Raw genomic sequence first — 57,671 nt, forward strand, 5'->3', positions numbered from 1 at the left:
ACATTTCATATGCATGATTTGGCTGAAATGGGAGTTGCAGCCCATTGGAAATATAAAGAAGGAGGTTTCAAACAGAAACAAAGCCATGAGCGAAAAATAGAATGGCTACGCGATGTATTGGCTTGGCATCGTGAAATGGCAAGTAATAAGGGGGTTCCAGAAAGCACTACCACCGAGTTTCTCGAAGACAGAGTGTATGTTTTTACTCCAGATGGAGATGTCCTCGATTTACCCCATGGTGTAACTCCTTTGGATTTTGCTTATCACGTACATAGTGATCTAGGGCATCGATGTCGTGGTGCACGTATAAATGGCCATATCGTTCCCCTAACTTATCAATTAAAAACGGGAGATCGAGTAGAGGTTTTAGCTGGAAAGGAAAGTAAACCATCCCGTGACTGGATTAACCCCCATTTAAATTATCTTAAAACATCTCGTGCCAAGGCCAAGGTTTTGCATTGGTTTAAAATGCAGGATTATGATCGGAACATTCAAGATGGCCGCGAAATATTAGACAAAGAATTAAAATCGTTGGGGATAAAATCCGATAAACTAAATGAGGCAGCTACAGCACTACATTTCAAAAAGCTTGATGATCTTTATGCAAATCTTGGACGTGGTGATATTAAAATAGGCCAAATTATTAGCAAACTCACTCCGCCAACTACATCAGAACTTAATCTTGAGCGATTCGTCAGACCTCAGGCAAAACCAGAAGTTACCGGAAGTGATTTGCGTATTGAAGGAGTGGGTAATTTACTAACTTTTATGGCGCGATGTTGTCAACCAGTCCCTGGCGATTCTGTTATTGGCTATATTACTATAGGTCGTGGTGTATCCGTACATCGTCAAGATTGTCCTAATATCATTCATGCGAACGAAAGACAAAAACAACGTTTTCTGCAGGTCACTTGGGGAAGTGCGACACGTGAAAACTATGTGGTAGATATTTTAATCAAAGCGTTTGACCGTTCTGAACTTCTAAAGGACATCACCTCGCTGCTTGCTAATGAAAAAGCACACGTATATGCATTCCAAACTCAGAGCAATAAACACGAAAATATGGCGTATATCACTTTAACTGTAGATGTTGATGGCCTGAGTAGTCTCTCGCGCTTACTGGCGAAATTAGAGCAAATCCCTAATGTTCTTGAAGCAAGAAGACAGCTTTAATTACCGTTGGAGCTACAACCAAGTGACACGTGTTCCACTCCACTGTGCCTCACTACCTCTTTATTTAAAAATAAATCCTGCAACAACAGCACGATGCTCGTTCAATAAAACATTGTAAGTTCGACATGCTGCGCCTATAGACATGCATTCTATACCTATTCGTTGCTCAGCAAGCTGCTTCATAATTGACAGAGGTAGGAGTTTTCCGGTATGTTCATGACCAATGATGATAATTTCCGGTTTAAATTGCGTTAATAAGCTCATGTAGTGCTCGTCAATTTCATGAATATCGTTAATTGACAGATCACTAATGATTTCTGTTTTAGAAACAATTAAACTGTTTTCATAGACAATGGAATTAATCTGAATTTTGTTATCACTATAAGCTTGCACTACATGTGGTTCTGCTGATTCTAAATTGATATTCATGGTTTAGAGTGTTTTCAATGAATGATACGTGGCTGTAAGTATACTACAGAGGTCAATATTATGAGTCAATTTCCGCGTATAAATCGCTTACCCCCTTATGTTTTTAACACGTTAACCCAATTAAAAACCGAAGCGCGAGCACGGGGAGAAGATATAATTGATTTCGGCATGGGAAATCCAGACCAACCAACACCGCCACATATTGTCAATAAGTTGATTGAAGCAGTTCAAAGACCCGATACTCATCGATATTCTATGTCCAAAGGAATCCCAAGACTTAGAAGATCTATGGCCTCATGGTATCAACGTAACTATGATGTACAGTTAAATAGTGAAACACAGATATTAGCTACCATAGGGTCAAAAGAGGGGCTGGCACATCTGGCACTAGCTATAAGCGGGCCTGGGGATACAATTTTAGTCCCTGATCCAGCTTATCCTATTCATACGTATGGATTTATTATCTCTGGTGCTAATGTAAAACAAATTCCACTTATTAATGAAACTCAATTTTTAGCTTCTGTAGAAGATACAATTAATCGCAGCTGGCCTAAACCGAAAGCGTTGGTAATTAATTTTCCTGCAAATCCAAGTACTCATTGTGTAGATTATTCTTTTTTTGAACAAGTTATTGAGTTGGCAAAAAAACATGAAATTTGGGTAATCCATGACTTGGCATATGCTGATATTGTATTTGATGGATATAAGGCTCCTTCAATACTTCAAGTACCAGGAGCTACAGAGGTAGCAATTGAAACTTATTCAATGTCTAAATCGTATAATATGCCAGGATGGCGAGTTGGTTTTGCTTGTGGAAATGAAGAGTTGGTTGCAGCGCTTACCCGGATTAAATCTTATTTAGATTACGGTACATTCACACCAATTCAAGTTGCAGCAATTGCTGCATTAGATGGTCCAGATGAGTGTGTACAAGAGATTAGAACGCTTTATGAAAAAAGGCGTAATGTTCTTTGTGATGGTTTAAATGAGATTGGTTGGGAGGTTACTCGACCCAAAGCAACCATGTTCGTTTGGGCACCTATCCCTTCTCATTATCAACATATGGGATCACTTGAGTTCAGTAAGTATTTATTAAAAGAAGCTCATATCGCTGTATCGCCAGGAATAGGTTTTGGCCAACAAGGTGATAGTTATGTTCGTTTTGGTTTAATTGAAAACAAAGATCGCACACGACAGGCATTAAGAAATTTAAAATCATTATTTCGCAGAGATGGATTGATTAAGGCCGAACAAACATGCGTGTTGTGATTGACTCAGAGTGCAGTTCCATTCCCGAAAGAGCTAAGCCACTCAATTCAGAAGGGAGTGCATTACTCAATTTTTTGCTGAGTCTTGGCTACAATCCTGAGAACCCGCCTGTTGCTGATTTACTAAAGAGGTATCACAGTTTAGAAGGGAAATGGCTTGTGTTGACCCCAGTTCATTGGGAGGCAACACACAATGATGCAATGATTGTGGCTTTGGGAAAAAATCTGCAACTAGAACAACATGAGTCTAAATTTTGGTTTGATATATTCTCGCAGTATCTGGGAGAAGAAGGTACAGCTCTTTACTATCATGATGCGGAAACATGGTTACTAAGCAATCATAAAAATTTATCTGTAAATGCAAAGCCTCCTTACCGCTTGTTGCATCAATCATTATTGCCGGAATTAACTCAGCTTGATAAGACGATGCATTGGCAAAAATTTATTACTGAAAGTCAAATGCTTTTTGCATCCAAACCCAATCCATCCATGGCCAATGGTTTATGGGTTTGGGGGGATGCGACAATTAAAGATAAAAGACCAATCAATATTTGTGCTGATAAGCAATTTTATTCATTAGCACAAATGTGCAGTACTCAAGTTACTTTATATAACTCAGCAATAACGCTTAAGGATTATCAGATTTTATTGCTCACCGAATTTTCTATGCTCAGTGAATCGCAACAAGAAGAACTAAAAAAAATGTCTGTTCATTGGTATTGGAATAATCTGGCTTACTCTACGAGTGCTAATAGCTGGTACTCCCGTTTGTGGAGAAAATTAATACATGCTTATTAAACAACGTTCTCAACCAATCCACACGCTCAATTTACCTAATATGCCTGATGTGCTAAGGCGGATATTCGCAAGCAGAGGAATTACTGAGCCTTCTCAATTAGATAAACAACTCCAGACTTTATTACCCTTTGATAGCTTAAAAGGAATAGATAAAGCATGCATTCGCTTGGAGACAGCATTACGTGAACAACATAGGATTTTGGTTATTGGCGATTTTGATGCAGATGGAGCGACATCAACAGCACTTGCTGTAACTGCTTTACGCGCTATGGGAGCACAATTTATCGACTATTTAGTCCCTAACCGTTTTGAGTTTGGTTATGGTTTAACACCACAAATAGTTGATGTAGCCAGCAAATGGAAACCCAGGCTGATAATTACTGTAGATAACGGGATTGCTAGTATTGAAGGTGTGGAAAAGGCCAACCAATTAAATATTGATGTCTTAATCACTGATCATCACTTACCGGCCGAAACGCTTCCTAATGCATGTGCTATAGTGAATCCGAACCAGTCAGACTGTAAATTTCCCAGTAAATCGATTGCTGGAGTTGGCGTGATTTTTTATGTCATGCTTGCTCTACGTAGACATTTGGTAAACTCGAATTGGTTTTGTGAGATGAACATCGTTGAGCCCAATATGGCGAGTTTTTTGGATTTAGTTGCTTTGGGCACTGTAGCTGATGTTGTGGGACTGGATCAAAATAACCGTATTATGGTGAATCAAGGCCTGGCAAGAATGAGGCAAGGTCTTTGTCGCGTAGGTATTAAAGCTTTGGTTGAAATATCTGGGCGTGAGTGTGCACGACTCAGAGAGTCGGATTTGGGATTTGCTATTGCACCAAGGCTTAATGCTGCGGGAAGATTGGACGATATGGCTTTGGGTATAGAATGTTTAATTACAGAGGATCAAGAGCAAGCTAGAAATTATTGTCAGCAATTAGATGAATTAAACGAAGAAAGAAAGCAAATTGAAACGGAAATGAAAGAGCAGGCAATGCAAGCACTGGAAAAGCTTGCGCTTAGTACTGATTATAATAGAAATCATTTACCTATTGCATTATGCCTTTTTGATAAAACATGGCATCAAGGAGTCATTGGAATTTTAGCAGGGCGAATGAAAGAGCGTTATCATCGACCGGTGATTGCTTTTGCTGAAGTGAGCGATGATGAATTGAAAGGTTCTGCCCGTTCGGTTCCAGATTTAAATATTCGCGATGTATTGGCAGCAATAGATAAGGATCATCCGGGACTGATCTGCAAATTTGGTGGCCATGCCATGGCAGCGGGTCTGAGCATTCATCCAAATGCTCTTGAAACCTTCCGTGAGGCATTAGTTTATGAAGTGAACAAGCATATTGATTTTTCTCAATGCGAAGGAGAATTACTGACCGATGGCCCATTACAGCCTGAAGAGTTTAGCCTTGAAATCGCTCAATTAATACAACAGGCAGGTCCATGGGGGCAGCAATTCGTTGAGCCTGTTTTTGATAATGTTTTTGAAATATTGGATCAACGCATAGTAGGGAAAAATCATTTAAAAATGACTTTGATGACAACACAAGGTAATCAACAAGTGGATGCGATCGCCTTTAATGTCGATTTAAAATCTTGGCCGAACTATAGAGCTAAATACGTGCATGCGGCATATAAGTTGGATATCAATTTTTATCAGGGGCGAACACGGCTGCAATTACTTATCCAAGCAATGAATGCGGTAAATCAAGAGTAATTTGAATACAGTATTGTGATGTACTCATTGTAAATCATTAAGCTAATGATTTTAATCGTTCCTCTGCGTACACGGAGAAGCCAAGATTGATCCTTCGATTTCCTACGTACCGGTGAACCACCACACCTGCTGCGCTTTACTAGATCTTGTTTTTAAAGTTGAACTCGAAGCATCGGTCTGGATACTGCGCATAAAGCCAGGGTACGTAGGATGCGGAAAAGTTTGTTAAAAAAAGATCTCTCAGGGAGAAGCCTCGCCATGCAGAAGAAATTTTAAATCGCCCATGAATTTTTAGTTATATTTTGTACACTTTTTTTTAGTTCGGGTTATAATTGTTTCTTTTTAATTGAAGCAATTATGTCAAATATCCTGCATTCACCTTTGTCTATTGCTCCCATGATTGATTGGACTTATAGTCATTTTCGGATTTTTATGCGTATTTTGGCGCCGCATGCACTTGTCTACACAGAAATGCAAACCACTGGAGCGATACATAATAATCCTTTGCGTTCTTTGCAATTTAATATAAAAGAACACCCTATAGCACTTCAGCTTGGAGGGTCAGATCCTGTTGCATTAGCACATTGTGCTCAACGTGCAGAACAAGAAGGATTCGATGAGGTAAATATTAATCTTGGTTGCCCTAGTGATAAAGTCCAGGCTGGACGTTTTGGTGCGTGTTTAATGAAAGAGCCGAAACATGTCGCTGCGTGTATTAAGGCCATGCGGCAAGCAACGACTACGCCAATTACAGCAAAAACCAGGATAGGCATAGATCATCAAGACAGTTATAATTTCTTTAGTGATTTCGTACATCAATTACTTGAGGCTGGAGTCCAAAAAATTATTGTTCATGCACGTAAAGCTTGGTTGAACGGTTTAAATCCCAAACAAAATCGAACAATTCCACCGGTTAACTACGATTATGTTTATCGCCTTAAGGACGAAATTCCTAATATCCCGGTAGTGATCAATGGTAATATCTTGAATAAAAAGGAAATTAAAGAGCATCTACGCCATGTTGAAGGTGTGATGCTTGGTCGTTTGGCATGTGATAATCCGTTCCAAATTGCAGTAATACATCAAGCACTCTATCCCGAAGCTCAAATGAAAACTCGAAGCCAGGTCTTTAATCTCTATTTGAATTATTTATTCGAAGAATATAATAAGGGGGTTTCTCTTAGTTTACTGATTAAGCCTATATTTAATTTGGCCTTTGGATTACCTGGCGCAAGTCTATGGAAAAAAAAATTGATGCTCGTTTTGCAAACAAAAAATAGTTCTTTATTGCAGGAATTAAGTGAATATTTGCACGAGGTAGAATTGAATGCAGAGACTTTATGAATTCCAGATGCAATCATCTTTTCCTACTTAGTTTGGAATTTCGATATCAATATTTCCAAATTGAGTAATCTATTTCAGCAACCCATTTCCAAAATATTGTATAATATGAGAAGAAATTGCGGAAAATAATATTGGAGTTGTCTGATTTGTCAGAAACCTCTTTTTTCACTTAGTTATATCATGAAGATTCACTTAAATTAAAAGGTATTCATAGTATTTTTCCCCAAATTTTAGTACATTAACCAATTTGTTATTTGAAATCTCCAGAGGATTATGTAGGCCATGCTGAATACGTTGATTAAGAAAATGTTTGGAAGCCGAAATGAGCGCACTTTGCGGCGTATGGAAAAGGCAGTAGTTGCAATTAATGCATTTGAGTCCCAAATGCAAGCATTAACTGATGCCGAGTTAGCTGCAAAAACCCAGCATTTTAAAGCACGTTTTGCAGAAGGAGAAAGCCTTGATGAAATGTTAGCAGAGGCTTTTGCTACAGTTAGGGAAGTATCCGTACGTACTTTAGGTTTGCGTCATTTCGATGTGCAATTAATAGGTGGAATGGTTTTGCATGAAGGTAATATTGCGGAAATGCGTACAGGGGAAGGTAAAACATTGGTTGCGACTTTACCCGCATATTTGAATGCAATTACTGGACGTGGTGTACATGTTGTTACTGTGAATGATTATCTTGCAAAACGTGATAGCCAATGGATGAGTCCTATATTTGAATTTTTGGGATTGACTGTGGGTGTAATTTTTCCTGATATGTCGCATGCTGCAAAACAGGAGGCTTATCGGTGTGATATCGTTTATGGAACAAACAACGAATATGGTTTTGATTATTTACGCGATAATATGGCATTTAGCCTTGAAGATAAAGTGCAAAGAGAGTTGAACTTCGCTATCGTGGACGAAGTGGATTCGATTCTTATTGATGAAGCCCGTACTCCTCTGATTATATCTGGTGCAGCAGAAGATAGCTCTGAGCTTTACATTAAAATTAATTCATTGATTCCCCATTTGAAGAAACAAGAAGAAGAGGGTGGCGAAGGGGATTATACTATCGATGAAAAGCAAAAACAGGCACATCTTACTGATGCAGGTCATCAACATATAGAAGAATTATTGGTTAAAGCAAAACTGCTGGATCAAGGTGAGAGCTTATATCATGCCAGCAATATTATGCTCATGCATCATGTGAATGCAGCATTAAAAGCTCATGCCATGTTTCATCGTGATGTGGATTATATTGTTAAGGATGGACAAGTTATTATCGTCGATGAGCATACTGGTCGAACAATGCCTGGCCGAAGATGGTCTGAAGGATTACATCAAGCTGTTGAAGCAAAGGAAGGGGCTTCTATTCAAAATGAAAACCAAACTCTTGCTTCAATAACATTCCAGAATTTCTTTCGAATGTATAATAAATTATCAGGAATGACTGGAACAGCAGATACTGAAGCTTATGAGTTGCAGCAAATTTATAATCTTGATGTGGTAGTAATTCCTACAAATAAGCCTATGGTACGAAAAGATGAACCTGATCTGGTATATTTAACTCAAAAAGATAAATTTCAAGCAGTTATAGAAGATATTCGTGAATGTATTGCTCGTAAGCAACCTGTGCTTGTGGGTACTGTTTCGATTGAAGCATCTGAATTTTTAAGCCAATTTCTTAAAAAAGAAAATATTAAACATCAAGTGCTTAATGCTAAATTTCATGAAAAGGAAGCACAAATTATTGCTGAAGCAGGCCGTCCTGGTACGGTAACTATTGCTACAAATATGGCTGGTCGAGGAACTGATATTGTTCTGGGTGGAAGTTTATCTGCAGATTTGGCGCAATTAGGTGAAAATGCGAGTGCTGAAGAAATAGATGCGGCAAAACAGTTGTGGCAAAAGCGTCATGATGAAGTCATTGCAGCCGGTGGATTGAGAATTATTGGTTCTGAACGTCATGAATCCCGTCGAATTGATAATCAGCTACGAGGACGCTCAGGCCGTCAGGGGGATGTGGGAAGTAGTCGCTTCTACTTATCTCTTGAAGATAATTTAATGCGTATATTTGCGTCTGAACGTGTTGCATCGATGATGCGCCGTTTAGGAATGAAACCTGGAGAACCTATTGAGCATAGTCTGGTAACCAAAGCAATTGAGAATGCTCAACGTAAGCTTGAGGGGCATCATTTTGATGTACGAAAGCAGCTTTTGGATTATGACAACGTAGCTAATGATCAAAGACAAGTCATTTATACTCAACGCGCTTCAATTATGGAAATGGCGGATACTGAGGAAATGTTAAATATAATGCGAGAGGAAGTGATATCGAATCTTGTTGATACTTATATTCCTCCCCAAAGCTTGGAAGATCAGTGGGATCCAAAATCTTTAAGTGATATTTTAACTGATGAATTCAAACTTAAAGCCCCTGTAATCGAGTGGATTGAAGAAGATCATCATATTCAGCCAGAACAAATTAAAGAAAAAATTCTTGATCTTGCTGCACGGAAATATGATGAAAAAGTCAAGCAAGCAGGCAGAGCTACAATGTCGCAGTTTGAAAAATCCGTTATTTTGCAAACTTTGGACAATCAATGGCGTGAACACTTGGCAGCAATGGATCAATTGCGTCAAGGAATCCATTTGCGTGGTTATGCACAAAAAGATCCAAAGCAAGAGTATAAAAAGGAAGCGTTCACTTTGTTTACTTCCATGCTTGATAATTTAAAGTATGATGTTGTTCGTTTAGTTTCTTCAGTAGAAATTCAAACAGAAGAAGACGTTAATGCAATTGAAGAGCAACGACGAGCTGACCAAGTTAGTAAGATGAGCTTGCAACATGGTGATTATGCTGATGAACAGAATGAGGAGGCTGCGACTCAAACCTATAGACGACACGAGAAAAAAATTGGTCGGAATGATCCATGCCCGTGTGGTTCAGGTAAAAAGTATAAAGCTTGCCATGGAAGTTTGGCGTGAACATCTCAGTTGCCGTAGCAGTTATTATTGATGAGCAACAACGTATCTTAATTACCCAACGCCCTTTGCATCTTCCTCATGGAGGATGTTGGGAGTTTCCTGGAGGTAAATTGGAGGTAAATGAACCTTCAGAATCTGCATTGATTCGCGAAATTAAAGAAGAAATTGGAATAGAAGTCCGACATTACAAATTGCTCGGTGAAGTAAAACATCAATACTCTGATAAATCAGTAAAATTAATTATTTTTCTTGTAAGTCAGTATGCTGGAGAGCCTTTATGTTTGGAAGGACAATTGGCAATGAAATGGGTTTATCAGCATGAACTAAATCCGGAGTATTTCCCAGAAGCAAATCGTAATGTTATTGCAATGGTGCAGGATTATTTACTCTGTAATGAACCTAAACAGTATTAACTGCATACGGTTATAATATTGTTTGCGACGCTTCAAGGATGCATGAGGGCGCTCTACTTTTTTAGATGGCTTGGCAGGATCTATGTTAGTCCGCCTATACTTTTATAACTAATTAGCAAAATCCCTTCAGTGATAGGGTTCTGCCTTTAATTGAAATCAAGGTATAATGGAGCATGATCTGAGACCTCATCACAGAGAACAGCGAATTTATTAACAACAACGTCTGGGGAAGTTAGGATATAATCCGCAAATTTTTCTTCTTTTTTATAGTAACGAGTTCTTGTTGAGTTGATATTGTTACTTTTTACTAAATTATTCATTCCTTGATCAATAATGTGCATACTTTCTGTGTCGGGTCTTAAGTTAAAATCACCACATAATATTTTAGACGTATTGATAGTATCCATGAAATGACGGATACGTAGTGACTGATTGATTCTTTCAGGAGTATCTTTTTTACCTTGCCCATTCCAGAGCCCATGAACATTAAGAATTGAGTAAATTTTTTTATCAAACTCACATTCTACCCATTGTAAATCTCTGGGATGATTTAATCCTATTCCTGGATAATGTTGTTTTTGATGAATATTTATATCTCCTTCGCCTAAGATATCTATATTATTTTTCAATAACATCGCAATTCCATAAATATTTTCAATGGCAGGTTTAAAAATAGGAAAATGATTAGGAAGAAGTTGTTGCAGATCAGAAAAAATATTTAGACTAAGCTCTTTATCTTCTTCAGTGACAGTTCGATGAGCATTGCAATATACCTCTTGTAAGCAAAATATATCGATATCACGATATTTATCGATGAATTTTAATAAAGGGTTCCTTAAGCGGCCCCCCCATAAATTTAAGGTGATCAATTTCATTTATTACTCAATTCCTTGTAGTAAAGCCAAAATATTTTGCTCAACAGTTTTTTAAGTAAAAATATCTATTATAAATTTTTTGATTTTCGAAGATATTTATAATGTAAATCACTTACATTCCTGGTCAATTCAGCAATTTCCATATTGTTAACAATGATATCATCTGCATTTTGTAAACGCAGATGGGTATCAGGTTGAATGGATAAAATAGCCTGTGCCTGGTCTTTGCTGCATTGATCGCGTTGCATTAATCGTGATACTTGTATATCCCTTGGCGCACTAATAAGCAAAATTTGATTGATATAAGGGTAAGCTTTTTTTGTAATCAGCAAAGGTATTTCTACCATGCAATAAGGAGTTGTACTTGCATCAACTCGTCTTTTTATCTCTTTACGGATAAGCGGATGTAAGAGTCGCTCAAGCCAGTCCCGCTCTTCATGATTGGAAAATATTATTTCCCTAAGTTTGTTACGATTCAGTTCACCATCATCTTTAAGAACTTTAAAGCCATAATGCGCTACAATTTTTTTGTATGCTGCTTTATCTTTTTCAGTAATTTCTCTTGATATTTTATCAGCATGAATTACCTCAATACCTAGTTCTGAAAAAAGATGAGCAACTGTAGTTTTCCCACTTGCTATATCACCTGTTAATCCAACGCAATAAACCATACTTTTAAATCTCATTTTTATTAATGCATGTTACTACATTAATGGAACACGTATAAGGAACAGGACTTTTGTGTTTACAATATGCTAATGCAGCCAATGCTGCGTCTTCACGATTTGGATAGAGATTACTTCTCCAGTGCAATGCTTCTCTATCAAAAGCAGTACATCGCCACATGGGCATAACATTTACGCCATTGACGAATTTTATACAACTTTCTATGGATACCTTGCAGGTGGCTGGTGCCTTGCTATTTTTTTTACATGCAGCATAAGAAATATTTAAAGCCATTTTTTGATAAGCACTATGTGCATCCCATTTTGTATGGGTTATATCACTTGTTGAACATTGCCAATAATTACCTCCTAAATTTTCTATTGGCTGAGCAAAACTTGAAGACGAAATACCTATAACAAGCAAAAAACAACTTCCAATGTACTTATTCATTTTTTTTCCCCTTAAGCAATTCCATTAACTGTTCAATATGTAGGGCTTTTGAGAAATACCAGCCTTGAAGAAATTGAACTTCGTTTTGTAATAAATAATCTAGTTGCTCTCTTGTTTCTACACCTTCTGCAATAATAGCTAAATTAATTTTTTTTGCTAAATGAATGATTGCGTCGTTTAATGTTTCGGTGATGGCTTTTGCGCCTATAGCATGAATGAATATTTTATCGATTTTAAGATAATTAAAAGGATAATATTGCAAGTAGCTGATACTAGAGTGTCCTGTCCCATAATCGTCTATAGCTAATGAATATCCCACATCTCTTAGTTCTTGCATTCTGTCTATATAAATTTCATTATTCATATCGAGTAGGTAGCGTTCTGTTATTTCTAATAATATTTGGCTCGGTGAAATAGAATAGTGTCGCACGAGTTTATAAAACTTAGGAAAAAAATTATCATCAGTGAAATGTAGCGCACAAATGTTAAATGATAAATAGAAGGTAGGTTTAGTCTTTAAGATACTCTTAGTTTCTTTAAATGCTGTTTCAATAATTTGTAATGTTATTGGAACAATTAAGCCTGTGTTTTCCGCTTCTTCTATAAAAAGATCGGGCATAATGATTTCATCTTGATTATCCTGCCATCTTAGGAGAACCTCAGCACCAGAATAGACATTATTTTTGGTATCAAATAACGGTTGATAAACGGGGTAAAATTGTCTGCTCCTAATAGCTTGCTTCATTGCTCCATGCAAAGAATAATACCTATTAAATAGACTCCTAATTAAAAAGTATGAAAAAAGCGAGAGCACTAAAACATAAAGCATTACTAAGATTTGGTTATGCCAAAGATTGCTAATTAGTGTTTGATCAGGTTCTGTAACTGTAAGTAAAACACCATTAAGGCTATTTAATCTTGTTGTAGCAAATATTTTTTTAAAGGGAAATGATGAATCAAGAAACATTTTATCTATCCAAGAGGGCTCTTTTATTTTCCTTATTTGGATAATTTCTTTTTTCTGGTTGGTGTCATATAAGGTGATTATGTGCTGGTTACTTTCCGGAACATCCAGTATATTTTCAAGTGTTGATATCATAATAATTATTTCTACCTGATAATCACCAATTTTTTTTTGGATTGCAAAAACTGGATGATTAAACATCGGTATTTTTAATGGGCCTATAATTGTTTGCTGTATATTATGACTTAAGAGAAAAGTCTGGTTATGTGGCAGGGTAGAGCATATAATTTGATGTTTTTTATCGTGAATTGCCAAACCAGAAATTTGTGCATGGTTGATAGTGATGTATTGAAGAAAAGGAAGAAAGTTAACTTCACATGTCAGGTTTTCCTTCTGATAGGGAGGGATTTGCTGCAAATCCAAAAGAGTATCATTAATAAAGTTATCAAGGTTATATGCGAGTTTATTGCTTAGTTCAGTAACCAAAGTAGAAGAGCTTTTAACCTTATTATGCCAAGTAATATAAGAAAATATAATTAGTAAAAAAATGGTGAAAAATATCCAGAATAATTTGAATCGTTTGTAGAAATAAAATGTCATGGTGCTGAATATTTTTCGCATGATTAAGGCATTGCATAGGCTCCCTTTATAGAGTGTAGTGTTATTTCCGCTAATTTCCCAATTACCTCATAATCTGTATTCAATGGGGGCAGCCAATAAAGCGTATTTCCTATAGGCCTAATTAAGGCTCCATGGTTTAATGCGTGCTGATAAACCTTATTACCTATTCGCTGCTGTCCTGCATCTTCTAGATCGGCAGCTACAACTGCCCCAATTCCGCGTACGTTGCTTAATTTATCTGATAGTTGTGCAACCTCAGTTAAAGTGGAAAGCATGTATTCACCTAAGTTTTGTGCGTGTTCAATGATTCTTTCTTGATACATAGCGCGGATTGTTGCTAATGCAGCGCTGACCGCCAGTGGGTTTCCACTATAGGTATGTGAGTGTAAGAAGGAGTTACCCGTTTCATAATCGGAATAAAACAGATCGAAAATAGAGTTGTCAATCATCACACAACTTAGAGGAACAGAGCCAGAGGTTAATCCTTTGGATAAACAAATCAAATCCGGTTCAATTTCTGCATGATTCGAAGCTAACCATTTACCCGTTCGCCCCATCCCTGTCATTATTTCATCGGCAATAAGGTAAATATTTTTACTTTGAGCCCAGGATGATAACCTTTTGAGAAAATCAGGACTATAACACAACATTCCTCCTGCTCCTTGAATCAATGGCTCAACAATAATAGCGCAGACTTTATCACTAAATGCTTCTAATTCTTTTTCTACAGTGGACCAATATGAATCACAATTGTGCCATAAAGAATCTTCTTTCCCGGAAATGTAAGGAATATTTTGTATGTAATGGCAGGTCGGACCAAATGATGTATATGGCGCTTTATACAGCCCCAAATCACTAACACTCATTGTACCTAGTGTTTCTCCATGATATCCATTTTTAAGCGCAATAAACTGATTTTTTTCTGTACCCTTAATTTGATTGGCATGGATTGCCAATTTCATCGCAATTTCAACAGCACTTGAGCCATCACTCGCAAAAAAAACGTGTTGTTTTTTAGTGATTTTAGCTAACTCTTCTGCCAACTCAACAAGAGCCGGGTGCGTAGTATTTGCGGTAATGACATGTTCAAAGCAATCCAACTGATCTTTTACCGCTGCAATAACTGCAGGATGTCCATGACCTAATGATTTACACCACCAGCTGGAAATGGCATCAATTAACGGACCTTTATCAGTATAAAGATAACTTCCTTGAGCTTTTTCAATAATCAAGGGAGGGCATGTTTCAAAGTCTTTCATTTGGGTACAGGGATGCCAAAAATGTTTCAAATCCCGACTGATTAATTGGTATGTGTTGACCATTTTAAAAATTTTGGTTGACAAGATGGAAGGGAACTTTATCATGTCCGTTAATTAAATAAAACGTGGATTTATAAAATGTATCTAATTTTCTTTTGAACAATTAGGCTACTTTTTACATCTTAAATTTGGAGGTACTGTAGTGACTCAAGATAAGAAACATTGGTCTGTTTCTGAAATTACAGCAATTTATGAACAACCTTTTAATGATTTATTGCATCAAGCCTCTACGATACATAGAGCAAATCATCAACCAAATTCTTTGCAATTCGCTTCTTTACTAAGTATTAAAACCGGGGCTTGCCCTGAAGATTGTGGATATTGTTCGCAAAGCGGTCATTATAAGACTCATGTTGAAAAAGAAAAATTGATGTCTGTAGAGGATGTCTTGAAACGTGCCAAGGAAGCCAAAGAGGGGGGGGCACAGCGATTTTGTATGGGAGCTGCGTGGCGTTGTCCACCCGATAAGGTTATGGCTGAGTTGAAAGAAATGATCCAAGGAGTTAAGGCACTAGGATTAGAAACCTGTATGACTTTAGGAATGCTGAATCAAGAACAAGCCGTTTCTTTAAAAGAAGCTGGCTTGGATTATTATAATCATAATATAGACACATCCCCTTCTTACTATGAAAAAGTAGTCACGACACGTAAGTTCAGCGATCGTTTAGATACATTGGATAATGTTCGATCAGCCGGAATTAACGTATGTTGTGGTGGTATTCTAGGTTTGGGTGAAACCCGAGAGGACCGAATTGAATTCTTATTAACTTTGGCAAATATGGAAACACCTCCAGAAAGTGTTCCTATAAATCGTCTAATCCCAGTTGAAGGAACTCCTCTTGCAAAAGCAGCAGAAGTGGAAGGGATTGAGTTAGTCAGAACCATTGCAACTGCGCGAATACTAATGCCACAAAGTATGATTCGGCTATCAGCTGGCAGAGTTGGAATGAGTGATGAGCTACAAGCTCTATGTTTTTATGCTGGAGCGAATTCTGCATGGTTGGGTGATAAACTTTTAACGGAAGAGAATCCACAGAGGACTAAGGATAAGGTCCTGTTTGACAAACTCGGTTTAACCGAGATGGCCTAAATGACTCTAAGCAATAAAATTAGAGATTATACAAATCAGCTGACACAAGAAGGCTTATTAAGAAATAGATTTGTGACAGCTGAAAATTCATCTTTAATTCATTTTGACAGTAATGATTATCTATCTCTAACTCGAGATAAACGTATTTCTGAAGGATATCAACGTGGATATACCTTATTCCCAAGTGGGAGTGGCGCATCTATGTTGCTGAGTGGTTATCACGCCAATCACCGTGCTGTTGAAGAAGCATTCGCCAATTTATTAGGTGCTGATGACTGTATTTTATTTTCTTCAGGCTATGCAGCAAATCTTGCAGTTACAGCGTTACTTGGCAAATTAAAAGTCCATTGTTTTATTGATAAGGAAATACATGCTTCAATTTATGATGGGTTAGCTTTGTCGCAGGTTAACTATACTCGTTATTTGCATAATAATTTAGATGACTTAAGCCGTAAGTTAACCCCAAATTTTTTTGAAAGTTCAGCCTTAATCACCGAAGGTATTTTTAGTATGAGTGGCCAATTGGCTCCATTGACAGAATTTTCTTCTCTTTGCAATTTAAGTCAAAATGCGCTGATCGTAGACGAGGCTCATTCTTTTGGGATTTTAGGCAGCCAGGGAAAAGGAGCAACAGCCTATCATGGATTAACTCAAAATGAAGTGCCGTTACGAATTATTCCATTAGGAAAAGCTTATGCGGCTCAAGGAGCGCTTGTTGCAGGAAAAGCAGACTGGATTAATGCATTATTACAAGCAGGGCGTTCTGTTATTTATTCAACTGCTGTAAGTCCGGCTTTAAGTTATGGCCTATTGAATACCTTGGAGATTGTTGTAAATGCTGAAGAGCGACGATTGAAATTAACACAACTGATTGCTCTATTTAGATCTTATGTTAAACAATCACCGCTAAATTGGACTGATTCAATTAGTCCAATTCAACAGCTTCAATTAGGATGTCCGCATTTGGCTTTATACTATGCTCGCGAGCTAAAAAGACGTGGTTTTAGTTGTTGTGCGATAAGAAAGCCTACAGTGAGTATCAAAGCATCGGGGTTGCGTGTTATTTTGAATTATAATCATACACCCGAGCAGATTCATGAGCTATTTGATAAGTTAAGTGTAATTTATGAAAATAAACATTCATAGTTATGGAAAAGGATTCCCTCTTGTTTTCTTTCATGGATGGGGATTTGATTGTCAGATCTGGTTAACTTTAGTACCTAAACTTTTTGAGGATTATCAGCTGATATTGGTAGATTTACCTGGATTTGGCCACAGTCCAGTCATGGATTGGGAATCTTTTAAAGAACTCTTAGTAGAGCACTTACCTGATCGATTTGCTATAATCGGTTGGTCTATGGGTGGGTTATATGCTATGCGTCTGGCAGTAGAGGAACCTGGTAGAGTAGATTACCTTGTTAACATAACTTCATCGCCGCGATTTTTAAACTCTGATCTGTGGCCAGGTGTTTCTCATGATGTTTTTAAAAAGTTTTATAAAAATCTATTAGAAGAACCTCATGCAACGCTAAAAGAATTTTTGGTGCTTAATGGATTGTCCCGTAATGATAATCAGTTTCATCTGCCTGATAAGCTTCCATCGCAAGAAGGTTTGGAATTAGGTCTTAAAATTTTAGAAACCTGGGATTTACGTGAGAAATTAAAACAGTTTGATAAACCTTCGTGTTTTATCTTTGGTAGGCTTGATCCCATCGTTCCGATTAAAACGATGAATTTCATGAAACTATCATATCCTGATTTTCATTATGTATTATTCAAACGAGCCGCACATATGCCATTTTTATCTCATATGGATTTATTTATTGAAGAACTACGAGGATTCATTAAATGAAGCGTTTTTTTATCACGGGAACTGATACTGATTGCGGTAAAACCTATATAACATCGTGCTTAATAAATTATTTTTCTTCAGCAGTTGCCATTAAACCGGTAGCAAGTGGATGCATGGAAATAGAAAATAAGCTGGTTAGCAGTGATGCACAAAACTTGCAAAAAAATAATATCAGTCTGGATGTAATAAATCCTTGGCGATTTAAGCTGCCTGTATCACCCCATATTGCTGCACATCGCGAAGGGGTCTGTTTATCTGTTTGCGAAATTGCAGATTATTGCCTTAATTTGCAATTAGATGGGATAGAAAAATTGTTTATTGAGGGTGCTGGAGGATTAATGGTACCCTTAAATAACCATGAAACCTGGATTGATTTTCTGCAGATTACCAAGATACCTGTTATTCTAGTTGTTGGGATGAAATTAGGCTGTATTAATCATGCCTTACTGACAGAAACTGCTTTGCGAACAAATAATATTCAGTGTGTGGGATGGATTGCCAATTGTATTGATCCAAATATGCAAGAGTTATCAGCTAATATTGCTACATTAAGTCAGAAGCTTACTTCTCCTCTTTTGGCAAAAGTACCATTTGCAAGCGACCTTTCAGCGATTGATTTTTTCTTTGACTAAGCATTAATATTGGCTATTATCTTATCACTTGTTGTTTAAGTAACTCTATTGTATTTTAAAGAAGAATTCATTTAATGTAAGGGAAAAACAAATGTTTACACGAGATAAGTTGATGCAATCAGTAATGACTGCTTTTTTTGTTCTTGTTGCAACAGGAAGTTCAGCAGCAGACAATGATACTACTGCCACAACTGAAAAATGTTACGGAATTTCTAAAAAAGGCATGAATGACTGTGCTACGGCTACTGCTTCATGCGCGTCTTCTGCTACTAAGGACAAACAAAAAGACGCCTTTATTTTGTTACCTAAAGGATTATGTGATCGGATTGTTGGTGGTAGTCTCAAACCTGAATAAAAATTTAAAATAACCTTTTTGTAAACTGATTTTAAAAATAAGGAAATTAATCATGAAGCAAATTCTAGGAAACTGGGTTTCGTCATTACTTATCGCAATTAGTTTTTCTGCTCCAGCATGCGCTGCGCCTGAAACATACATTTTGGATAAAAATCATACTTATGTATTATGGAGTGCTGACCACTTGGGTTTTTCAACTCAATTTGGCAAATGGTATGCAACGGGACAGTTGGTTCTTGACAAAGATAATCCAAGTCAAAGTAAAGTCAATGCGACAATTGATGTTAGAGATATGATTACGGGTATTCCCGAACTGGATAAACATCTAAAAAGTAAATTGTTTTTTAATGCTGAGCGTTATCCCACAGCAACTTTTGTTAGCAATAAAGTAACTCCACAGGGCGATAATAAAGCAACAGTTGATGGTATTTTAACCTTGCGCGGAGTAAGTAAGCCAGTAGTGTTGCAGGTTACCTTGAATAAAGTGGGAATGAATCTAATTAGTAATAAAATGTCAATCGGTTTTACAGCCACAGGTTCTATAAATCGTTCCGATTTCGGAATCAATGCATTCTTACCTTCAATAAGCGATAAAGTAAATATTTCTATCGGAGCTGAAGCTTATCTTGATCAGAATAAAAAACAAGATAAAGAACAGGGACAAGGTAAAAAATAGGATATTTTATGCAAATCAAAAATAGTTCATCCCATTTTGGTATTGTTACTATAATACTTCATTGGATAATTGCTTTATTAATTATTGGATTGTTGATTCTTGGTTTGTATATGGTGTCTTTACCATGGAATACAGAGCGACTGAAATTCTATGGATGGCATAAAGAGTATGGTTTTTTAGTTCTTTTTTTGGCGATCTTTAGAATTATTTGGCGACTAAGCAATGAACAACCTGAATTGGCATTACCTTGGCTGGAAAAAATTGCTGCACGTAGTATGCACTGGGCATTTTACGTGTTTATGTTTGCAATGCCAATTACAGGCTGGTTAATTACTTCTGCTGCAGGTTTGCCTGCTTCATTTTTTGGCTTATTCACTTTACCTAATCTTATAGCTCCTGACGAAAGTAATAGAGTTTTATTTGAATGGGTCCATGAATGGTTAGGTTATGCACTGATTGCTGCAATATGTCTTCATACAGGCGCTGCTTTAAAGCATCATTTTATAAACAAGGATGATATATTAAGGAGAATGTTTCCATGAAAATAATTAAGATCTTTTTCTTTCTATTTTTCTTGAATAGTGTTTATGCGGCTTCTTTACCTGAATGGACACTAGTTCCAAATGAAAGCAGTATAATCTTTACAGCAACACAAAATAATGCTCCTGTTTCGGGGTCTTTTAAAGAATTTACTGCAACAATAGCTGCAGATCCCGAACATTATCAAGACAGTACAGTTGACGTAGTAGTGAATATCAACTCACTTACTACTTCCTATGCAGAAATAAGTTCAATATTACTTGGCCCTGACTGGTTTAATGCTAAGGAATTCCCAAAAGCTGAGTTTAAGTCGTCTAAATTCAGTAAAAAGGATGATAAAAATTATGAGGCCGCTGGAACACTAACTATAAAAAATAAATCAGTTCCCGTAACACTTACCTTTACTGCAATAGAGTCACCTAAAAATCATTTGGTTGTTGAAGGAAAAACCACAGTAAAACGGTTAGACTTTGGTATTGGGCAAGGTGATTGGTCGAGTACAAGTGAAATAAAGGATGAAGTTACTATAAATTTTAAAGCAGTTGCCACACGAAAGTAATAATGTGTTTAATGTAGGGCAATTATAGCCTGGTGTTTTTTAGCCCAGGCTATAAAAAGTAATCACAGAAAAATAGACAAGTCGAATTTAGTTATGGTCTAGAAACCATTTTTCTTTTAATTCGAGAAATTTAGCTTTTTGCCTATCGTTTAAAAGTGCAAACATTTGATGCTGTATTATTATTCTCGTTTTTAACATAGAGCCTTTTATCCTATTTACTTTTTCTACTAAAGCATCAAGTTTTGTTTCATCAATTTTCTCAGCTTTTAGTAAGGAATTTATTTGATTGCGTAGTAATCTAAGTTGAGCATAGTTTTCTTTGAGAGAAGACCTGGCTTTTTCTCGATATGCTTTAAGTTTGGCTTTTTGATCCGCATTAAGATTGAGTTCTTGTGCTAACCTATCAAATCGACGATGGGGGTTACATTGTTTTGAATCTCCAATACATGCAAAGCTTGGTTGACCCAAGAGCAGTCCCAATACGATTATTGATAACAAGATGAATTTTTTATTCATTATCCATTCCCCCATGTTCCTGCCAATTATTTTTGCTCTGCTAATGCTCTAATGGAGTATAGTCTATAGAGTTAATAAATACAGAACTTAGCTACTTTTTATCTTATCAATTTGAAAATCAAAAAAATCTTAAGATTGCTCTATATGAGAAGGCAGATCTAATTTTATTTTTTTATTTTTTGCAAGATTAAAAATTATCGCTTCATGGCAGAGATTTCTGAGATCTCCGATTAATTTTTGTGTATATACATCGTGATGATGGATGCTAAGTAAGATCTTTTTAAATTGGAGAATATTAAATTCATTTTTTTGATTAAAACAACTTAATATAAGTTCAAGATCGTCTGTAAGTGTATATTTTTCCTCACTAGAAAAAGATCGATAAGGAATTTTTGTCATTTTTTGGATATATGTTTCCACATCATTTTTTATTGTGCAAAAAGAAAGAGGCAGGCTTATCGCGAGTTCTTTTTGACGTGTAGCCAGCAATTTTGTCCGCGAGGCCTGCAATTTTTTTCCAGACTCCAACCATGAAGAGTCATTTAATTCACCCTCATTAACACCAAGAAACTTGAGCATTCCCAAAACATTCTCATGTAAAGGAATCGAGTTTTGTGAGCGAAAAGCATGTTGCAACCCATAATGATTAAAAGAGATTGGCTGAATTTCTCTGATAAATTTATCAGTATCCACCACATAGCCATTGAATAATGCATTCGATATTTGTATTGGGCCTGTAGTGCATACCACGATTGATTTAAGATAAAGATCTCGTTCTTTTTTCATTAAATAAGCTAAAAACTTATCATCATTTTTTTCTAAAATACGTTTAATAAAAGAATATTCTTTGCTAAAAAAAAGATATTTCACCAGGTTTAGCTGAGTATGAAGGTCTTTTCTCAATCTCTTTATTACCTCATCATGACTTTCTTGAGGAGTGATTTTGTTAAAATTTAAAAATTTGTTTTTATCTTTCATTACTTCAATAATATATGCTCTAATTTTTAAGGAGGAGCCTGATGTATCCGGTGGAATAATTTCTTTGGATTTTGCTATATAAAGAGATTCAGAACGATTTTTCATAAATTTTAGAAGATGACGATTTATAAAGCTGTCTTCATTTAATTCAGTTTCCGTTCGTTCAATAAAATCGGTATCATAATGAGTTAATCTGGCGATAAGTCCGCATTGCACCCGTTCGATCTCTTTTTGCGCAGCGCTTGCGTCTATTATCGCCACAAAATCATTATTTGCCAGTATGAATTCCTTCTTACCCATTTTTAAACTGCCAATGTTTAGTAACATAGGCATTTCAGTTGTAATTAATTTGGGAAGAGCAGATGTATCAATCGGAAAATCAAAGTCTGTATAAGTACCTTTTTTAAATATCGGTGATAGCCATCTTAAAATATCACTTGCAACAGCCAAGTTTCCGCCCGTTTTTAAATTGTTAATTTCTTCTTTATAAAAATTATATAATTTTCTTTCGTTATCTGATTCAAGTGATGCATCAATTGTATGGGCATCAATTGAAATAATTTGATGTTCTTTACAAAATTCATGAAGCGCATTTACAGAGGTCGGTGTAATTAATTTAGAATCATATATCAAATGAATCGTATCGTTAGGATTTTTCTCCCGCATTTCAATAAGACGAATTTGATTTTCCAAATTCATAAATACATTTGGGTTATTGCTTAACCAGATTTTTACATGTAAGTTAGGATTATATTGATACATTTTTTTCTTTATTTTGGTTTCAATAAATTACCGCACATAAAAAGCCAGTTTTTGTAGACTCCTACAAATTAATCGGGAGTCCTTAAAAAAAGCTTAGCACAATATAAAAAAAATGATTTGGAGTTAAATTCGATTGATGAATTTCGCCAAACATGGTATAAAGGTCGCGCTTTAAATACACACACGTTTCGACACATACGAATGGGTCCCTGGAGGGTTTCGTATGGGAAGCGTGGAGGACTAACCCTGGAGATAAATAATGAATATAAGTATGCGTGAATTACTCGAAGCAGGTGCTCATTTTGGACACAGAACACGTTTCTGGAATCCTGAAATGGGTGAGTATATTTTTGGATCTCGTAACAAAATCCATATTATCAACCTTGAAAAGACAATGGTGATGCTGAGCGACGTAGTGAATTATGTTGGTAGATTAGCATCAAACAAAGCAAAAATTCTATTTGTAGGTACCAAAAGGGCAGCACAAGACAGTATTCGTGAACATGCGAGACGTTGTGGTATGCCTTACGTTGATCATCGTTGGTTAGGTGGTATGTTGACCAACTATAAAACAGTGCGTCAGTCTATTTTTCGTTTAAAAGAGTTGAAAGAAATGCAAGAAAAGGGACTGTTTAACGGAATGATCAAAAAAGAAGCACTAATGCTGACACGTGAACTAGAGAAACTAGAAAGAGGTTTAGGGGGTATCGAAAACATGGGCGGCTTGCCTGATGCTCTGTTTGTTGTTGATGTTGGCTTTGAGCACATTGCTGTTGAAGAAGCTCATCGGTTAAAGATTCCTGTTATTGGTGTTGTTGATACCAACAATAGCCCAAGAAACATTGATTACATTATTCCTGGCAATGATGACTCTATGAGAGCAGTTGATATTTATGTCCGTTGTATTGCTGATGCAATTTTAGATGCCAAAGGCAGTAACACAGTTGGAGTAGGCTCTTCATCTGATGCTGAATTTGTAGAAGTGGTTGAACAAACTAGTGATGCAGAAAAAGCCGGGGAATAATTAAAATTTAAAATACAGGGGGCCCAGGTGTTTGAACACCTTAATTTGCCCCCTTTTTGCTATACGGAGAAATGAAATGTCGATTAGTGCAAGTTTAGTCATGCAGTTACGTGAGCGTACCGGTGCGGGCATGATGGAATGTAAAAAGTTTCTAATAGCAACCAATGGTGATATAGAGGCTGCAATCATTGAAATGCGTAAAGCAGGACAGGCAAAAGCGGATAAAAAAGCAGATCGTGTTGCTGCTGAGGGTGTAATTATCATTGCACGTTCTATCGATGGACACAGTGCGGTGATGCTTGAAATTAATAGCGAAACAGATTTTGTTGCGCGTGATGAAAACTTTACTAACTTTGCTAATAAAGCTGCAGAAGCTGCATTAAACAGCTCGGCTACCACAATTGACGCGTTGTCTGCTATTACTCTTTCTTCTGGAAGTACTGTAGAGCAGGCACGCCAGGAATTAGTGGCGAAAATTGGTGAAAATATTAAATTAAGACGCCTGGAGCGCATGCATTGTGATACTGGAGTAATCGGTTGCTACTTACATGGCTCACGAATTGGCGTTATGGTTGCGCTTAAAACCGGTGATGAAGAGCTTGCCAAAGACATCGCAATGCATATTGCTGCAAGTAAACCGATCGTAGTAAGCAAAGATCAAGTATCTGCAGAAGCAATTGAAAATGAGCGTGAAATTTTTACTGCTCAGGCAAAAGAAAGTGGTAAGCCACAAGAAATTATCGATAAGATGATTGAGGGCCGGATCAATAAATTTATTGATGAAGTCAGCTTATTGGGTCAACCATTTGTCAAAAATCCTGATATCAAAGTGGGACAGCTTTTAAAGGAAAAGAATACTGAGGTTCTGTCTTTTATCCGTTACGAAGTTGGTGAAGGAATAGAAAAAAAAGAAGATAACTTTGTTGAAGAAGTGATGGCTCAGGTTCGTACATGATGAATGAAAGTCACCCATTAAAATATAAACGTATTTTATTAAAGTATAGTGGCGAAGCCCTTATGGGCAAATCACAATTTGGTATTGATCCTTCGGTCTTGGATACATTGGCTAAGGATATCGCCGAATTAATCAAGATGGGCGTTGAGGTTGGCCTCGTTTTAGGTGGTGGTAATTTATTTCGTGGTAAGGCACTTTCTCAAGCAGGAGTAGGGCGTGTAACTGGTGACCATATGGGTATGCTGGCTACAGTGATGAATGCTTTAGCGGTACGAGATGCTCTGGAGCGTATTGATATGCCTGCACGTATTATGTCAGCCATTCCTATGCTTGGTGTAGTTGACCCTTATCATCGACGTAAAGCAATTACACACTTGCGAACCGGACAGGTTGTAATTTTTGCAGCAGGAACGGGAAATCCTTTTTTCACTACTGATACGGCTGCTTGTTTAAGAGCTATTGAAATAGGTGCTGATGTAGTTTTAAAAGCAACTAAAGTTGATGGTGTTTACTCGGAAGATCCCTTTAAAAATCCTAATGCCAAACGTTATGATTATTTGACTTATATTGAGGTTTTAACTCAAGGCCTGGAAGTGATGGACTCAACTGCAATATGTCTTTGTCAAGATCAGGGTATGCCTTTGCAGGTTTTTGATATGACGGCACCTAATGCATTGAGAAGAATTGTATCTGGAGAACGCGTAGGAACTATAGTCGGAGCTAATCATGATTAATGAGATTAAGCAAGATTCAGAAAAGCGAATGAAAAAAAGCGTTGAATCATTACAGACGGATCTAACAAAAATTCGTACAGGAAGAGCAAATGTTGGTTTGCTGGATCATGTGCAAGTTGATTATTATGGAACCATGACTCCATTAAATCAAGTTGCTAATGTTACTGCCAGTGACTCGCGAACAATATTAGTAACTCCTTGGGAAAAATCGCTGGTATCAGCTATAGAAAAGGCAATTTTGAATTCTGATTTGGGTTTGAATCCTGCTACAGCAGGTACTGCAATTCGCGTCCCTATGCCTCCATTAACTGAAGAACGGAGAAAGGAACTAATCAAAGTTGTCCGTAACGAAGGCGAACAAGGAAAGGTTTCTATTCGTAATATTAGAAGGGATGCTAATAATCAGTTAAAAGAACTGGTTAAAGATAAGACTATTTCAGAAGATGATGAGCGTAGAGCAACAGAGGTCATTCAAAAATTGACTGATAAATACATCCTGGAAATAGATGCATTATTAGCCGAAAAAGAAAAAGACTTAATGGAAATTTAAGTCAAATTGTTGCTTGAAGCAAATGGCCTCAAGCAACAATCACCCTTATGTAATTTTTATCCTTCAACGTTCTCAAACAGCGCATTGAATTTTCTAGCTTATTTATAAATCGAAACAGGGAAATTTGTTGATCCGATTAAATACCAAACCAATAATTTTTTGAGGTTCCTCATGCGATACAAGGTAGTTTTTTTTGGTAAATATAAAGGTGGTAAAACGCAGCTTAATCGTCGCATTGCTTTACAGGAAAAATTTGAGTTTCAATATGAACCTGGTTCTACTGTAGGTGCTGATTTTTTAACTCGAGAAATTGCTTCCGATAATACAGTGAACTTATGGGATACAGCAGGGGATGAACGATTTCAAGGGATGAGCTCTGTATTTTACAAAGGAGCTGATGTAGGCATATTTTGCATTGATTTGACTGAAGTAATTAATGAGCAAGAATTTAATAAAAGTATTCAAGAGTTTCGCGAATTTGCTCCTAATGCTCCTATTATCTGTGTTGGGACCAAATCGGATTTGGCGACAGCTGACTTGAATGCATTTAAGAAAATCAAATCAAAAGAGATTGCTCACTTTATTATTACATCAGCCAAAAATGGAGATAATGTAAATGAGCTATTTTCTATAATTACCCAGCTGTGTAAGTTAAAACAATATTCTCTTTGGGGCGAAGCGAAAGCCAGGTTGTTAGAGAGTTTAAAAGAACTACCCGATAGGAAAAAACTTTCAATTAATCAAGAGTTATTTAAACTATCGAGAGTTATATTTGTTGATACTAATAATTCCAGTGTTACCCCATTGCACAAAGCGAAAGCAATCGATGATTTTACAAATAATTGTAAAGATATTTTGGATTGTCAACATCCTAATGTGCTTCATGTAGTACTTTCGGTTGCTGCAGCAGCAGCTGCTCTCATTGTTACTGCATTAATTGGTTTTACAATTGGAGTTGCATGTAGTTGCTGGGCCGGTCCAGGCGCTTTTTTTGCCGGAATTCTAAGTGGTTATACTGCTGCATTAACTGTTGCTTCATCAAGTACGGCATTGGGCGCCGTAGCTGGAGGGCTCGCCGTATATAGTTTATTTAAACCTTCCAAAGAAATGAAGGCGCTCAATGAATTCACTGCAGAAGTATCGTCTTTAAATCCTGCAGTTATTTTATAATTCCTCATGGATTGAGAATTATCCTCCTCTTTCCCCCAGTCTATTTCCTTCTCGTCCTCTTCCTTGGTATCGGCTTTTACAGAGGGGGTTATAAGGAAAACAGTGTTCGCACCTATACTTTCTGTGATTTCATCATAAAATTCCTCCACTTCGTGAGGAGGAATTTTAGAGAGCTCTTTATAACGTAAAATATTTAGTATACCTTCATCATAAATTGTGTAATGTGAGATCATTTGGATTGATAATAGATATATTTGAAGATTTTATGCTAGGTAATAATAAGTAACCCTTTGTTCTCTGTATCCAGAAAGGATGTCGCATTCAATCCAAGAAGGTAAAGGTACTATATTTGATTTGGAAACTATAAACGACATTTATATATATTTTAAGGACTTTGATACAGATCACCGAATCCTGCTGTTTAATGCTTTATTTTCTCCTAAAATAAGTTGCTAATCGCTGCCAAGTAGTTTGTCTGTAATCCCCTACATAACCCCAGGAATCAACCCATATAATTCGCTTAAATGCTCCTGTTTCCTTTATTTTATTCATGAATTGCTCTTTATTTTTGCTTTTGGATGCAAGTATGATTATATTGGCGCTTTTTCTTACTGGAATAACTAGGGTATGGTTAAATTGATTTTTGACAAATTGAAAAATTGGATATTGTTCTTTTATATTGGCTAAATTGAGAGCCAAAAATCCATCTTCAGTTATTATCCTTTTGCATAAGACAAAAAAATGATCATTGGCACATTCCGGTGGAAAATGATTCGCATTATATAGATCAACAATGAGATGAGTGAAATTTGTCTTGCATTGCTGTACATAATCCATCGCGTTTTCGTGGATAATTGCTAAATTTTTTAAGCGACCTATGATAAAAAAACGTTTAGCTATTTCAATGACCTCTTCGCTATTGTCTACAGCAACTAGAGGGGAGTCTTTTAGCATTAATGCAATTCCTGCACCACCCAATCCTAGCATACAAATAGTTCCTGGATTATTTCGGGCCATTAATGTGAGTGCTGGAAGATAGTACAAAATGGGTTTCTGGGGCTTATGACGGTTAATAACAGTCTGTAGCGCATTACTACCTAAGGTTAACCAACGATAACAGGCATTTTGGTATACCTTATAACCTGAGGGAGAGGTATAGATGCATTTACCTAACTTTGTTCTCCACATTTTAGCGTGTCTTCTCTAATTGGAAGGGATAAATTGATCCAAGTCTTAAAATTTGAGTTAACTCATCCAAAGCAGTAAAACATTCTTCAATCAACTGAGGATCAGCTAAGTCTGTTGCAACTAACTCCGTGCGATAGTACTTTAATACCCACTTTTCTAAGATGCTTAATAGTTCATCATTAATTAATACACCCTGGTGCATGGCTTGTAGTTCTTCGTCATTTAAGGGAACACGCAATCTCAAGCATGCTGGGCCACCACCATTGCGCATACTTTGTTTCAAGTCAAGAAAGTAGACTGAGTTAATTGGATTGGATTCATCATATAATATTCGCTCAATACATGCCTGCACACGAGGGTTATTTTTACACTCAACAGGAGCCAGGAGGATCATGGAATTTTGATTCGTTAAACTGATAACTTGCGAATTAAAAAGATACGTTTCAACTGCATCGGTGACACTAAGCTCTTTTTGTGAAATCTGAATAATATTTAAAGAAAAAGGGGCTTTTTCACTTAACTCTTTAAGTATGGAGTTTTGTTGAAGAAAGGCTTGCTCATGAACCAAAAAAACTGATTCATTGGCGACAGATATCACATCATTATGAAAAACTCCTTGATCAATAGCAAGAGGGTTTTGGCAAGCAAATACAACTTGGTTTTCTGATAGTTGATGTTGACGAACTATTGCTTCAGATGCCTCTCGAGTCTGTCGTGCCGGATATTTTATTGGTCCAGCTTGAGTTTGATCTCTTCCGAGAGCTTTTTTCCCATAGACAAAAAGATGAATTCCAGATTGACTATGTTTTTGACAAAGACGACTGTGATTTGCAGCACCTTCATCACCTGTAATAATTGACCGAGGCAAAATAGGATGATGATGAAAATAAGATGGATTTGCAAATATCAACTCCAGTATTTTTTTTGAAAAATCAGCCTCATGGTGTCGGTGCAAATTACTTACAAGATTTGCAGCAGTAAAGTGAACTTTATGATCTTGTGTATCAGTGCTAGGGGAAACAGTAGCAGCATTGGCTGACCACATACTGGATGCTGAATAGCAAGCCCCTAGGAGCTCTGGAGCTGTTTTAAAAGCTTTATTAATTTGTTCTTTAGGTGTACCACAAAAACCGAGTTGATGAAGTAATTTAAGATTAGGGCGTTGGTGGGGTGGAAGTAAGCCCTGCTTTAGACCCATTTTATGAAGCAAGCGCATTTTATCCAATCCTTGCAGGGCAGCTGCTTGGGGATTGGAAGCTGCTAATGCATTATATGAAGATGCGATATTACCAGGTGCAAGTCCTGCATAATTATGAGTAGGGCCAACCAGGCCATCCATGTTTAATTCATAAACGTTCATTTTAATCTTCCGTCTTATATTTACCCTGCAACGTGTGGGGCTTAGTACGCTCTATCCAGAGCAGCTAGATACTTTCTCAATAAATACCAGGTAAAATGTGTTCTGGCATCGTTAAAGAAGGTTGCTCCATACTGGCTACTGGATAAGCGCAATAATCCGCAGCAAAATAAGCGCTGGGCCTATGATTTCCACTTAATCCAACTCCGCCAAAAGGAAGGCTGCTAGCTGCGCCAGTGGTGGGTCTATTCCAATTAATTAATCCAGCTCGAACATGGTGATAAAATTGTTGATAATGTTGCTCATTATTACTGAATAAACCCGCAACCAAACCATAGCGGGTTTGGTTGGCCAGATTGATTGCTTGTTCAAAGTGAGTATAACGGTATATCTGTACTAATGGTGCGAAAATTTCCTCATCTGGGGGATTTATAATATGAGTCATATCAATAATACCAGGTGATAACAGGCCTGTGCGCTCAGCAATTAAATTCATGGGTAATAAAGAAACACCACCCAACTCAATCAGTTTTTTTTGGCTATGAATATGCTTATGAGCTTGTTCATGACTAATAACTGGCCCCATAAATGGTTCTGGCTTTTGATCAAAAGGTGCGACCTTAATTGATGAACATGTTTGAATGAAACGATTTAAGAATTCATCACCTTGCTGTGAGTCAGGAATAATGACACGTCGTGCACATGTACAGCGTTGTCCCGCAGTAATTAAGGTAGACAGCAGGGTATGATAAACAGCCGCATTGAGATCAGTGACCTCATCAACGACTAAAGGATTATTTCCCCCCATTTCAAGAGCTAAAATTACTTCGGGTTTATTGCTAAAATGTTGGTGAATTCGTAAACCTGTCATATAGCTTCCTGTGAAATAGACGCCTTGAATGTCTTGCGTCAGTAATGCCGTCCCACAGGTGGCATCGCCTTGCAAACAATTGATGACCCCAGAAGGGAAACCACTCTCATGCCAACACTGCATAATGAATTCCGCTACTGCAGGTGAGTGTTCACTTGGCTTATAAAGAACAGTATTACCTGCTAGCAAAGCAGGAACTATATGTCCATTGCTTAAATGAGCTGGAAAATTAAATGCACCAAGAACGACTATAACACCATGAGGTTTAAAGCGTAGGCAGCTATTTGCTTCAGTTGTTTGAGTTATTTTTGTCCATGTTCTTTCATGATAAGCTTGAATTGATAAATTTATTTTTCCTATAACTGCATTGACCTCAGTCTGTGACTCCCATAATGGCTTTCCTGTTTCCATTGCGATTAAGTGCGCCAAGTGGTCACGATTCTTTTCAATTTGCTGGGAAAACTTTTGGGTATAATGTGCACGCACCTCAAAATCAAGCGAGGACCACGAGAAAAGTGCTTGTTGCGCTGCATGGCATGCAGCAGAAACTTCTTGTTCTGTGGCATTGTTGCCCTGCCAAAGTAACGTGCCATAACCAGGATTTATCGACTCTAGAATAGTCCCATTTCCCTTTATCCATTGGCCATTAATATAATGTCCTTTACCATGAATTACAGGCGATTTAGCCATTCAACTCTCCCACATTAAGTTGTAAAGGAGCAACTCGCAGTTGATCTCCGCAAGTGACTTGCAAAAGATTGGCAGTATTTTTACTGATAATGCACGTATTTTTTTCTTTATTAACCAAAGCGCTATTAATTGTTGCTCGGAAATCTAATTGAGTATTTGATAATAAGTAATTGGTGCTACTTACTTCATCGCTAATATTTTTAATCGTTACAAGGTGACTTAACTCTATAGTTTTGATTTTTAGGCGAGGTACTTCAAGCGTGGGGCCTGCATCGAAAATATCAATATACTTGTTATAGCGAAATCCCTCTTTTAATAAAATGTTCATGGCTGTTTGTGTCGAAGGATGAGGTTGACCAATCGCTGCTTGGGCTTGAAGAGACAGCAATTTAATATATATGGGGTTACGAGGCATTAAGTCTGCAATAAATTGTTTGTCGGTTGTCAGGGTCAGTCGATCAGCCTCTGCAAAAGACATATGAAAAAAATGACTTCCTACATTTTCCCAAAAAGGTGATATACCATTTTTATCTGAGATTCCGCGCATTTCAGCAATGACTGTCGAAGCAAAACGTTTAGGATGCTGTGCGATAAAAAGGAAACGGGCTTTAGAAAGTAATAAACCATTTTTATGTTTTCTATACTTAGGCTCTAAAAAAAGAGTGCAGATTTCACTTCGCCCCTGATTATCATTTACCAGACTTAAAACCTCATAATCACTACGTATATCCAATGAACGACAAATTCGCGTACGTTTGGAGATTTTATAGGAATAAAAAGGACTCTCATGTCCAGTACATGATTCAATTCCTGAAACACCTATTATTTTTTTATTCTTGGGATTCTCTAAGACAAATAAATAATATTCATTATTGGGTTTTTCCACACTTTTATGGAATGACTCAGTGGACCAATGAAGTCGTTTTGCTAATATTTTTTTATCTTTAGAGAGCGTTGTTAGTCCTATACCACTTTCCTCAGCCAAATGATGAATAGCATCTAAATCTGTATTGCGAGCACTACGAAATAACATCATTTTTTAGCTCCTCTAGGCCACCTTGAGCTAAGTCAAGCAAAAGTAGGGTGCTGAGTGATGCGCGTTCAGACAAACTATCAAGCAGTATATATTCCTCGGCACTATGGATATTACCACCTCTGACTCCAAGTGTGTCTATAACTGGTAAGCCATGCTGGGCCAAATTATTTCCATCACAACAGCCGCCACTATCTTTCCAATCTATTGATAAACCAAGCTCTTGTCCCAAATGTTGAATACGATGAAATAGGCGTTTTGTGCCCGAGCATATACGCTTTACTGGCCTGCCAAAAGTGCCGTGAACATTTAAAGAGTAACCCTGACGTTTTAATTGGCAAATAATTTTATCCAGTTCTGTTTGTACCCAAAACTCATCTTCAGGTAGGCTAATTCGGATATCAATCTGTGCCACTGCTCTGTCAGGAACCACATTGAGTGCCTCGCCACCCGCAATTTTACCTACATTAATTGTAACTCCATCACGTTTCCCATTAAGGGCATGTACAGCACATACTGCCTCAGCTAGGTAAGAAATTGCATTTCGTCCTTCTGAAAAATCTCGCCCCGCATGGGCGGCTTTTCCTGTTGCAATAAGGGTCAATTTACCACTGCCTTTGCGGTTTTTAGCTAAAGTACCGCATGGTGTCATCGCTGGCTCATAAACTAAAGCTGCTTGATAGTTCGCTGCCAACTCATCGAAAAGCATGCTGGATGCAGGTGAGCCAATTTCCTCATCGGCATTAATTAAAACATCCCAGCCCAGCTCAGCTGCATGTTCGCTGCCTTCAAAAACGGATAAGGCTTGTAACATCACAATGAGCCCGCCTTTCATATCAGTAACGCCAGGTCCATTAATGCAATTATCATTGACGTACTTTAATTCTTGAAATGGATTATCTGCTGCATAAACAGTATCCATATGTCCGCAAAGTAAAACCCGTCGTTTCAAGTGTGGTCGTTTTCTAATGAATAGAGCAGATCCACAGTTTTGCGTTATTGTATTGCCGGACATATCAATAACAGATAAGGGATTTAGTTTTTTTTCCTGGATTGTATCAGCTATAGGCTTATAGACAGTTTGCAAGAGATCAGTAATTTGCGCCAATCCAGCCAAATTGGCTGTCCCAGAATTAATCTCACAAAACTGGTAAAGTTGCTTCACCATTGTTTCCTGATTATGTTTTATTATATTTATCAGTTTATTGTATGGTTTAATCACTGCTGGCATATGGACTTATAACTAAAAAATACAGAATAGCTGAAATTAATGTACTTAACAATGCATGCTCCAAGTTGTACAACGAAGAAAAAAAGATTGGAATTTATATTGAGATTAGTAAATCCTGTCCTCCGAATACTTAGACTCGGAGGAATTTGAATTTGAAACTTAAAATTTATTATTTAAAGTATTGGAGACGATTGTGGATTTTGTTTGGGCGCCGGGTTATTTATTGGCCATATTTGTGGAAGGGCCATTATTCCGAATTTACTAAGTAATCCTTCATGTTTTACCTGCTCTTCGCTTTTAGTTGGGTGTAATTCTGGATGGACACAGATGTCTACACGCCGATCAAGGCCCTGCAAACGTTGGAGTTGTTTTTCCTGGAGTTCTAATAGCTTATTAAAACGCTCTGTACTGGCTTTTAATTCGGATTTTACCTCAGAAAGTTCAGACTCTGCTTTACTAATACGTTCTGCTACTTGGTCAAAACTAGTTGTTTTATCCATTAAAAAAGCATCTAATTTTTCGTGAAAAGCTTGTCGCTGACTGGAGTCACTAATCGCCGCACTGGTGAGCGCTTTTACAGTGCCCTCTAATGTGCTGGCTATGCTTTTTGCCTTCTCTACTTCAACTCCCATAGATTTTCTAACTTCTGATAACTCAGAAGTTTTTTGAGACAATAACAATAAGCTTCTTGAGTGTAAATCTCGAACTTTTTCAAGCTCTTTTTGATTGGCTTCAAATTGCACACTTTGCTTATCCAGATCGAGCTTAAGCGATGATGCTATTTTTTCAAGATCTTCCTTATTCCTTCGAAGTAATTTTTCAGTTTCAATATAAACTTCCACCTGAGTGCTTAACGTTTCAACTTCTTCGTTAAGTCGTGTAATATTTTTAGCAAGCTTTTCATTTTCCTCTTTAAACTTATCTATTTCAGTGGCTAATTTTTTACGAATTGAATCTAATGCTCCAATAGTCAGTTCAAGAATTTCTGCAACTCCAAAAATTCCTTCTTTTAATTTTTGAGCAATGTTTTTGGTATGGTAATGATGGTCATCCAGAACAATACCACTTGTCGTGTATGCTAAAACGCTTACACCACTAATCGTTACTAGAAATCCAATATGAGCTGCAGCTCCTATAATTAGGGTTGGTCCTGATATGGCAACCCCCCCTACGATTCTTTGCCAAAGGGGCAACTCACCCCAAAACGCAGCAGCACGTGAAATAAGACTTGGATTATCTTGTAAACTATCCACTATAGCGCCTAAACTTTTTTTGACTTGTGATAAATGTTCTTGAGTTAAAGCGATGCTTTGCAAACTATCAAGATCAGTTTTAGATGAATCTGGGTCTAACAATAATTGTTTTGCTGCATCAGAAAAATTCATCTGCGATAAAGCTTTTTCCACAACCACTCTATTTGTAGTAGGAGGGTTTGTTTCATTCTTTATAATTACATCAAGTTCTAGTTCATTAGTAGACATAACACCTGCTCCCTGTGTTTAAGAATCTCCCTGTAAATTCTATTTTTAACCACAAAAGCATCAATAAGCAAGTAAAAAATTTGTTCCAATAGAGTTATTTAAAACAATTTGCTGTATGCAACTTATCTACCTGGGTTTGTAGTATTGATTATAAAAAGTACTTTTTAGACTCCAAGGGATGCTGAAACTGATGCAAAATGAAGCATTTTGTCGCTTAATTCTGTTCTACGATGATAAAAAAAGCCTGTGTTTGTTGTGGCAGTTCCATGTTCAATTAGCTTTTCTGAATAACTAAGGGACGGAATATAAAGTAAAAAGCCTAACAATACTTCCATGATACCGACAATAACATATAATGAGGGATGATTAACCTTTAATTCATTGGCCAAACTATTATATTTTTCAATCGACTCTTCAGATGAAGTATGTATGAGTTCGGATGTTCGTGAAACTACTTCAAGTAGAAGTCTTTTACCGCCTGCCTTTTTATCATGGAGCTCTTTCACAATATCTAACAAATGCAGTCCTGTCTTTTTGATGTTGTTTTTTTCTTTTGGTAATGCCTGAAATTGTTGTATGGTTTGTTTGAGCCTGATTCTGAGAAGCTTCTCTGTCCGTATCTTAGGGCAATTCATATCGCGCCAATAGATTAACCATGATTTTTTCTCATGAGTAATTAATTGAGAATAATTTGCATTGACATAGGTGTTTAATGCATTCCAGATGATTTTTCGATGAAAATTCATACCCCTCCCTTTGACATTGGCGGCGGGTGCATCAAGAGAACGTTCAAACTCTTCTTTGTTTATTGGTTGTTCTAATTTAAAGGATTTAATCAAGTTATAATAAGTAGACGATAGGGCGCCACGATCTATTGCATCTTTGCATGAAAAATTAAAGCTTTTAGGCTGTATTGTTTTAAGTATGTAATTGGTCAGTTCATATTTAATGAAGTGTACCCAAACCGCTTGTTTTTCTGCAGAAGAAATGAAATGTTTGTTAGCAAGTCCTTGTGCATGAAAACTCTTCATAAGTAATTTTTTCAAAATTATTTCTTCATTTTCAGAGGTCCCAAATAATAGGGTTCTCGCCTTGGGACTAATTCTGAAATCAGAAATGGTTTCTTTCTTTGCTTTCTCTCGGGCAATATCCAGAAACTCATAAAATACAGAGCGTGGAGATAGCTGGTCGTGTGTTATTACATAATCAGATGGATCCATTAATCCTTCATAGGCTGGAAGCGTAATCACAAGTGTTTTAAGGTTTGGATCGTCTTCAAGTTTATGAAGTTCTAGTGTCAGGTCTCTTTCTTTGGAGCCCGCGATATCATAATCGCTTCGATCTAATGCAAGATTATTAAAATAGATATGACATATGGGTTGAGTAGGATCGGTTTGTTCAGCTTTAATTTGTAACCAACGTCTGAATAAGGGGCTTATACGGGTATTTCCATTATGCCGTTGGGCTTGCGTGCTAAAACGATACTCTGTTGCATCTATTCTTTTTTTATAAGAAAAATTTTTTATTGTTGGTAGATTAGTTTCATATTGAGGTTTAAAGTTATTTGCAAATAAAGAATAAAGGCGACGATAAATTCCTTCTGAGTCATTTGGGGAATATCGATTAATATTCCTTTTTGTATCTTTTATTCTATTTTGAATTTTTTTTGCGGTATTTGATTGTCGAGGACGGATTTCCGAGTCAATAACATTTATCCATGCAGAAGACTCTTCAAGGATCTTGTTGTCATTGTGATAAATAGCCAGGACTAAATCATCTAGCTCCTTAATTCTTTCTGTTGGACTGCTATCAATAAATTCTTCCAAAGAAGCGATACAAGCTGAATATAAATTCCCATAAGGGTAATTTTCATCATATTCTTGCCCCATTACAGCATTTAATTTGGCAAATTCTGGTAGAAGTTTAGTGAAAAATTGGCTTTGGGTATGAAGTACAGGTTTTAATTGAAGAAAATAAGCATAGCAGTTACGATTATGTATTGCATCGCTGGTCAAGTTATCTTCAGTATTTACACTAGTGCTCATCAATTGCCATATATCTGTGTAAATTAAGCGCATTATAAGAAAAAAGGGGAAAGAGTGGAAGTGTCATTAGATTTTTATTTGCCGGGCATAAAAATGGAACATCATTCCTTTTTAAATAATTGTCATTCTGATTGGAAAGAAATTCTATTCAAAGCATTAAAAACTATGGATCAAGATTATCTACATCAGTTAATGAATGACAGATATTGGTTGCCAGGGGAGGATCGATTATTCGCAGCTTTTAGTTTGCCATTATCAAAAACCAAATATATTCTATTAGGTGAATCACCTTACCCACGCAAGGACTCAGCGAATGGATATGCTTTCTGGGATAACTCAGTCGGCAATTTATGGAGTTCGAATGGATTAAGCAAAGAAGTTAATAGGGCGACTTCCTTACGTAATTTGATTAAAATGCTGCTTGTTGCACGTGGTGATTTGGACTCCAATACATCGCAAGCCAATATTGCGCTAGTGAATAAGAGTATTTTAATACAAACAGGACGACAATTATTTGAAGGAATGATGAATAAAGGTATTTTGCTGCTCAATGCCTCGTTAGTTTATAGTGAAGGTAAAGTTCCTTATCATGCTCGTCAATGGAAACCCTTTATGCAAAGCCTTTTGGAGCAATTGGCTATAATAAAGCCTACTATTCAGCTCATTTTATTAGGTAAAATTGCAGAAACTGTTGCACAAGATAAATTACCTATAGGACTTATCGCGGAACATCCCTATAATATAAGTTTTATCACCAATCAGCACGTTATCGATTTTTTTAAACCTCTGGACTTATTACAAGATGAGTAATATTGAATCAACTGTTAATCCTCAAGAAATTAATAAATTTGCACAGCACGCTAACTTATGGTGGGACACTGAAGGACCTCTGAAAACTCTTCATGACATTAATGAAACACGACTTGATTTTATTAAGCAGTATGTTGAGTTAATTGATCTAAATGTCTTGGATGTTGGATGTGGTGGCGGCATTTTATCTGAATCTATGGCACGGTCAGGGGCAAGAGTTACTGGAATAGACGCAGAATCTGAAGCAATTTGCGTAGCGCAGGAACATGCAAATATTAATCATCTGAACATTAACTATTTATGTACTTCGATTGAAGCATATAAAGAGAAAAGTTTTGATGTAATTACCTGTATGGAAATGTTGGAGCATGTAGAAAATCCTGGGTTGGTTTTTGAGCATTGCAGACGACTACTCAAACCACAGGGCTTTTTATTTGTATCAACAATCAGTCGAACGATAAAAGCATATGCCACTGCGATTATTGCCGCAGAATATGTTCTGAATTTATTACCCAGACAAACGCATGACTATAAAAAGTTTATTAAACCTAGTGAACTGCTTGCCATGGCTCGTCCTTTCGATTTCAACTTAATTGATTTGAAAGGAATGGATTATAATCCTTTTTTGAGGAAGGCTTCGTTAGGATCTGACGTTAGGGTCAACTATTTAATGGCTCTACAATAGCAGCATACAGTTCAACCGACTGGGAAGAGTGTTACTGCTATAGTTTATGACTTGGATGCGCTGCAGGGTTTCCGCTACGCGTCACCTTGGCTGCTGCTATTTTTTTCCGAAATTTTCTTCTTATTATAACGCTCTAAATAACGTTGATGAGCATATTTAGCTTGTTCTTGAGTTACCGTATCTACTTCATTCCCGTAAATATCGATTCGTGCTGCATTTTCTTTTTGGCAATTTAGATACGCTGGTGATGCACTATAATAGCTTATCGCTTCCCTCAGTGATTTTTTGCTGAAAGGAGGGGAGTCTAGTCGTTCGTAAAAATCGATAATATCATCAAATATTCCAATTTTTAGGGGCTTAATCTGAGTTCCCTTTTTAAAAAAGGCATTTGGGAAATGTTCAATAAGCCAATCTATCACAAGTAACTTATCTTTTTTTACTGCAGTTAACGGTTGTTTGTCCATCATATTGCTCTAAAGCGTGATCTAGATGCAGAATAAATTACCATATCTCCTGACATAATCAAGCATTTATAACGAAACATAGTGATTACACTGGTTATTTAAGGATATTAAGTAATTTTTTTTGAGGTAACCCTTAAGTTAATGTATAACTTGTTCATTTAATTTTGAATTCTACATTGTGAATTCATTCCGCAAACTCATTTTATCACTTTTATTTAAATGAAGGGCAGATTTCTGCATCCTCTTCACTACGCCTACATGGGGCTATAATTTTCGGACATCCAGCATTGCTTAAAGAATACTTTATGCTTCATAGAATGATTTAGTAAATTAGGTGTTGACAAATATTGTGCCCGTTTCAGTTTTCATGTCTTTTGCTAACTAACTAAAGGATTTCAAATTTATTTTGGTATGCCTCCATCTTGGAGACACAGCGGAATAAAAAGTATTCTATGTGATAATTGGTTATTTAATCTCAGGTTGAGTATAAGTCGTTCTGAATAAATTCCGGTTTTGTATTCTAATGGTAGGTTATATCATTTTTTTGCTCGATTTCTTGTAAGATATTTCTCAATTCAGTTAAGGATAATGGCTATTTTTTTGACGTCAATTTCATCAGATTAAATTAACTCATTGTTTTTAATTAATAATTTATAAATATGCTTTTGGTTTGCTCGAGATAAATTGTGGAACGAATCCTTAACTGTCCTTGCGCTTCTTGTTTTCTATTGCTACATTTTAACCATGACTTGTAAGGATATAAGTCAAGCAAACGGAATTGTAATCATACGGATATGATTTTATCATGGATGATCATAGGAACTGGAAGTTCTTATACGGATGACTGCGAAGCCAGGGTTTTGACCCTGGCTTTTTTTATGCTACTAAATAATTTGATTTAGACAGAAACCTTTTATCGGGAAAATAGGCAAATATTACAGAACCATTTTTAATTGTATTAATTACAGGTTTTGCCAAAGTTTGAGCAATAGCAGGGCAGCCCCAAGATAGTCCGGCACGACCGGCTTGCTTAATAAAATTAGGCTCTACATACCATGCGCCATGTATTACAACTCGTCGACTTAATGCATTGTCATTAAAACCTTTATCCAAGCCCTGCAAGTTAAGTGAATATCCTTTATGTCCTATGTAAGTATCTTTTGTAATGTAAGTACCTAAACTTGATTGTTTACTTGAAGGAATGTTAGAAAAATGACTTGCTCTATTCACACCAGAGTTTTTACCATGTGCAACATAAGTATTATATAAGAGGCGCTCTCTACGCAGATCAAATACCCACATACGCTGTTTATTTGATGGCAAAGAATAATCAATTACCGTAAGGACTGGTTTTTTCACAGCCCCCTTTTTACTCGCATTGTTATATGCAGTTAAAGCGAGACGTAATACATTCTTATTTAATTGCGGTGCTTTATTACTCAGATGTTGCAGTTGAGTACTGATATCTGCCTCAGCTCTTGCTGCAAAAGAAGGTGCACTGGAAGTTATATTACTGGTTAAAATTACGGTTGAGATTAGAGTTAATAGGGTGTTCATACTTCTCCTTTCTTCATATAAATCGCCGTTTATAATTCGTCAAAAAAATGGTGATTATATTAACAATTCATGTAATTGTAAAATTATAAGGGCCATATTTGATCAATGGGGGAAAATATTATTCAATTCAGTGGCTTGAACGAATATGGGGGAAATTTTAGTAAAATCATGAGTCTAGCTGTGTATATTTGGACCTATATCAGGTATTAACAATTAAACAAATAGATTAATAAATATTTAAATAAAATAAATAAAAAACAGAAAAAATGTTTGAAATTAGGTATAATCTCTGCGATTACAGCTGATAAATGCCATACTCTATAGCAAATTAAATGGCTCTAAATTATACTTGGCGTTAGTTTTTAATCTCTTTTAAACCCAGCATTGACTTGTACTCCTTTGTGTTCAAGAGAGGAAGGGGAAAAAGAATAGGTACTATTCAGCACCGTTCACTGAAAAGCCATATTTGGCTCTGCTTGAACGAAAGCATGCTGAAAAATGCTAGCATAGTTCTCTAGGCTGAGCTTTTTCAATGTCTTTTGGTCAATCTGAACCCAAATTTATTTTTTCACTAAGATTTTGAAATGTGTTGAATAGATACGAATAGTTATAGATTTGATTTCGGAGAATGCTATGCTGGAAAAGCAGATCATACAATTACCTGAAGGCATACGAGCTGCTATTAATCACGCTTATCGTGTTGATGAGTTATCATTGATAACAGAGCTTTGTGACAAAGCAGCATTAGGGCAACAGCAATTAATAGATATTAAGAATAGTGCAACAAAATTAGTTGAATCCGTTCGCGCTGAACGAAAAAAAAGCACAGGTATTGATTCATTTTTAACTGAATATGCATTATCCAGTGACGAAGGGATTGCGCTCATGTGTTTGGCTGAAGCGTTATTGCGTGTTCCTGACAGTGCAACAATTGATAATCTAATCAAAGATAAATTATCGGGCGGTGACTGGAGGTCTCATAGAGGTCAAAGCGATTCATTTTTTGTAAACGCTACGACTTGGGCGCTGATGCTCACAGGTAAAATACTTACTCCGGAAAAAGCTCAAACAACGATAACTAAATCGTTAATGAAACTCGTTAATCGCAGTAGTGAAGCTGTAGTAAGAACAGCAGTTGATAAAGCGATGCGAATTATGAGCAAACAATTTGTCAAAGGAAGAACTATAGATGAGGCGTTAAACCGGGCTAAAAAAAGGGAAGCTCAAGGGTACCGCTTTTCTTATGACATGTTAGGAGAAGCAGCGCTGACCTCTATCGATGCGTCACGTTATTTTGAAGCATATAAAGAAGCAATTGAAGCTATTGGCAAGCAGTCTGATAAGAATTCTGATGTATATAAGCGTGCCGGTATCTCCATAAAACTTTCTGCTTTGCATCCACGTTATAATGAGAGCCAGCATGAGCGAGTTATGGAGGAATTACCGCCTAAGCTGCTCGCCCTTGCTCGTTTAGCAAAAGATTATGGAATTGCTTTAACTGTTGATGCTGAAGAGTCTGAACGCCTGGAGTTATCACTTGATGTGATGGAGCGAGTATTCAATGATGAAAGTTTGGATGGATGGAACGGTTTTGGTTTAGCAGTGCAGTCTTATCAAAAGAGAGCTTTTTATGTATTGGATTGGGTCGCTGCTATGGCAAGAAGAAAGCAACGTCGAATTATGGTACGCTTGATTAAGGGCGCCTATTGGGATAGTGAAATTAAAAAAACACAAATGCAGGGCTTCAAAGAGTATCCTGTATTTACCCGAAAAGTTTTTACAGATGTTTCTTTTCAGGCATGTGCGAAAAAAATATTAACCATGACTGATGCAATTTATCCTCAATTTGCTACTCATAATGCCTATTCTGTAGCAATGATTTTAAATATTACCGGTGATTATCGCGATTTTGAGTTTCAGTGTTTGCATGGAATGGGCAATGAACTTTATCAACAGATAGTACCAGCAGCACGCCATGGAATTCCTTGCCGTATCTATGCCCCAGTAGGAAGCCATGAAGATTTACTTCCTTATTTAGTACGCCGTCTACTGGAAAATGGAGCAAATTCTTCATTTGTAAACCGTATTGTTGATGATAATGCACCAATTAGCACCTTAGTTGAAGACCCAGTGGAAAAAGCCAAATCTTTATTGCATAAGATGAATCAAAATATTCCATTACCTGAAGATATCTTTCAACCCAGTAGAAAAAATGCTAAGGGGTTTGATTTTAGTGATCGTACTGAGTGTGCTCATTTACAAGAAAAAATGGGACGAATCAAACTGCAGCAATGGGCTTCAGGACCAATGATCGCAGGAAATCCAATACTTAAAGGTGAAAAACAACAAGTTAAGTCACCCCAACAAACTGAAAATATTGTAGGCTCAGTCCAAATTGCATCACTGGATGATGTAGAATACGCATTGATACAGGCTGAGCAAATTTTTCCAATATGGTCAGGTATGCCTGTTAAAGAAAGGGTAGCATGCCTTAATCGCTTTGCTGATTTATTAGAAGAAAATCAAGCAGAACTTATGACCATAGCTTGCCTTGAAGCAGGTAAAACCATGAGTGACTGCATTGCAGAAGTGCGTGAAGCGATTGATTTCTGCCGTTATTACGCAGTGCAAGCACAGCAAATTTTGGCTGCTCCGTTACGTTTAACAGGTTATACAGGAGAGTTAAATGAACTGAGTTTACATCCACGGGGTATAGTGCTTTGCATAAGCCCATGGAATTTTCCCTTGGCAATTTTTACAGGTCAGGTCGCTGCCGCATTGGTAACAGGTAATTGTGTTATTGCAAAGCCTGCGGAGCAAACGCCGCTAATTGCTGCTTATGCGGTAAAATTAATGCACCAAGCAGGAATACCTACAGGTGTCATACAATTACTTCCTGGCCCAGGTGAAACAATTGGTGCTGCATTGGTTGCTGACAAAAGAATTAAAGCGGTTTTATTTACTGGTTCAACCGATACGGCGAATCTTATTAATCGCACCCTCGCAACACGAGGTGGAGAAATTATTCCATTAATTGCTGAAACTGGTGGTCAAAATGCGATGCTTGTTGATTCTTCAGCTTTGCTGGAGCAGGTTGTAGTCGATGCAGTCAACTCAGCCTTCGGTAGTGCTGGGCAAAGATGCTCTGCACTACGTGTATTATTTGTCCAAGAAGAAGTTTATCCAAGAACCATTGCACTTTTAAAAGGAGCTATGGCGGAATTAGTCGTAGGTGATCCGCGCTGGCTTGTGACTGATGTAGGACCTGTAATTGACAGCGAGGCTTTATCGACATTAAAAACACATGTGGATAATATGAAAAAGCGTTTTGAGATTATTTACCAATGCCCATTAGATGAAGCATTGGAGTCTGGATATTTTATGCCTCCAACTGCGATTGCTATTAATCATATTAGTGCGTTAGAAAAAGAGGTTTTTGGTCCAGTACTGCATGTAATTCAATTTAAACGAAAAGATTTGGATAAAGTTATTGAACAAATTAATGCGACTGGTTATGGATTAACTCTAGGCATTCATAGTCGTATTAATGAAACAGTAGAATACATAAGAAAAAATATTCATGTAGGTAACTGTTATGTAAACCGCAACATGATAGGCGCTGTTGTTGGCTTACAACCTTTTGGTGGAGAAGGATTATCAGGTACCGGTCCTAAAGCAGGTGGTCCTAACTATCTCGTTCGACTGTGTCACGAGCGAACTTATACTGTGGATACTACTGCAGCAGGAGGCAATGCAAGTTTAATGTCTTTGCCTGATTAACAAAGTAAAGACGCAGTTAGGGTGTAACTTCAATCAATCAACTTGATTTCTGTTACGCCTCCTTTTTAGCGAAACACGAAGTTGCGCGTCTCGTTTAATGGAGTAATTAATGAATAAAGTATTCTCTTTCCTCTATGCTTTAATCGCTATTTTATATTGTTTTTATAGTAATAGTGCTCTGGCATCTACCATTGCTCTTTCTCATATGAAGCGATTTATTTCTTATAATGACATAGGTGGAGGAAAGCCCCTTATATTAATTCATGCATTCCCAACCGATCAGCGATTATGGCAGCCTCAACAAGAAGAACTTAAAGCCTATTTTCGTGTAATTACTCTTGACCTATGGGGATTTGGTGAATCTTCCAGTGTAGATGGAAAAGAAATTCCTATGACTGAATATGCTGATGAGGTAAAACAGTTATTAGATTATTTAAAAATCGATAAGGCCATCATTGGTGGGGAATCAATGGGAGGATATATTGCACTTGCGTTTTTGGATAAATATCCTAATCAAACATTAGGATTAGTACTTTCAAATACCCAATCTATTGCAGATAGTCCGGAAACGAAAGCTACTCGCGAAAAAACGGCACTTGATGTACTTGAAAATGGGACAGAGAATCTAGTTAATGGATTTATGTCTAAGGCTCTTTCGTCTAATGCATCACAACAAACCAAAAATTATGTCCATCATATTCTAACGTTACAAAAATCGACTGCAATTGCATCTGCATTACGTGGGATGGCACTTCGTAATTCTACATCCGCTGTATTAGCAACGACAAAACTACCTATCCTGATTATTACTGGCGAATTAGATAATGTAATTTCCGCGCAACAAAGCATTGATATGCATTCACTCTCAAAAAATAGTCAACTGATTATTTTATCTAATTCAGGGCACTTATCTAATTTGGAACAACCCAAAGAATGGAACCAAGCAATTATTCAGATGTTTGCATAATCTATTTGTAGCTTGGGTGAAGAGCAGGCTACAAATAGTATTACATAGTGCTAATGTTTTTTAGCAAGGAACCAAGGAATTAATACAAATATAATTAGTCCACCGATTAAAAACGATTCAAAAATAAATACATTCCCGATGGGTATTTGTGTTGGCGGTACAAAACCAATAATTATTGCGGTAAGGCAACAGAGAATGCCAGTTACACACAAGAACCACATTACTATATTTCCACCTGGAACTGTGTAACCGCGTGGCTGATCCGGTTTGCTGTATCTTAACTTAATGGCTGCAGCGAACATAAAAAGATACACTAACAAAGCCATTTGAGCGCATAAATCACTAAGCATCCAATAGGCTGCATTAATGGAATCCAATAAAATAAAAGCGGAGCTTAATGCAGTAAAAATAATGGCTTGGGAAAAAAGAATGGTTGTTGGTGCTCCGTATTTATTGGTATATCCAAATTTTTCAGGTAAGGAGCCATCGCGTGCAGAGACCATCAATCCTTTTGTAGGGCCAATAATCCATGCAGAAACACCGCTTAAACCTCCTAGAATAATTAGAATGGCGATGATTGAAGTCATCCAGGACATATTGTACGACTTAAAAAAAACAGCATAGGCATCAATAAGTCCTGAGACTACGCTTAAATTTTCATTAGGTACCACAACCACAATAGCTAATGAGCCTAGGGAGAGTGTAGAGATAACTAAAATAGTTGAATAAAACAGAGCCTTGGGATAATCTCGTTTGGGGTTTTTGACTTCTTCGGCATGAACTGCAGACATTTCCATACCAAGTAGACCAAATAATACTACTGCAAAAAGCGATAAATTTCCCAAAGAACTGAAGTCAGGTAACCATGTAGACGGATAACCAACCATCATAGGCTTTCCCTGAATAATCCAAAGCGCTGCTAATACAATAATGAAAAGCATGGGAAATATGGTGCCTATTGTTGCTCCAATAGTACTGACTATGCTTGATATTCTCATTCCGAAACAATTAAGTAATGTAAACACCCAAAACAAAACGAGCACTGTTCCTAACAAATAATATTTATTATTTCCTAATTCTGGAGCGATTAGATACGATAGGGTGGCTGCGATAAAAGCGAGTATGGTAGGATACCAAACTACATTATAAATCCACTGAAGCCAAATAGTGATAAAAGCGGCGCGTTTGCCGAATGCTTCACGAACCCATACGTAAATCCCCCCTGTTTCGGGATAAGCTGTTGCTAATTCTGCTGCTACTAAAGATACAGGGATAAAAAATGCAAATGCTGCGACAACATAATAAGAGATTAATGTAAAACCGAGTTTGGCACTAATAGGAAGGGTACGTAAGCTATCTACAGCAATGACATTAATCATTACTAAAGAAAATACACTTAGAACCTTTTTGGGTTGATTCATGATTAATCCTTAACAAATACGGTATAAGCAAACCGCCAATAACTTTGGATGTGTAGTACTATTTTCATTTATGGAATTTAAATAAAAAGTAGGTTGGGTTTTTTGCCCAACCAAATGATGAAGATCATGGGTATAATCTAAGTGGGTGACACTGCAGTTGGACAAAAGGTCCAACTGAGGGCATATCATTATCATATTAAGCACACAGATTTCTAAGAACGTAATGTAGAATACCACCATTTTTATAATATTCTAATTCATCGGCAGTATCGATACGGCATAATGCTTCAATTTGTTCTACTTGACCATCAGCACGCTCAATTCTTACTGGAACCATTGAGCCAGGTTTTAAGGAATCAGAGATATCAATACTGACGCGTTCATCTCCCTTCAGATTCAGGGTCTTACGGGTCATACCATCACAGAATTGTAAAGGTAAAACACCCATACCGATTAAATTAGAACGGTGAATACGCTCAAAGCTTTCAGTAAGTACCGCCTTGACGCCAAGTAAATTTGTTCCCTTTGCCGCCCAATCTCTTGAGGAACCTGTGCCATATTCTTTACCTGCAATCACAACGAGGTCATGATGATTTTTCTGATAAAGCATAGCTGCATCATAAATAGGCATTACTTCCCCTGACGGGATGTAACGTGTGATACCACCTTCTTGACCGGGGGTCATTTCATTACGAATACGAATATTAGCAAAAGTTCCTCTCATCATCACTTCATGGTTACCACGGCGGGAACCGTAAGAGTTAAACTCTTTTTCATCAACCCCTTTGGATTTTAAATACAAGCCCGCAGGAGAGTTTGCCTTGATTGATCCCGCAGGAGAAATATGATCTGTGGTAATTGAGTCACCAAATAAAGCCAAAATATAAGCTTGTTTGATCGTTTTAATTGAATCAGGCTTAGCTTTTAAATTATCAAAAAATGGTGGATGTTGAATGTATGTTGAATGTGCATCCCATTCATAAGTTTTTCCACTGCCAGTTTTGATTGCTTGCCAGTGCTCATCACCTAGAAAAACCTCAGAGTACTCTTTACGGAACATTCCTCCAGTCACTTTAGATACTTCAGCAGCAATTTCAGCATTAGAAGGCCAGATGTCTTTCAGATATACATCATTACCTTTATCATCTTTGCCTAGAGGATCCTTGCCTAAATCAATGGTAGTGGTTCCGCATAAAGCATAGGCAACAACTAAAGGAGGAGAGGCTAGCCAGTTTGCTCTGACTTGTGGATGTACGCGACCTTCAAAATTGCGATTTCCCGATAAAACGGCTGAAACAACGAGATCATTATCACTGACAGATTGAGAAATAGCATCAGGCAATGGACCAGAATTACCAATACATGTAGTACAGCCATAGCCAACTAAATTAAAACCCAACTGATCTAAATAAGACTGCAGTCCAGCTTGTTTGAGATAATCTGTGACCACCTTAGAGCCAGGAGCTAAAGAGGATTTAACCCAGGGCTTACGCTGCAGCCCTTTTTCGATTGCTTTTTTAGCCACTAGGCCTGCCGCCATAAGCACACTCGGATTTGATGTATTTGTACAGCTGGTAATGGCTGCAATTACTACATGGCCATGTCTCATTTGGAAATCATGATTTTTAACCGGGAAAGAAGTATTTTTTTCCTGTTCTTTCCCAGCTTCTTTAAGAAACAAATTAAATTCTACGGGTAAAGTATTTAAGGTTACTTTATCTTGTGGTCGTTTTGGTCCTGCCAATGAAGGAACAATAGTGTTTAAATCAAGTTCCAGGGTATCAGTAAATACTGGATCTTCACTGTCTTTATCATACCACATACCTTGTGCTTTAGCATACGCTTCAACTAATGCAATAGTATGCTTGTCACGTCCAGTCAACTCCAGATAGCGGATGGTTTCTTTATCTACTGGGAAAAATCCGCATGTAGCACCATATTCCGGAGCCATATTAGAAATTGTGGCACGATCAGCTAGGGGTAAGTCACTCAGACCAGGGCCATAAAACTCAACAAACTTACCAACTACGCCTTTTTTTCTGAGCATCTGTGTCACGGTAAGTACCAGGTCGGTTGCGGTAATGCCTTCCTTCATTTTTCCATGTAGTCTGAATCCAATAACTTCTGGAATCAACATCGATACAGGTTGTCCGAGCATGGCTGCTTCTGCTTCAATGCCACCAACTCCCCATCCCAATACACCTAAGCCATTAATCATTGTAGTATGAGAGTCTGTACCGACTAGCGTGTCAGGATATGCATATAAACTTCCATCGTCGGTGCTACTCCATACAGTTTTCCCCAAGTATTCAAGATTTACTTGATGGCAAATACCTGTTCCAGGTGGAACAACCTGGAAATTATCAAATGCTTTTTGTCCCCAGCGTAAAAACTCATAGCGCTCATTGTTTCGCTGCATTTCAATTTCTGTGTTTACAGCTAAAGAATCCTTACTACCAAATTTATCAACCATAACTGAGTGATCAATAACCAGATCAACAGGAGACAATGGCGAAATTTTATCAGGATTACCACCCATTTTAACAATCGCTGCACGCATTGCCGCCAAATCAACTACAGCTGGAACTCCAGTGAAGTCCTGCATCAGTACACGTGCTGGTCTAAATGCAATTTCATGCTGGGAAGTTTTATTATGCAACCAGTCTGCAATTGCTTTAATGTCATTGGTAGTAACTGTATTGTCATCCTCAAACCGCAATAAATTTTCAAGAAGAACTTTTAGTGAGTAGGGAAGACGACTGATTCCTTTAAATTTTTTTTGTTCGACTTCTTTAAGACTGAAATAATGATAAGTTTTTCCATCAACCAGTAATTGTGATTTTGTTGATAGGCTGTCACGACCCACTTTCATAAAGAACTCCTAGAAATCAAAAACTGAATGATAGCTCAATTTTAAGAAAATACCATGAGTTCTTATAAAATTAGGTCATAACTTTTTAGATTACGTTCAATTGAAGCTGTCCTTTATACTCTTGAGTTTCATCAAAAGATAAAAAAGGATCAATTAACTTGGCACCAGTTTGAATAACTATCTTCTCTTCAAGTTTTTTAGGTGCTGTATTAAGAGGATCTGGAGTTAATAAAGAGGCCACTGCAGGGGCTAATAAGGAGATACCAATCGGAAGCAAAATGACCCCAATCAATGGATTGAAGGGAAATGCAATACATGATGCCAAAATAAGCGCTGCTCCTATAATAGCGGCAGTAAGTGATATTTTATACCGAATAGGCTCGTCGATTATTTCACTAATACCTACAGGATAATACTTTTGATTATGATAACTGTTTATGTAAGCATCTGTGAGGGTAGGACGAGACAAACATAAATGTAAGGTTTGGGCAAAGCGATAATATTGTCCTAATATTCGTTGTTGTTCACCTGGGTCTGTATTTTCCTTAAGTGCTAATTCAAAGTCCTCGATTCGAAGCTTAAGCATCTCAAGAAAAACAGATTTTTTTTCTTTGTCTATGTGAGTTAATAACTTTTTAGCTTCTTCCATTTTATCCAAGACTGATTTATGTGTATAGTTTTTAGGGAAAAATGACATGATAATTACTCTGACAATTTAAGTGCAAGTAGGTTAGCACCATTTATAATATGAGAAATAGCTTTCATAAGCAGATTTACGTTCAGGTAAAATATATTAACAGAAACTTAATGGTTTTCGCATAAGGTTATTAATTGGTACGGATATTGCTTTTCAGTAAGTACAATTAAGGGGAGAATTGGAATGACCGACTTGAGTAAAGCAATAGCAAATCCATCAGGAGTTGTTGACCTCTTCTCCAATACCCTGGACGGCGAAATTTTGACGAACTCTGTAGAAAAATCACAAAATGAGATACAAAATATTTCATCAGCTATTGAGTTCACAGATCCCAATGCTTTTATTTCTTTATTAGCTTATGTCGTTACCACGAAGACTGATCCTCTGGAAGCAGAACAGAAATCAACTCAAATTGTCGATGAAAATCAACAGACTTTTAAAGATCCCATTAATCCAACAATTGATTCGGAACAAGAGGTTTTAGAAGAAAAAAGTGAAGAGCAACCATCAAGAGAGATGGAAAACAATGTTGCTGTCTCCTGGATCAATTCTCAATATTATCAACACGAAGTAAAAATGAATCAGATAAATACTGAGCAAAAATGCAATTTGGTTGACGAGGCAAATGGAACTGTATCTGTGGAACAAAATGAAGAAAAAACTTCATTGCTACTGGATCAAGTCAACGAAACTCAGGTGCCTACTAATGAAGATCAAAGTGTTTTAGAAAATATAATGACTCGAGATGAACCACATCCTGAGCCTGAAATTATAGAAAAAAGTAGTTTGCTCCTTGATGCTGTACCTGAGTGCTATCCTGACTTGCAACAAATTAAAAATACATCATTTAGTCTTCTCGAAACAGCTAAAAAAAATGAAGGATATACGAGTACTCCTGTATCCTCCAAAATGAGTATCGAATCGAAAGAATCATTGACACCTAAAACCAGTTACTCAGAAAATAAGCAAAGAGAAAAAGAAACAAACCAGACTCTTTTATTTCAAAACCTGACGATTAAAATAGACAGTCAAAAAGAGAATGGATTAACTGTTCCTTTACCTGCTGCTATAAGCGAAAATATTGATGGAGCAAACTTATCATCAATAAATAATTCATTAGATAATGTATTGACTCATGAGATGCACATTAATGTGCCCATAGCAAATCATACGGATAATTTAGGCACTGCACTCAAAACTCCGTCCATGTCCCTGGCTATACCAATAGAAATAGATAAACCTGAATGGTCAAAACAATTTTCAGATCATATTATCTGGCTTGGTCAGCAAGAAGTTAAAAGTGCACTAATTAAGATAAATCCTGAAGATTTAGGACCGTTGGAAATCAGTATTAAGGTAGTAAATGATTCAGCTTCAGTAAGTATTGTGACCCACACCCATCAAATACGAGATATCATTGAGCAATCACTGCCAAAATTACAGACCATGCTGGCAGAGCAAGGTTTAAATTTATCTGAAGTACACATTGACTCTGATGGTAGTGCACACCAAAGTCCACAACAGAATAGTAGCCCTCACGAAGAATCAGTCCCGGTGCTGGAGGATGAAGCGGGTATCACACCCTTAAAGAATAAGAAAGCACTTAAAGGTTTAGTAGATTATTTTGCCTAATTGTGTTTTTATAAAGTTAATTAGCTCCCTGCATATCCTGTGCCTTATACTTTGCTGCATTCAACTTTTTTTGTATCGAACGTAAGTAAAATGCACGAGTTATACAAGAGCCCCAATTACTATTTAGCGACAAATTCTTTTACACTTAATTGCGCGACCACTCCAGCGGTCAATGAGACAGCTGCTGCGGCAGCCATGGCCTATATATCTCCAGCCTGTCCAATAAGTCTTTTTGTAGTGACGATGGTGGTAGTAGGGAGCTGCACCATAATAGTAGCTTGAATGATATCCAATAAAATAAGCAAACTTCTGACCTGGTGGTTGTGTTGATTCTGAATTGGCTTTGGCAATTATGCTGTATAAAAAACCTATAATTAGTACAGAAAATAGAACAATGGCCGGGAGAGTTTTATCGCTTCGAACGCTAATTTTTTCCATGATGCAACCCCATATTATGTTGTTACATTAAGAATTATAGATTATAAATAATTTTCTGAGCAATCTGGATAGGACTTTATGAAGGAAAAAATTATTTTAATTACTGGATGTTCCAGTGGAATTGGCTTCGATGCTGTTTTAACTTTGAAGGGAAGAGGGCATAGAGTCATTGGCTCATGTAGAAAAATGGAAGATGTGCAAAAACTATTAGATAAGGGAATAGAAGCAGTTCAACTGGATGTTTCTGATTCATCTTCCATTCAAAATGCATTTGCCGCAGTATTGGCTAAAACAGAAGGACGGTTAGATGTTTTAATTAATAATGCAGGATATGGTCAAGCAGGGGCTTTGGAAGATATCTCTCGGGATGTATTACGTGCTCAATTTGAAACAAATGTTTTTGGATTGGTTGAGCTCACTAATCTAGTCATTCCAGTTATGCGTCAACAAGGACATGGGCGTATTATCAATCTAAGTTCTATTTTAGGTGTTATCAGTATGCCTTTTCGGGGTGCCTATAATGCATCAAAGTATGCAGTAGAGGGCGTATGTGATACGCTAAGACTGGAATTAAAATCATCTGGTATTGATGTCATCACTATAGAACCAGGGCCTATAGAAAGTCGTTTCCGCGATAATTGTGTTGATAATTCTTTAAATAATATTGACATGCAAAATAGCTATTTCAACAAGCAGTATGAACGGATGTTAAAAACTTTTAAACAGAAAAAAGCTGACTCGTTTTTCACTCGAAAAACGGATGCAGTGATACATAAATTGATTCATGCAATCGAATCTCAAAGACCTAAGGCTAAGTATCCTATAACTTTCCCAGCGCATTTCATGCTCTTTTTAAAATGGATTTTAAGTACTAAAATGCTGGATAAGTTTTTTTTACTTGTTTCAAAAAAGGAGCTGTCATAAACCTCATGTATCCAGGTAACTGTGCTATTTATTATGTAAATAATGCATGAAAAACAAAATTTTTTTTTAAAAAGAAGAAAAACCCAAAATTCTTTGCTAATATCTAAATGGGTTAAAAAATCATTAACTATCAAGGAAGTTAAATTATGAAAAAATCAACAATAGCTGTAGCTGCTCTATTAACTGTATTAGCAGCCCCTGTAGCATCCGTTGCTTATGCAGATGATGCATCTACTACTACAACAACTACTACTTGCAATGGATGTAAAGGATGTAAAGGCTGCAAGGGCTGTGCTGGTTGCAAAGGCTGCAAAGGCTGTGCTGGTTGCGCTGGCAACTAATCTGTAGCTTTGATTCTATTAAGAGGTAGTTTTTACTACCTCTTCTTTTTTTGCTTTCCTTTATGAAGTAAAAAGATATGACTATGCATTCAGAATTTATGTTACCCCAACTGAGTAATTGGCATAAAAATATTTATTTGAATTATGCCAAACAGGTTTTGGAATCACAGCAATTAATGATGAAAAAGAAGGGTAAAAGCCTTCTTCATTACACTTTAAAAAAGAAACGACGCTTTGAACATATGAGCCATTATCCTAATGGGGATCGCATTGATCATAAAACCGGCGCTCAATATTTTTATCATTGCCATCGAGAAAATTATGAAAGTACAGAGCATGGTCATTTCCATTGTTTTTTACGTTATAAACATATACCTAAGCATATTAAACCAGCACCTCTAGCAGATTGGGATAAATATATTGATAACCCTATGACTCATTTAATCGCTATTGGAATAAATCAATTAGGACAACCTATACGCTTATTCACTGTCAATCGCTGGGTAACTTCTGAAATTTGGTATAATGCAGAACATAGTGCCCGTTTACTCAAACGTTATAAAATGACTTTGAATGATGATCCTTATTGGCAAGTTCTTGACCGATGGGTTGAAGGAATTATTCATTTATTTAAGCCGCAGATTTTATGGTTGCACCAAGAACGCGATAAAAAAATCATACAGCATCAAGCACATAATAGTGCTATTAAAAATCCTTATATGGATTATGATCTTGAAGAGTTGTCAGAGATTTCGATTGATTTAAAACAGCAAATTGAATGGATCATTAGTTAGTGGTAACGCGTTCTTGCTATTTGAGGATTGGTAATTATTTAAACTCGCACTTTTATATATGCCTTGTCAGTAACCTCCATGCTTAGAGTATTAATCTAGATCAAATCCCAAGCATTCGCACATAAAATTATCACTTGGGTAATATAAATTATATTATGCACATATAAAATATCATTATGATTTATTAGCGACTATTTAAAGCTATTTCGATAACATTTGTATTTTATGAGTACATGGTGGGGGAAATTATCATGTTTTCGAAGTTATTAGATAATCCCGTTCCTGAGTTTAATCAAGAAGAAGTTCAAGAGCTTATTAATAAGATAGTTGCAATATTTAACCAAGGCGAAGTATCTCACGTAGCTTATGTGAACTCAATTTTGGATAAAAAGGGATGAAGTAGTGGCGATAGTATAAATCGTTAACAAACCTGAACCCTATAAACCATTTTTTACACAGGACTCAAAATTCGCATGGAACTATCGGCTTGAAGTTGATGAGCCAGAACAATCATACATTATGACAATGGATAAAGCCTAATAATGACTAACTTAAAATCTTATTTTGAGGGTAGGATTAAGAAAATTACCGAGCTAGAAGGTGATAGTTACACAAATTTTAAGGAGAAATTCGCCGAGATGTTGCGTGTTCTTTCTCTTGGTGAAGGCCTTACAAAGGAATTTTCTACAAAATCAGTAGATTTTGTAAATTTAAACCATTATTCAAGATTTGCTCTTCCTTTTAATTTATTAAAAGAATCCATAAGTGAATTCCTTAATGATGAAGGGCAGAGAAGAGTTAATGAACTTTCTTCTCAAAGAAAATCCACATTTTTTGGCGAGCCGGAACTTCAAACCTTTGTTAAGCAGTTGCCTGAAAAAGTGAAAGAACCTCAACCTGAAGAGCCAATGGATTTGGCTAGCTTCTTTCAAGGAAATTATATTAAGAAACCTGGATGCTGAGAAGGTTGTGACGTAGGAACGTTTAAACTAACCGATCCATTTCGAATCGATCAATTCGAAATGGATGGGTTTTTCTTAGGGAATATAGCACTTAGATCCGAGTTAAACTCCATAATATTCTTAAGCTTAAAGCTCTTTTGAACATAGCATGCAGTATAAAATCAAAATAATTAATCTGTACTATAATTTACATGCAAATTAATAATTCTTGGAGCATTTGCATGCCTTCCCATACTAAAAGTAGGACGCAAGAAGATATTGATTCAATACATCAATATTACATGGAAATTATCAATTCGATGCCCAATATTGTTTACTGGGTGGATACTGAATGTAATCTTAAAGGATGTAATAGTAACTTTATCAAATTATTAGGGGCAAATACACTTAATGATTTGAAAGGCACTCCTTATGAGCAAATGGAACGTTTTGTCCATTGGGATAAGGAGCGCATAGAAGAAATAAAATTAGATGATATGAAAGTAATCTTCTCGGGCGTTCCTCAGCATAATGTAACAGAAAAACCGATTGAGGATAGCTCAGGTAAGACTTCTTACTTTGTCTCATCTCGTATACCTATGCACAATCGCAATAACAAAATAATTGGCTTGATCGTTATTTTAAATGATGTGACCTTAAATAAGGAACTTGAAACCCATGTTGATGCTTTAGAAGAAAATAACTTAAAAATTGAACATTCATTACGAAAAGAGGGCTATTTACCCACAGTGCTCATGGTAGAGGATAATGTCATTGCGCAAAACGTTGAGAAAGCTCTATTGACTGCATTACATTGCCAAGTTGACATAGCAGATACTGCTGATAGTGCAATAAAATTGTTTCATCCAGGAAAATATGATTTAGTTTTAATGGATATTGGATTGGAAGATTCTTCAGGTTATGTCGTTGCAAAGCAGTTACGTCAAAAAGAAAAAAATACGCAATACCATGTTCCTATTATTGCTCTAACTGGATTTGAGGCTGATGTTGTAAAATACGATTGCCAGCATTACTTTATGGAGGGGGCAATTAGTAAGCCTTTAACCTGTGAACAAGCAGAGCAAATCATTAAACACTACGTGTATCATATGGATGTCCCTGTGCGTGGTTTGAAGACAACTTAGTATCCTGATATGATCTTTGTTTTTTATAGAAGATTCTATGAGCAGTAATTCAACCGAAGCCAGCCGTATTTTATCTTTAGATGTCTTTCGCGGATTGACCATGGCATCAATGGTTTTGGTCAATAGTCTGGGAACTCGAGTTTCCTACCCTATATTGATGCATGCAAAATGGGATGGTTGCACTTTAGCTGATCTAGTGTTCCCTGCATTTTTATTCATAGTAGGAATCACTACCGTCATAAGTTTGAAAAGACATGTAAAAGAAGAGAGTAGGGCTTTATTATATCGAGGTATTTGTAAACGTACTTTTCTTTTATTATTCTTTGGACTATTTCTCAATATGTTCCCAATGCATTTTGATTTATCAACCCTACGGATTTATGGCATTCTCCAACGTATTGCTGTGTGCTATTTCATTTGTGCTCTTCTTTATCTTCATACATCTGTTAAAACACAAATTTCTATTTTTTTGGGCATCCTTATAGGATATTGGTATTTTTTGACACAGATTCCAATCCCTGCCGCTGGTGTTGATCAATTAAGCATGATAAGAAATTGGCCTGGTTATGTGGATCAGATCCTACTTTCTCCTGCACAATTGTTAATGAAAACATTTGATCCTGAGGGTCTATTAAGTACTATCCCAGCAGTTGCCACTACTTTATTGGGGTTATTAACCGGACATTTTTTGCTGACATCAATCAGTAAGCAAATGAAAAGTATCATCTTGATTTCGCTAGGAATATTATTTCTCCTATTAGCATGGATATGGAGCTATAATTTTCCAATTAATAAAAATTTATGGACAAGCACCTTTGTCTTATGGAGTGGTGGTTTTTCACTTATCGTTTTTGGCTTGTGTTTTTTTGTTATTGACGTGCTAGAT

53 protein-coding genes (2 of these 53 only partly in view) are annotated in these 57,671 nt (G+C 36.9%); 32 read left to right on the plus strand and 21 right to left on the minus strand.

Features of this window, described 5'->3' with window-relative positions; translation table 11 throughout:
- Positions 1–1,173 carry the 3' portion of a GTP diphosphokinase gene (gene relA, locus Lpar_RS12780; protein WP_058518286.1) on the plus strand. It extends 1,032 nt beyond the left edge of the window, so only the last 1,173 of its 2,205 coding nucleotides appear in the window; its start codon lies beyond the left edge, outside the window; the stop codon is at positions 1,171–1,173.
- A gap of 60 nt (positions 1,174–1,233) precedes the next feature.
- Here relA and Lpar_RS12785 read toward each other — a convergent pair whose 3' ends face one another.
- Positions 1,234–1,602, minus strand: coding sequence for an Mth938-like domain-containing protein (locus tag Lpar_RS12785; RefSeq protein ID WP_058518287.1), 369 nt, complete (start codon positions 1,600–1,602; stop codon positions 1,234–1,236).
- Positions 1,603–1,662: 60 nt separating this feature from the next.
- On the opposite strand from Lpar_RS12785, the gene alaC reads away from it, so the two are divergent.
- The 6 genes from alaC (at position 1,663) to mutT (ending at position 10,133) form a co-directional block, all read left to right on the plus strand.
- A complete protein-coding gene (gene alaC / locus Lpar_RS12790; RefSeq protein ID WP_058518288.1) occupies positions 1,663–2,871 on the plus strand; it encodes an alanine transaminase in 1,209 nt (402 codons plus the stop codon).
- Positions 2,859–3,668: a hypothetical protein gene (locus tag Lpar_RS12795; RefSeq protein WP_058518289.1), complete on the plus strand. Its 810-nt coding sequence runs from the start codon at positions 2,859–2,861 to the stop codon at positions 3,666–3,668. Before alaC ends, Lpar_RS12795 begins: the two co-directional genes overlap by 13 nt.
- Positions 3,658–5,400, plus strand: a complete 1,743-nt coding sequence (recJ, locus tag Lpar_RS12800) for a single-stranded-DNA-specific exonuclease RecJ (protein ID WP_058518290.1) — start codon at positions 3,658–3,660, stop codon at positions 5,398–5,400. Before Lpar_RS12795 ends, recJ begins: the two co-directional genes overlap by 11 nt.
- 357 nt (positions 5,401–5,757) lie before the next feature.
- The gene (gene dusA / locus Lpar_RS12805) at positions 5,758–6,744 is read left to right on the plus strand and encodes a tRNA dihydrouridine(20/20a) synthase DusA (RefSeq protein WP_082650385.1); all 987 of its coding nucleotides are present in this window, start codon (positions 5,758–5,760) and stop codon (positions 6,742–6,744) included.
- A 282-nt stretch (positions 6,745–7,026) separates the two neighbouring features.
- A complete protein-coding gene (secA, locus tag Lpar_RS12810; RefSeq protein ID WP_058518291.1) occupies positions 7,027–9,720 on the plus strand; it encodes a preprotein translocase subunit SecA in 2,694 nt (897 codons plus the stop codon).
- A complete protein-coding gene (gene mutT, locus Lpar_RS12815; RefSeq protein WP_058518292.1) occupies positions 9,717–10,133 on the plus strand; it encodes an 8-oxo-dGTP diphosphatase MutT in 417 nt (138 codons plus the stop codon). Before secA ends, mutT begins: the two co-directional genes overlap by 4 nt.
- A gap of 146 nt (positions 10,134–10,279) precedes the next feature.
- On the opposite strand, the gene Lpar_RS12820 is transcribed toward mutT, so the two are convergent.
- The 5 genes from Lpar_RS12820 to bioA all read right to left on the minus strand — a co-directional run bounded on the left by Lpar_RS12820 (position 10,280) and on the right by bioA (position 15,031).
- A complete protein-coding gene (locus Lpar_RS12820; protein WP_058518293.1) occupies positions 10,280–11,008 on the minus strand; it encodes an endonuclease/exonuclease/phosphatase family protein in 729 nt (242 codons plus the stop codon).
- Between the two features lie 68 nt (positions 11,009–11,076).
- Positions 11,077–11,679 carry a dephospho-CoA kinase gene (gene coaE / locus Lpar_RS12825; RefSeq protein WP_058518294.1) on the minus strand — a complete coding sequence of 201 codons (603 nt, stop codon included), beginning with the start codon at positions 11,677–11,679 and terminating at the stop codon, positions 11,077–11,079.
- Positions 11,680–11,683: 4 nt separating this feature from the next.
- Positions 11,684–12,124 carry a hypothetical protein gene (locus Lpar_RS12830; RefSeq protein WP_058518295.1) on the minus strand — a complete coding sequence of 147 codons (441 nt, stop codon included), beginning with the start codon at positions 12,122–12,124 and terminating at the stop codon, positions 11,684–11,686.
- A complete protein-coding gene (locus Lpar_RS12835; RefSeq protein ID WP_237759411.1) occupies positions 12,117–13,223 on the minus strand; it encodes an EAL domain-containing protein in 1,107 nt (368 codons plus the stop codon). Before Lpar_RS12835 ends, Lpar_RS12830 begins: the two co-directional genes overlap by 8 nt.
- Before the next feature lie 488 nt (positions 13,224–13,711).
- Entirely contained in the window at positions 13,712–15,031 is a 1,320-nt protein-coding gene (gene bioA / locus Lpar_RS12840; RefSeq protein WP_058519273.1) for an adenosylmethionine--8-amino-7-oxononanoate transaminase, read from the minus strand.
- Positions 15,032–15,170: 139 nt separating this feature from the next.
- Here bioA and bioB point away from each other — a divergent pair, with 139 nt between their 5' ends.
- The 8 genes from bioB (at position 15,171) to Lpar_RS12880 (ending at position 20,732) form a co-directional block, all read left to right on the plus strand.
- Complete coding sequence (gene bioB, locus Lpar_RS12845; protein WP_058518297.1) at positions 15,171–16,118, plus strand: biotin synthase BioB; 948 nt, start codon at positions 15,171–15,173, stop codon at positions 16,116–16,118.
- Positions 16,119–17,264, plus strand: a complete 1,146-nt coding sequence (locus Lpar_RS12850) for an aminotransferase class I/II-fold pyridoxal phosphate-dependent enzyme (RefSeq protein ID WP_058518298.1) — start codon at positions 16,119–16,121, stop codon at positions 17,262–17,264.
- A complete protein-coding gene (locus Lpar_RS12855) occupies positions 17,245–17,970 on the plus strand; it encodes an alpha/beta fold hydrolase (RefSeq protein WP_058518299.1) in 726 nt (241 codons plus the stop codon). The genes Lpar_RS12850 and Lpar_RS12855 overlap by 20 nt, the downstream gene beginning before the upstream one ends.
- Entirely contained in the window at positions 17,967–18,602 is a 636-nt protein-coding gene (bioD, locus tag Lpar_RS12860; RefSeq protein ID WP_058518300.1) for a dethiobiotin synthase, read from the plus strand. The genes Lpar_RS12855 and bioD overlap by 4 nt, the downstream gene beginning before the upstream one ends.
- A gap of 91 nt (positions 18,603–18,693) precedes the next feature.
- Positions 18,694–18,957, plus strand: a complete 264-nt coding sequence (locus Lpar_RS12865; protein ID WP_058518301.1) for a BufA1 family periplasmic bufferin-type metallophore — start codon at positions 18,694–18,696, stop codon at positions 18,955–18,957.
- A gap of 52 nt (positions 18,958–19,009) precedes the next feature.
- The gene (locus tag Lpar_RS12870; protein WP_058518302.1) at positions 19,010–19,633 is read left to right on the plus strand and encodes a YceI family protein; all 624 of its coding nucleotides are present in this window, start codon (positions 19,010–19,012) and stop codon (positions 19,631–19,633) included.
- 8 nt (positions 19,634–19,641) lie between these two features.
- Entirely contained in the window at positions 19,642–20,175 is a 534-nt protein-coding gene (locus Lpar_RS12875; RefSeq protein WP_058518303.1) for a cytochrome b, read from the plus strand.
- A complete protein-coding gene (locus tag Lpar_RS12880) occupies positions 20,172–20,732 on the plus strand; it encodes a YceI family protein (RefSeq protein WP_058518304.1) in 561 nt (186 codons plus the stop codon). Before Lpar_RS12875 ends, Lpar_RS12880 begins: the two co-directional genes overlap by 4 nt.
- An 87-nt stretch (positions 20,733–20,819) precedes the next feature.
- Here the strand turns inward: Lpar_RS12880 and Lpar_RS12885 are convergent, their stop codons facing one another.
- Positions 20,820–21,248, minus strand: coding sequence for a Spy/CpxP family protein refolding chaperone (locus tag Lpar_RS12885; RefSeq protein ID WP_058519274.1), 429 nt, complete (start codon positions 21,246–21,248; stop codon positions 20,820–20,822).
- Between the two features lie 129 nt (positions 21,249–21,377).
- Positions 21,378–22,988, minus strand: coding sequence for a glycosyltransferase family 88 protein (locus Lpar_RS12890; RefSeq protein ID WP_058518305.1), 1,611 nt, complete (start codon positions 22,986–22,988; stop codon positions 21,378–21,380).
- A 256-nt stretch (positions 22,989–23,244) separates the two neighbouring features.
- Between Lpar_RS12890 and rpsB the strand changes: the two genes are divergently transcribed.
- The 5 genes from rpsB to Lpar_RS12915 all read left to right on the plus strand — a co-directional run bounded on the left by rpsB (position 23,245) and on the right by Lpar_RS12915 (position 27,421).
- The gene (rpsB, locus tag Lpar_RS12895) at positions 23,245–24,012 is read left to right on the plus strand and encodes a 30S ribosomal protein S2 (protein ID WP_115341236.1); all 768 of its coding nucleotides are present in this window, start codon (positions 23,245–23,247) and stop codon (positions 24,010–24,012) included.
- 76 nt (positions 24,013–24,088) lie between these two features.
- A complete protein-coding gene (tsf, locus tag Lpar_RS12900) occupies positions 24,089–24,967 on the plus strand; it encodes a translation elongation factor Ts (protein WP_058518307.1) in 879 nt (292 codons plus the stop codon).
- A complete protein-coding gene (gene pyrH, locus Lpar_RS12905; protein WP_058518308.1) occupies positions 24,964–25,701 on the plus strand; it encodes a UMP kinase in 738 nt (245 codons plus the stop codon). Before tsf ends, pyrH begins: the two co-directional genes overlap by 4 nt.
- Positions 25,694–26,251, plus strand: coding sequence for a ribosome recycling factor (gene frr, locus Lpar_RS12910; RefSeq protein WP_058518309.1), 558 nt, complete (start codon positions 25,694–25,696; stop codon positions 26,249–26,251). The genes pyrH and frr overlap by 8 nt, the downstream gene beginning before the upstream one ends.
- A gap of 171 nt (positions 26,252–26,422) precedes the next feature.
- Positions 26,423–27,421: a Rab family GTPase gene (locus tag Lpar_RS12915; RefSeq protein WP_058518310.1), complete on the plus strand. Its 999-nt coding sequence runs from the start codon at positions 26,423–26,425 to the stop codon at positions 27,419–27,421.
- A gap of 429 nt (positions 27,422–27,850) precedes the next feature.
- Here the strand turns inward: Lpar_RS12915 and Lpar_RS12920 are convergent, their stop codons facing one another.
- The 7 genes from Lpar_RS12920 to Lpar_RS12950 form a co-directional block, all read right to left on the minus strand.
- Complete coding sequence (locus tag Lpar_RS12920; RefSeq protein ID WP_058518311.1) at positions 27,851–28,609, minus strand: spermidine synthase; 759 nt, start codon at positions 28,607–28,609, stop codon at positions 27,851–27,853.
- A 1-nt stretch (position 28,610) separates the two neighbouring features.
- Positions 28,611–29,969 carry an N-succinylarginine dihydrolase gene (gene astB, locus Lpar_RS12925; protein ID WP_058518312.1) on the minus strand — a complete coding sequence of 453 codons (1,359 nt, stop codon included), beginning with the start codon at positions 29,967–29,969 and terminating at the stop codon, positions 28,611–28,613.
- A 76-nt stretch (positions 29,970–30,045) separates the two neighbouring features.
- On the minus strand, positions 30,046–31,527 hold the full coding sequence (astD, locus tag Lpar_RS12930; protein WP_058518313.1) for a succinylglutamate-semialdehyde dehydrogenase: 1,482 nt from the start codon (positions 31,525–31,527) through the stop codon (positions 30,046–30,048).
- A complete protein-coding gene (locus Lpar_RS12935) occupies positions 31,520–32,563 on the minus strand; it encodes an arginine N-succinyltransferase (protein ID WP_058518314.1) in 1,044 nt (347 codons plus the stop codon). The genes astD and Lpar_RS12935 overlap by 8 nt, the downstream gene beginning before the upstream one ends.
- Positions 32,547–33,791 carry a hydrolase gene (locus Lpar_RS12940; protein WP_420324263.1) on the minus strand — a complete coding sequence of 415 codons (1,245 nt, stop codon included), beginning with the start codon at positions 33,789–33,791 and terminating at the stop codon, positions 32,547–32,549. The genes Lpar_RS12935 and Lpar_RS12940 overlap by 17 nt, the downstream gene beginning before the upstream one ends.
- A 173-nt stretch (positions 33,792–33,964) precedes the next feature.
- Positions 33,965–35,272: a LegC2/C7 family Dot/Icm T4SS effector gene (locus Lpar_RS12945; RefSeq protein ID WP_058518316.1), complete on the minus strand. Its 1,308-nt coding sequence runs from the start codon at positions 35,270–35,272 to the stop codon at positions 33,965–33,967.
- A 164-nt stretch (positions 35,273–35,436) separates the two neighbouring features.
- Entirely contained in the window at positions 35,437–37,317 is a 1,881-nt protein-coding gene (locus tag Lpar_RS12950) for a hypothetical protein (RefSeq protein ID WP_058519275.1), read from the minus strand.
- A 93-nt stretch (positions 37,318–37,410) separates the two neighbouring features.
- Between Lpar_RS12950 and Lpar_RS12955 the strand changes: the two genes are divergently transcribed.
- Complete coding sequence (locus Lpar_RS12955) at positions 37,411–38,127, plus strand: uracil-DNA glycosylase family protein (protein WP_172465793.1); 717 nt, start codon at positions 37,411–37,413, stop codon at positions 38,125–38,127.
- Complete coding sequence (gene ubiG, locus Lpar_RS12960) at positions 38,120–38,812, plus strand: bifunctional 2-polyprenyl-6-hydroxyphenol methylase/3-demethylubiquinol 3-O-methyltransferase UbiG (RefSeq protein WP_058518318.1); 693 nt, start codon at positions 38,120–38,122, stop codon at positions 38,810–38,812. The genes Lpar_RS12955 and ubiG overlap by 8 nt, the downstream gene beginning before the upstream one ends.
- A gap of 74 nt (positions 38,813–38,886) precedes the next feature.
- Here ubiG and Lpar_RS12965 read toward each other — a convergent pair whose 3' ends face one another.
- Both Lpar_RS12965 and Lpar_RS12970 read right to left on the minus strand, forming a co-directional pair.
- Positions 38,887–39,276 carry a ProQ/FinO family protein gene (locus tag Lpar_RS12965; RefSeq protein ID WP_058518319.1) on the minus strand — a complete coding sequence of 130 codons (390 nt, stop codon included), beginning with the start codon at positions 39,274–39,276 and terminating at the stop codon, positions 38,887–38,889.
- An 876-nt stretch (positions 39,277–40,152) separates the two neighbouring features.
- A complete protein-coding gene (locus Lpar_RS12970; protein WP_058518320.1) occupies positions 40,153–40,833 on the minus strand; it encodes a murein L,D-transpeptidase catalytic domain family protein in 681 nt (226 codons plus the stop codon).
- 633 nt (positions 40,834–41,466) lie between these two features.
- Here Lpar_RS12970 and putA point away from each other — a divergent pair.
- Positions 41,467–44,613, plus strand: coding sequence for a bifunctional proline dehydrogenase/L-glutamate gamma-semialdehyde dehydrogenase PutA (putA, locus tag Lpar_RS12975; protein WP_058518321.1), 3,147 nt, complete (start codon positions 41,467–41,469; stop codon positions 44,611–44,613).
- Between the two features lie 109 nt (positions 44,614–44,722).
- Positions 44,723–45,580 (plus strand): alpha/beta fold hydrolase, encoded by an 858-nt coding sequence (locus tag Lpar_RS12980; protein ID WP_058518322.1) that lies wholly within the window; start codon positions 44,723–44,725, stop codon positions 45,578–45,580.
- A gap of 50 nt (positions 45,581–45,630) precedes the next feature.
- Here the strand turns inward: Lpar_RS12980 and Lpar_RS12985 are convergent, their stop codons facing one another.
- The 3 genes from Lpar_RS12985 to Lpar_RS12995 form a co-directional block, all read right to left on the minus strand.
- On the minus strand, positions 45,631–47,001 hold the full coding sequence (locus tag Lpar_RS12985; protein WP_058518323.1) for an APC family permease: 1,371 nt from the start codon (positions 46,999–47,001) through the stop codon (positions 45,631–45,633).
- A gap of 196 nt (positions 47,002–47,197) precedes the next feature.
- Positions 47,198–49,873 (minus strand): aconitate hydratase AcnA, encoded by a 2,676-nt coding sequence (gene acnA / locus Lpar_RS12990; protein WP_058518324.1) that lies wholly within the window; start codon positions 49,871–49,873, stop codon positions 47,198–47,200.
- An 85-nt stretch (positions 49,874–49,958) separates the two neighbouring features.
- Entirely contained in the window at positions 49,959–50,570 is a 612-nt protein-coding gene (locus tag Lpar_RS12995; RefSeq protein WP_058518325.1) for a lpg1689 family Dot/Icm T4SS effector, read from the minus strand.
- 183 nt (positions 50,571–50,753) lie between these two features.
- Here Lpar_RS12995 and Lpar_RS13000 point away from each other — a divergent pair, with 183 nt between their 5' ends.
- Positions 50,754–52,202 carry a flagellar hook-length control protein FliK gene (locus tag Lpar_RS13000; RefSeq protein WP_058518326.1) on the plus strand — a complete coding sequence of 483 codons (1,449 nt, stop codon included), beginning with the start codon at positions 50,754–50,756 and terminating at the stop codon, positions 52,200–52,202.
- A gap of 123 nt (positions 52,203–52,325) precedes the next feature.
- Here the strand turns inward: Lpar_RS13000 and Lpar_RS13005 are convergent, their stop codons facing one another.
- Positions 52,326–52,640 (minus strand): hypothetical protein, encoded by a 315-nt coding sequence (locus Lpar_RS13005; protein WP_058518327.1) that lies wholly within the window; start codon positions 52,638–52,640, stop codon positions 52,326–52,328.
- A gap of 78 nt (positions 52,641–52,718) precedes the next feature.
- Between Lpar_RS13005 and Lpar_RS13010 the strand changes: the two genes are divergently transcribed.
- From Lpar_RS13010 to Lpar_RS13035, 7 genes are all read left to right on the plus strand, one after another.
- Entirely contained in the window at positions 52,719–53,564 is an 846-nt protein-coding gene (locus Lpar_RS13010; protein ID WP_058518328.1) for an SDR family NAD(P)-dependent oxidoreductase, read from the plus strand.
- 146 nt (positions 53,565–53,710) lie between these two features.
- Positions 53,711–53,905, plus strand: coding sequence for a hypothetical protein (locus Lpar_RS13015; protein ID WP_058518329.1), 195 nt, complete (start codon positions 53,711–53,713; stop codon positions 53,903–53,905).
- A 77-nt stretch (positions 53,906–53,982) separates the two neighbouring features.
- Positions 53,983–54,699, plus strand: coding sequence for a DUF6969 family protein (locus tag Lpar_RS13020; protein ID WP_058518330.1), 717 nt, complete (start codon positions 53,983–53,985; stop codon positions 54,697–54,699).
- Positions 54,700–54,950: 251 nt separating this feature from the next.
- On the plus strand, positions 54,951–55,097 hold the full coding sequence (locus Lpar_RS18890; RefSeq protein ID WP_156416206.1) for a hypothetical protein: 147 nt from the start codon (positions 54,951–54,953) through the stop codon (positions 55,095–55,097).
- Positions 55,098–55,241: 144 nt separating this feature from the next.
- Positions 55,242–55,661: a hypothetical protein gene (locus Lpar_RS13025; protein WP_058518331.1), complete on the plus strand. Its 420-nt coding sequence runs from the start codon at positions 55,242–55,244 to the stop codon at positions 55,659–55,661.
- Positions 55,662–55,882: 221 nt separating this feature from the next.
- Positions 55,883–56,785: a response regulator gene (locus Lpar_RS13030; RefSeq protein ID WP_058518332.1), complete on the plus strand. Its 903-nt coding sequence runs from the start codon at positions 55,883–55,885 to the stop codon at positions 56,783–56,785.
- A 37-nt stretch (positions 56,786–56,822) separates the two neighbouring features.
- Positions 56,823–57,671, plus strand: the 5' portion of a protein-coding gene (locus Lpar_RS13035; protein WP_058518333.1) for an acyltransferase family protein. It continues 270 nt past the right edge of the window; only the first 849 of its 1,119 coding nucleotides appear in the window; its start codon is at positions 56,823–56,825; its stop codon lies off the right edge, out of view.

The sequence above is a fragment of the Legionella parisiensis genome (genome assembly GCF_001467945.1).
In the GTDB taxonomy this organism is placed as follows: Bacteria; Pseudomonadota; Gammaproteobacteria; order Legionellales; family Legionellaceae; genus Legionella; species Legionella parisiensis.

Excerpts from the sequence above, each read along its gene's own strand:
- Lpar_RS12885 (WP_058519274.1), bottom strand. The coding sequence starts at position 21,248 with ATGAATAAAAAATTCATCTTGTTATCAATAATCGTATTGGGACTGCTC.
- Lpar_RS12855 (WP_058518299.1), top strand. The coding sequence starts at position 17,245 with ATGAAAATAAACATTCATAGTTATGGAAAAGGATTCCCTCTTGTTTTC.
- bioA (WP_058519273.1), bottom strand. The coding sequence starts at position 15,031 with ATGGTCAACACATACCAATTAATCAGTCGGGATTTGAAACATTTTTGG.
- Lpar_RS13020 (WP_058518330.1), top strand. The coding sequence starts at position 53,983 with ATGACTATGCATTCAGAATTTATGTTACCCCAACTGAGTAATTGGCAT.
- Lpar_RS12875 (WP_058518303.1), top strand. The coding sequence starts at position 19,642 with ATGCAAATCAAAAATAGTTCATCCCATTTTGGTATTGTTACTATAATA.
- bioD (WP_058518300.1), top strand. The coding sequence starts at position 17,967 with ATGAAGCGTTTTTTTATCACGGGAACTGATACTGATTGCGGTAAAACC.
- Lpar_RS12950 (WP_058519275.1), bottom strand. The coding sequence starts at position 37,317 with ATGAGCACTAGTGTAAATACTGAAGATAACTTGACCAGCGATGCAATA.
- Lpar_RS12785 (WP_058518287.1), bottom strand. The coding sequence starts at position 1,602 with ATGAATATCAATTTAGAATCAGCAGAACCACATGTAGTGCAAGCTTAT.
- Lpar_RS12820 (WP_058518293.1), bottom strand. The coding sequence starts at position 11,008 with ATGAAATTGATCACCTTAAATTTATGGGGGGGCCGCTTAAGGAACCCT.
- Lpar_RS12850 (WP_058518298.1), top strand. The coding sequence starts at position 16,119 with ATGACTCTAAGCAATAAAATTAGAGATTATACAAATCAGCTGACACAA.
- Lpar_RS18890 (WP_156416206.1), top strand. The coding sequence starts at position 54,951 with ATGTTTTCGAAGTTATTAGATAATCCCGTTCCTGAGTTTAATCAAGAA.
- Lpar_RS13030 (WP_058518332.1), top strand. The coding sequence starts at position 55,883 with ATGCCTTCCCATACTAAAAGTAGGACGCAAGAAGATATTGATTCAATA.
- Lpar_RS12995 (WP_058518325.1), bottom strand. The coding sequence starts at position 50,570 with ATGTCATTTTTCCCTAAAAACTATACACATAAATCAGTCTTGGATAAA.
- Lpar_RS12980 (WP_058518322.1), top strand. The coding sequence starts at position 44,723 with ATGAATAAAGTATTCTCTTTCCTCTATGCTTTAATCGCTATTTTATAT.
- ubiG (WP_058518318.1), top strand. The coding sequence starts at position 38,120 with ATGAGTAATATTGAATCAACTGTTAATCCTCAAGAAATTAATAAATTT.
- Lpar_RS12865 (WP_058518301.1), top strand. The coding sequence starts at position 18,694 with ATGTTTACACGAGATAAGTTGATGCAATCAGTAATGACTGCTTTTTTT.
- Lpar_RS12970 (WP_058518320.1), bottom strand. The coding sequence starts at position 40,833 with ATGAACACCCTATTAACTCTAATCTCAACCGTAATTTTAACCAGTAAT.
- Lpar_RS13000 (WP_058518326.1), top strand. The coding sequence starts at position 50,754 with ATGACCGACTTGAGTAAAGCAATAGCAAATCCATCAGGAGTTGTTGAC.
- astD (WP_058518313.1), bottom strand. The coding sequence starts at position 31,527 with ATGGCTAAATCGCCTGTAATTCATGGTAAAGGACATTATATTAATGGC.
- Lpar_RS12920 (WP_058518311.1), bottom strand. The coding sequence starts at position 28,609 with ATGTGGAGAACAAAGTTAGGTAAATGCATCTATACCTCTCCCTCAGGT.
- Lpar_RS12830 (WP_058518295.1), bottom strand. The coding sequence starts at position 12,124 with ATGAATAAGTACATTGGAAGTTGTTTTTTGCTTGTTATAGGTATTTCG.
- Lpar_RS12940 (WP_420324263.1), bottom strand. The coding sequence starts at position 33,791 with ATGCCAGCAGTGATTAAACCATACAATAAACTGATAAATATAATAAAA.
- acnA (WP_058518324.1), bottom strand. The coding sequence starts at position 49,873 with ATGAAAGTGGGTCGTGACAGCCTATCAACAAAATCACAATTACTGGTT.
- Lpar_RS12985 (WP_058518323.1), bottom strand. The coding sequence starts at position 47,001 with ATGAATCAACCCAAAAAGGTTCTAAGTGTATTTTCTTTAGTAATGATT.
- Lpar_RS12955 (WP_172465793.1), top strand. The coding sequence starts at position 37,411 with ATGGAACATCATTCCTTTTTAAATAATTGTCATTCTGATTGGAAAGAA.
- alaC (WP_058518288.1), top strand. The coding sequence starts at position 1,663 with ATGAGTCAATTTCCGCGTATAAATCGCTTACCCCCTTATGTTTTTAAC.
- coaE (WP_058518294.1), bottom strand. The coding sequence starts at position 11,679 with ATGGTTTATTGCGTTGGATTAACAGGTGATATAGCAAGTGGGAAAACT.
- Lpar_RS12870 (WP_058518302.1), top strand. The coding sequence starts at position 19,010 with ATGAAGCAAATTCTAGGAAACTGGGTTTCGTCATTACTTATCGCAATT.
- tsf (WP_058518307.1), top strand. The coding sequence starts at position 24,089 with ATGTCGATTAGTGCAAGTTTAGTCATGCAGTTACGTGAGCGTACCGGT.
- dusA (WP_082650385.1), top strand. The coding sequence starts at position 5,758 with ATGTCAAATATCCTGCATTCACCTTTGTCTATTGCTCCCATGATTGAT.
- Lpar_RS12965 (WP_058518319.1), bottom strand. The coding sequence starts at position 39,276 with ATGGACAAACAACCGTTAACTGCAGTAAAAAAAGATAAGTTACTTGTG.
- pyrH (WP_058518308.1), top strand. The coding sequence starts at position 24,964 with ATGATGAATGAAAGTCACCCATTAAAATATAAACGTATTTTATTAAAG.
- astB (WP_058518312.1), bottom strand. The coding sequence starts at position 29,969 with ATGAACGTTTATGAATTAAACATGGATGGCCTGGTTGGCCCTACTCAT.
- Lpar_RS13005 (WP_058518327.1), bottom strand. The coding sequence starts at position 52,640 with ATGGAAAAAATTAGCGTTCGAAGCGATAAAACTCTCCCGGCCATTGTT.
- frr (WP_058518309.1), top strand. The coding sequence starts at position 25,694 with ATGATTAATGAGATTAAGCAAGATTCAGAAAAGCGAATGAAAAAAAGC.
- Lpar_RS12795 (WP_058518289.1), top strand. The coding sequence starts at position 2,859 with ATGCGTGTTGTGATTGACTCAGAGTGCAGTTCCATTCCCGAAAGAGCT.
- secA (WP_058518291.1), top strand. The coding sequence starts at position 7,027 with ATGCTGAATACGTTGATTAAGAAAATGTTTGGAAGCCGAAATGAGCGC.
- recJ (WP_058518290.1), top strand. The coding sequence starts at position 3,658 with ATGCTTATTAAACAACGTTCTCAACCAATCCACACGCTCAATTTACCT.
- Lpar_RS13010 (WP_058518328.1), top strand. The coding sequence starts at position 52,719 with ATGAAGGAAAAAATTATTTTAATTACTGGATGTTCCAGTGGAATTGGC.
- Lpar_RS12890 (WP_058518305.1), bottom strand. The coding sequence starts at position 22,988 with ATGTATCAATATAATCCTAACTTACATGTAAAAATCTGGTTAAGCAAT.
- Lpar_RS13015 (WP_058518329.1), top strand. The coding sequence starts at position 53,711 with ATGAAAAAATCAACAATAGCTGTAGCTGCTCTATTAACTGTATTAGCA.
- Lpar_RS12835 (WP_237759411.1), bottom strand. The coding sequence starts at position 13,223 with ATGATATCAACACTTGAAAATATACTGGATGTTCCGGAAAGTAACCAG.
- Lpar_RS12935 (WP_058518314.1), bottom strand. The coding sequence starts at position 32,563 with ATGATGTTATTTCGTAGTGCTCGCAATACAGATTTAGATGCTATTCAT.
- putA (WP_058518321.1), top strand. The coding sequence starts at position 41,467 with ATGCTGGAAAAGCAGATCATACAATTACCTGAAGGCATACGAGCTGCT.
- Lpar_RS13025 (WP_058518331.1), top strand. The coding sequence starts at position 55,242 with ATGACTAACTTAAAATCTTATTTTGAGGGTAGGATTAAGAAAATTACC.
- Lpar_RS12945 (WP_058518316.1), bottom strand. The coding sequence starts at position 35,272 with ATGTCTACTAATGAACTAGAACTTGATGTAATTATAAAGAATGAAACA.
- Lpar_RS12880 (WP_058518304.1), top strand. The coding sequence starts at position 20,172 with ATGAAAATAATTAAGATCTTTTTCTTTCTATTTTTCTTGAATAGTGTT.
- Lpar_RS12915 (WP_058518310.1), top strand. The coding sequence starts at position 26,423 with ATGCGATACAAGGTAGTTTTTTTTGGTAAATATAAAGGTGGTAAAACG.